Annotated in this window: 66 protein-coding genes, 4 tRNA genes and 1 pseudogene; 25 read left to right on the top strand and 46 right to left on the bottom strand. The window is 41.6% G+C overall.

Features of this window, described 5'->3' with window-relative positions:
- Nucleotides 1-39 precede the first annotated feature (39 nt).
- On the bottom strand, nt 40-2,016 hold the full coding sequence (locus FTT84_RS04095) for a lytic transglycosylase domain-containing protein (protein WP_180056710.1): 1,977 nt from the start codon (nt 2,014-2,016) through the stop codon (nt 40-42).
- A gap of 307 nt (nt 2,017-2,323) precedes the next feature.
- Between FTT84_RS04095 and miaB the strand changes: the two genes are divergently transcribed.
- The 4 genes from miaB to FTT84_RS04075 all read left to right on the top strand — a co-directional run bounded on the left by miaB (nt 2,324) and on the right by FTT84_RS04075 (nt 5,788).
- The gene (miaB, locus tag FTT84_RS04090) at nt 2,324-3,781 is read left to right on the top strand and encodes a tRNA (N6-isopentenyl adenosine(37)-C2)-methylthiotransferase MiaB (protein WP_067762868.1); all 1,458 of its coding nucleotides are present in this window, start codon (nt 2,324-2,326) and stop codon (nt 3,779-3,781) included.
- A 38-nt stretch (nt 3,782-3,819) separates the two neighbouring features.
- Nucleotides 3,820-4,902 (top strand): PhoH family protein, encoded by a 1,083-nt coding sequence (locus FTT84_RS04085; protein WP_067762869.1) that lies wholly within the window; start codon nt 3,820-3,822, stop codon nt 4,900-4,902.
- 18 nt (nt 4,903-4,920) lie between these two features.
- Complete coding sequence (gene ybeY, locus FTT84_RS04080) at nt 4,921-5,403, top strand: rRNA maturation RNase YbeY (RefSeq protein WP_180056712.1); 483 nt, start codon at nt 4,921-4,923, stop codon at nt 5,401-5,403.
- Between the two features lie 88 nt (nt 5,404-5,491).
- Complete coding sequence (locus FTT84_RS04075) at nt 5,492-5,788, top strand: antibiotic biosynthesis monooxygenase (RefSeq protein ID WP_180056715.1); 297 nt, start codon at nt 5,492-5,494, stop codon at nt 5,786-5,788.
- On the opposite strand, the gene FTT84_RS04070 is transcribed toward FTT84_RS04075, so the two are convergent.
- Nucleotides 5,789-6,646, bottom strand: a complete 858-nt coding sequence (locus FTT84_RS04070; protein ID WP_218949635.1) for an energy transducer TonB — start codon at nt 6,644-6,646, stop codon at nt 5,789-5,791.
- A 258-nt stretch (nt 6,647-6,904) separates the two neighbouring features.
- On the opposite strand from FTT84_RS04070, the gene FTT84_RS04065 reads away from it, so the two are divergent.
- The 4 genes from FTT84_RS04065 to FTT84_RS04050 all read left to right on the top strand — a co-directional run bounded on the left by FTT84_RS04065 (nt 6,905) and on the right by FTT84_RS04050 (nt 9,797).
- On the top strand, nt 6,905-7,588 hold the full coding sequence (locus tag FTT84_RS04065) for a hypothetical protein (protein WP_180056720.1): 684 nt from the start codon (nt 6,905-6,907) through the stop codon (nt 7,586-7,588).
- Between the two features lie 158 nt (nt 7,589-7,746).
- Nucleotides 7,747-8,460 (top strand): DUF3108 domain-containing protein, encoded by a 714-nt coding sequence (locus FTT84_RS04060; RefSeq protein WP_180056722.1) that lies wholly within the window; start codon nt 7,747-7,749, stop codon nt 8,458-8,460.
- A gap of 90 nt (nt 8,461-8,550) precedes the next feature.
- Complete coding sequence (locus FTT84_RS04055) at nt 8,551-9,126, top strand: xanthine phosphoribosyltransferase (protein WP_180056724.1); 576 nt, start codon at nt 8,551-8,553, stop codon at nt 9,124-9,126.
- A 251-nt stretch (nt 9,127-9,377) separates the two neighbouring features.
- Entirely contained in the window at nt 9,378-9,797 is a 420-nt protein-coding gene (locus FTT84_RS04050) for a hypothetical protein (protein ID WP_180056726.1), read from the top strand.
- Nucleotides 9,798-9,850: 53 nt separating this feature from the next.
- Here FTT84_RS04050 and wrbA read toward each other — a convergent pair whose 3' ends face one another.
- Nucleotides 9,851-10,447, bottom strand: coding sequence for an NAD(P)H:quinone oxidoreductase (wrbA, locus tag FTT84_RS04045; protein WP_180056727.1), 597 nt, complete (start codon nt 10,445-10,447; stop codon nt 9,851-9,853).
- A gap of 115 nt (nt 10,448-10,562) precedes the next feature.
- On the opposite strand from wrbA, the gene FTT84_RS04040 reads away from it, so the two are divergent.
- Nucleotides 10,563-11,810 (top strand): YihY family inner membrane protein, encoded by a 1,248-nt coding sequence (locus FTT84_RS04040; RefSeq protein ID WP_180056729.1) that lies wholly within the window; start codon nt 10,563-10,565, stop codon nt 11,808-11,810.
- Nucleotides 11,811-11,874: 64 nt separating this feature from the next.
- Here FTT84_RS04040 and FTT84_RS04035 read toward each other — a convergent pair.
- Nucleotides 11,875-12,805, bottom strand: a pseudogene (locus tag FTT84_RS04035) (DMT family transporter).
- A 103-nt stretch (nt 12,806-12,908) separates the two neighbouring features.
- Between FTT84_RS04035 and FTT84_RS04030 the strand changes: the two are divergent.
- On the top strand, nt 12,909-13,724 hold the full coding sequence (locus FTT84_RS04030; protein WP_180056731.1) for a helix-turn-helix domain-containing protein: 816 nt from the start codon (nt 12,909-12,911) through the stop codon (nt 13,722-13,724).
- A 117-nt stretch (nt 13,725-13,841) separates the two neighbouring features.
- On the opposite strand, the gene FTT84_RS04025 is transcribed toward FTT84_RS04030, so the two are convergent.
- Both FTT84_RS04025 and FTT84_RS04020 read right to left on the bottom strand, forming a co-directional pair.
- On the bottom strand, nt 13,842-14,483 hold the full coding sequence (locus tag FTT84_RS04025) for a fumarylacetoacetate hydrolase family protein (protein ID WP_180056733.1): 642 nt from the start codon (nt 14,481-14,483) through the stop codon (nt 13,842-13,844).
- Nucleotides 14,484-14,511: 28 nt separating this feature from the next.
- A complete protein-coding gene (locus FTT84_RS04020) occupies nt 14,512-15,009 on the bottom strand; it encodes a YcxB family protein (RefSeq protein ID WP_067762883.1) in 498 nt (165 codons plus the stop codon).
- A 166-nt stretch (nt 15,010-15,175) separates the two neighbouring features.
- Between FTT84_RS04020 and FTT84_RS04015 the strand changes: the two genes are divergently transcribed.
- A complete protein-coding gene (locus FTT84_RS04015) occupies nt 15,176-16,474 on the top strand; it encodes an SRPBCC family protein (RefSeq protein WP_180056736.1) in 1,299 nt (432 codons plus the stop codon).
- Nucleotides 16,475-16,574: 100 nt separating this feature from the next.
- Here FTT84_RS04015 and FTT84_RS04010 read toward each other — a convergent pair.
- Nucleotides 16,575-16,651 (bottom strand) — tRNA-Arg (locus FTT84_RS04010).
- A 350-nt stretch (nt 16,652-17,001) separates the two neighbouring features.
- Between FTT84_RS04010 and FTT84_RS04005 the strand changes: the two genes are divergently transcribed.
- Complete coding sequence (locus FTT84_RS04005) at nt 17,002-17,142, top strand: hypothetical protein (protein WP_155857599.1); 141 nt, start codon at nt 17,002-17,004, stop codon at nt 17,140-17,142.
- 93 nt (nt 17,143-17,235) lie between these two features.
- Here FTT84_RS04005 and FTT84_RS04000 read toward each other — a convergent pair.
- The 3 genes from FTT84_RS04000 to FTT84_RS03990 form a co-directional block, all read right to left on the bottom strand.
- Nucleotides 17,236-17,312: transfer RNA gene (locus FTT84_RS04000), tRNA-Arg, on the bottom strand.
- Between the two features lie 47 nt (nt 17,313-17,359).
- Nucleotides 17,360-17,436: transfer RNA gene (locus FTT84_RS03995), tRNA-Arg, on the bottom strand.
- Nucleotides 17,437-17,451: 15 nt separating this feature from the next.
- Nucleotides 17,452-17,541: transfer RNA gene (locus FTT84_RS03990), tRNA-Ser, on the bottom strand.
- 265 nt (nt 17,542-17,806) lie between these two features.
- Between FTT84_RS03990 and rnr the strand changes: the two genes are divergently transcribed.
- The 5 genes from rnr (at nt 17,807) to FTT84_RS03965 (ending at nt 24,078) form a co-directional block, all read left to right on the top strand.
- A complete protein-coding gene (gene rnr, locus FTT84_RS03985) occupies nt 17,807-20,227 on the top strand; it encodes a ribonuclease R (RefSeq protein WP_180056765.1) in 2,421 nt (806 codons plus the stop codon).
- A gap of 163 nt (nt 20,228-20,390) precedes the next feature.
- On the top strand, nt 20,391-22,430 hold the full coding sequence (locus tag FTT84_RS03980; protein ID WP_180056738.1) for a M3 family metallopeptidase: 2,040 nt from the start codon (nt 20,391-20,393) through the stop codon (nt 22,428-22,430).
- A 40-nt stretch (nt 22,431-22,470) separates the two neighbouring features.
- Nucleotides 22,471-22,680, top strand: a complete 210-nt coding sequence (locus FTT84_RS03975; RefSeq protein ID WP_171256675.1) for a YheV family putative zinc ribbon protein — start codon at nt 22,471-22,473, stop codon at nt 22,678-22,680.
- Nucleotides 22,681-22,696: 16 nt separating this feature from the next.
- Entirely contained in the window at nt 22,697-23,134 is a 438-nt protein-coding gene (locus FTT84_RS03970; RefSeq protein ID WP_180056740.1) for a hypothetical protein, read from the top strand.
- A gap of 62 nt (nt 23,135-23,196) precedes the next feature.
- Nucleotides 23,197-24,078: a DMT family transporter gene (locus FTT84_RS03965; protein WP_067762889.1), complete on the top strand. Its 882-nt coding sequence runs from the start codon at nt 23,197-23,199 to the stop codon at nt 24,076-24,078.
- 72 nt (nt 24,079-24,150) lie between these two features.
- Here the strand turns inward: FTT84_RS03965 and FTT84_RS03960 are convergent, their stop codons facing one another.
- The 5 genes from FTT84_RS03960 to FTT84_RS03940 all read right to left on the bottom strand — a co-directional run bounded on the left by FTT84_RS03960 (nt 24,151) and on the right by FTT84_RS03940 (nt 29,397).
- Complete coding sequence (locus FTT84_RS03960; RefSeq protein WP_180056742.1) at nt 24,151-26,352, bottom strand: TRAP transporter large permease subunit; 2,202 nt, start codon at nt 26,350-26,352, stop codon at nt 24,151-24,153.
- A 190-nt stretch (nt 26,353-26,542) separates the two neighbouring features.
- Complete coding sequence (gene rrtA / locus FTT84_RS03955; protein WP_180056744.1) at nt 26,543-27,115, bottom strand: rhombosortase; 573 nt, start codon at nt 27,113-27,115, stop codon at nt 26,543-26,545.
- A 46-nt stretch (nt 27,116-27,161) separates the two neighbouring features.
- Nucleotides 27,162-28,241, bottom strand: a complete 1,080-nt coding sequence (locus FTT84_RS03950; protein ID WP_067762891.1) for a hypothetical protein — start codon at nt 28,239-28,241, stop codon at nt 27,162-27,164.
- A gap of 519 nt (nt 28,242-28,760) precedes the next feature.
- Nucleotides 28,761-29,147, bottom strand: a complete 387-nt coding sequence (locus FTT84_RS03945) for a hypothetical protein (RefSeq protein WP_067762892.1) — start codon at nt 29,145-29,147, stop codon at nt 28,761-28,763.
- Nucleotides 29,140-29,397 carry a succinate dehydrogenase assembly factor 2 gene (locus FTT84_RS03940; RefSeq protein ID WP_067762893.1) on the bottom strand — a complete coding sequence of 86 codons (258 nt, stop codon included), beginning with the start codon at nt 29,395-29,397 and terminating at the stop codon, nt 29,140-29,142. The genes FTT84_RS03945 and FTT84_RS03940 overlap by 8 nt, the downstream gene beginning before the upstream one ends.
- A 180-nt stretch (nt 29,398-29,577) precedes the next feature.
- Between FTT84_RS03940 and FTT84_RS03935 the strand changes: the two genes are divergently transcribed.
- Nucleotides 29,578-30,750, top strand: coding sequence for an acyl-CoA dehydrogenase family protein (locus FTT84_RS03935; RefSeq protein WP_180056746.1), 1,173 nt, complete (start codon nt 29,578-29,580; stop codon nt 30,748-30,750).
- 47 nt (nt 30,751-30,797) lie between these two features.
- Here the strand turns inward: FTT84_RS03935 and FTT84_RS03930 are convergent, their stop codons facing one another.
- The 31 genes from FTT84_RS03930 to FTT84_RS03780 form a co-directional block, all read right to left on the bottom strand.
- Nucleotides 30,798-31,586, bottom strand: coding sequence for an alpha/beta fold hydrolase (locus FTT84_RS03930; protein WP_180056748.1), 789 nt, complete (start codon nt 31,584-31,586; stop codon nt 30,798-30,800).
- Between the two features lie 128 nt (nt 31,587-31,714).
- Nucleotides 31,715-33,205 carry an NAD(P)/FAD-dependent oxidoreductase gene (locus FTT84_RS03925; RefSeq protein ID WP_180056750.1) on the bottom strand — a complete coding sequence of 497 codons (1,491 nt, stop codon included), beginning with the start codon at nt 33,203-33,205 and terminating at the stop codon, nt 31,715-31,717.
- 205 nt (nt 33,206-33,410) lie between these two features.
- On the bottom strand, nt 33,411-33,776 hold the full coding sequence (gene rplQ, locus FTT84_RS03920; protein ID WP_005012953.1) for a 50S ribosomal protein L17: 366 nt from the start codon (nt 33,774-33,776) through the stop codon (nt 33,411-33,413).
- Between the two features lie 18 nt (nt 33,777-33,794).
- The gene (locus FTT84_RS03915; RefSeq protein WP_004281489.1) at nt 33,795-34,802 is read right to left on the bottom strand and encodes a DNA-directed RNA polymerase subunit alpha; all 1,008 of its coding nucleotides are present in this window, start codon (nt 34,800-34,802) and stop codon (nt 33,795-33,797) included.
- Nucleotides 34,803-34,819: 17 nt separating this feature from the next.
- Entirely contained in the window at nt 34,820-35,446 is a 627-nt protein-coding gene (gene rpsD / locus FTT84_RS03910) for a 30S ribosomal protein S4 (protein WP_067762897.1), read from the bottom strand.
- 12 nt (nt 35,447-35,458) lie between these two features.
- Entirely contained in the window at nt 35,459-35,845 is a 387-nt protein-coding gene (gene rpsK / locus FTT84_RS03905; RefSeq protein WP_001040166.1) for a 30S ribosomal protein S11, read from the bottom strand.
- 19 nt (nt 35,846-35,864) lie between these two features.
- A complete protein-coding gene (rpsM, locus tag FTT84_RS03900; RefSeq protein WP_067762898.1) occupies nt 35,865-36,221 on the bottom strand; it encodes a 30S ribosomal protein S13 in 357 nt (118 codons plus the stop codon).
- 106 nt (nt 36,222-36,327) lie between these two features.
- Nucleotides 36,328-36,444, bottom strand: coding sequence for a 50S ribosomal protein L36 (gene rpmJ, locus FTT84_RS03895; RefSeq protein WP_000867907.1), 117 nt, complete (start codon nt 36,442-36,444; stop codon nt 36,328-36,330).
- 20 nt (nt 36,445-36,464) lie between these two features.
- On the bottom strand, nt 36,465-37,784 hold the full coding sequence (secY, locus tag FTT84_RS03890) for a preprotein translocase subunit SecY (RefSeq protein ID WP_171256677.1): 1,320 nt from the start codon (nt 37,782-37,784) through the stop codon (nt 36,465-36,467).
- 45 nt (nt 37,785-37,829) lie between these two features.
- Nucleotides 37,830-38,270, bottom strand: a complete 441-nt coding sequence (gene rplO / locus FTT84_RS03885; protein WP_067762900.1) for a 50S ribosomal protein L15 — start codon at nt 38,268-38,270, stop codon at nt 37,830-37,832.
- A 3-nt stretch (nt 38,271-38,273) separates the two neighbouring features.
- On the bottom strand, nt 38,274-38,450 hold the full coding sequence (gene rpmD, locus FTT84_RS03880) for a 50S ribosomal protein L30 (protein ID WP_067762901.1): 177 nt from the start codon (nt 38,448-38,450) through the stop codon (nt 38,274-38,276).
- 6 nt (nt 38,451-38,456) lie between these two features.
- Nucleotides 38,457-38,954 carry a 30S ribosomal protein S5 gene (gene rpsE / locus FTT84_RS03875; RefSeq protein ID WP_067762902.1) on the bottom strand — a complete coding sequence of 166 codons (498 nt, stop codon included), beginning with the start codon at nt 38,952-38,954 and terminating at the stop codon, nt 38,457-38,459.
- A gap of 2 nt (nt 38,955-38,956) precedes the next feature.
- Nucleotides 38,957-39,307 (bottom strand): 50S ribosomal protein L18, encoded by a 351-nt coding sequence (gene rplR, locus FTT84_RS03870; RefSeq protein WP_067762903.1) that lies wholly within the window; start codon nt 39,305-39,307, stop codon nt 38,957-38,959.
- Between the two features lie 14 nt (nt 39,308-39,321).
- Nucleotides 39,322-39,855, bottom strand: a complete 534-nt coding sequence (rplF, locus tag FTT84_RS03865) for a 50S ribosomal protein L6 (RefSeq protein WP_180056752.1) — start codon at nt 39,853-39,855, stop codon at nt 39,322-39,324.
- A 13-nt stretch (nt 39,856-39,868) separates the two neighbouring features.
- Nucleotides 39,869-40,264, bottom strand: coding sequence for a 30S ribosomal protein S8 (gene rpsH, locus FTT84_RS03860; protein ID WP_067762905.1), 396 nt, complete (start codon nt 40,262-40,264; stop codon nt 39,869-39,871).
- A 12-nt stretch (nt 40,265-40,276) separates the two neighbouring features.
- Entirely contained in the window at nt 40,277-40,582 is a 306-nt protein-coding gene (gene rpsN / locus FTT84_RS03855; RefSeq protein ID WP_067762906.1) for a 30S ribosomal protein S14, read from the bottom strand.
- Between the two features lie 9 nt (nt 40,583-40,591).
- Nucleotides 40,592-41,128 carry a 50S ribosomal protein L5 gene (gene rplE / locus FTT84_RS03850; protein WP_067762907.1) on the bottom strand — a complete coding sequence of 179 codons (537 nt, stop codon included), beginning with the start codon at nt 41,126-41,128 and terminating at the stop codon, nt 40,592-40,594.
- Between the two features lie 15 nt (nt 41,129-41,143).
- A complete protein-coding gene (rplX, locus tag FTT84_RS03845) occupies nt 41,144-41,461 on the bottom strand; it encodes a 50S ribosomal protein L24 (RefSeq protein ID WP_067762908.1) in 318 nt (105 codons plus the stop codon).
- 9 nt (nt 41,462-41,470) lie between these two features.
- Complete coding sequence (gene rplN, locus FTT84_RS03840; protein ID WP_067762909.1) at nt 41,471-41,839, bottom strand: 50S ribosomal protein L14; 369 nt, start codon at nt 41,837-41,839, stop codon at nt 41,471-41,473.
- A gap of 91 nt (nt 41,840-41,930) precedes the next feature.
- Nucleotides 41,931-42,188, bottom strand: coding sequence for a 30S ribosomal protein S17 (rpsQ, locus tag FTT84_RS03835; protein WP_067762910.1), 258 nt, complete (start codon nt 42,186-42,188; stop codon nt 41,931-41,933).
- Nucleotides 42,185-42,382, bottom strand: a complete 198-nt coding sequence (gene rpmC, locus FTT84_RS03830; protein WP_067762911.1) for a 50S ribosomal protein L29 — start codon at nt 42,380-42,382, stop codon at nt 42,185-42,187. The genes rpsQ and rpmC overlap by 4 nt, the downstream gene beginning before the upstream one ends.
- Nucleotides 42,382-42,795 carry a 50S ribosomal protein L16 gene (rplP, locus tag FTT84_RS03825; protein ID WP_067762912.1) on the bottom strand — a complete coding sequence of 138 codons (414 nt, stop codon included), beginning with the start codon at nt 42,793-42,795 and terminating at the stop codon, nt 42,382-42,384. The genes rpmC and rplP overlap by 1 nt, the downstream gene beginning before the upstream one ends.
- A 3-nt stretch (nt 42,796-42,798) precedes the next feature.
- Entirely contained in the window at nt 42,799-43,551 is a 753-nt protein-coding gene (gene rpsC / locus FTT84_RS03820) for a 30S ribosomal protein S3 (protein WP_067762913.1), read from the bottom strand.
- 1 nt (nt 43,552) lies between these two features.
- Nucleotides 43,553-43,882 (bottom strand): 50S ribosomal protein L22, encoded by a 330-nt coding sequence (rplV, locus tag FTT84_RS03815; protein ID WP_067762914.1) that lies wholly within the window; start codon nt 43,880-43,882, stop codon nt 43,553-43,555.
- A gap of 9 nt (nt 43,883-43,891) precedes the next feature.
- Nucleotides 43,892-44,167 (bottom strand): 30S ribosomal protein S19, encoded by a 276-nt coding sequence (rpsS, locus tag FTT84_RS03810; protein WP_004281508.1) that lies wholly within the window; start codon nt 44,165-44,167, stop codon nt 43,892-43,894.
- A 19-nt stretch (nt 44,168-44,186) separates the two neighbouring features.
- Nucleotides 44,187-45,011 carry a 50S ribosomal protein L2 gene (gene rplB, locus FTT84_RS03805; RefSeq protein WP_067762915.1) on the bottom strand — a complete coding sequence of 275 codons (825 nt, stop codon included), beginning with the start codon at nt 45,009-45,011 and terminating at the stop codon, nt 44,187-44,189.
- Between the two features lie 11 nt (nt 45,012-45,022).
- Complete coding sequence (gene rplW / locus FTT84_RS03800) at nt 45,023-45,343, bottom strand: 50S ribosomal protein L23 (RefSeq protein WP_067762916.1); 321 nt, start codon at nt 45,341-45,343, stop codon at nt 45,023-45,025.
- Nucleotides 45,340-45,942, bottom strand: coding sequence for a 50S ribosomal protein L4 (gene rplD, locus FTT84_RS03795; RefSeq protein ID WP_067762917.1), 603 nt, complete (start codon nt 45,940-45,942; stop codon nt 45,340-45,342). Before rplD ends, rplW begins: the two co-directional genes overlap by 4 nt.
- Before the next feature lie 11 nt (nt 45,943-45,953).
- Complete coding sequence (rplC, locus tag FTT84_RS03790; protein ID WP_067762918.1) at nt 45,954-46,592, bottom strand: 50S ribosomal protein L3; 639 nt, start codon at nt 46,590-46,592, stop codon at nt 45,954-45,956.
- Nucleotides 46,593-46,651: 59 nt separating this feature from the next.
- Entirely contained in the window at nt 46,652-46,963 is a 312-nt protein-coding gene (rpsJ, locus tag FTT84_RS03785) for a 30S ribosomal protein S10 (RefSeq protein ID WP_000070912.1), read from the bottom strand.
- Between the two features lie 268 nt (nt 46,964-47,231).
- The gene (locus tag FTT84_RS03780; RefSeq protein ID WP_180056754.1) at nt 47,232-47,969 is read right to left on the bottom strand and encodes a type 1 glutamine amidotransferase; all 738 of its coding nucleotides are present in this window, start codon (nt 47,967-47,969) and stop codon (nt 47,232-47,234) included.
- Between the two features lie 160 nt (nt 47,970-48,129).
- On the opposite strand from FTT84_RS03780, the gene FTT84_RS03775 reads away from it, so the two are divergent.
- The 7 genes from FTT84_RS03775 (at nt 48,130) to FTT84_RS18005 (ending at nt 55,230) form a co-directional block, all read left to right on the top strand.
- Nucleotides 48,130-49,332 (top strand): PLP-dependent transferase, encoded by a 1,203-nt coding sequence (locus tag FTT84_RS03775; protein WP_067762920.1) that lies wholly within the window; start codon nt 48,130-48,132, stop codon nt 49,330-49,332.
- A 14-nt stretch (nt 49,333-49,346) separates the two neighbouring features.
- Complete coding sequence (locus tag FTT84_RS03770; protein ID WP_180056758.1) at nt 49,347-50,930, top strand: helicase HerA-like domain-containing protein; 1,584 nt, start codon at nt 49,347-49,349, stop codon at nt 50,928-50,930.
- A 161-nt stretch (nt 50,931-51,091) separates the two neighbouring features.
- A complete protein-coding gene (hmpA, locus tag FTT84_RS03765; RefSeq protein WP_180056760.1) occupies nt 51,092-52,300 on the top strand; it encodes an NO-inducible flavohemoprotein in 1,209 nt (402 codons plus the stop codon).
- A gap of 89 nt (nt 52,301-52,389) precedes the next feature.
- Nucleotides 52,390-52,833 carry an Rrf2 family transcriptional regulator gene (locus FTT84_RS03760; RefSeq protein ID WP_067762923.1) on the top strand — a complete coding sequence of 148 codons (444 nt, stop codon included), beginning with the start codon at nt 52,390-52,392 and terminating at the stop codon, nt 52,831-52,833.
- A gap of 85 nt (nt 52,834-52,918) precedes the next feature.
- Nucleotides 52,919-53,803 (top strand): ribosome biogenesis GTP-binding protein YihA/YsxC, encoded by an 885-nt coding sequence (gene yihA, locus FTT84_RS03755; protein WP_067762924.1) that lies wholly within the window; start codon nt 52,919-52,921, stop codon nt 53,801-53,803.
- Nucleotides 53,804-53,959: 156 nt separating this feature from the next.
- Nucleotides 53,960-54,904, top strand: a complete 945-nt coding sequence (locus tag FTT84_RS03750; RefSeq protein ID WP_180056762.1) for a metal-dependent hydrolase — start codon at nt 53,960-53,962, stop codon at nt 54,902-54,904.
- A 164-nt stretch (nt 54,905-55,068) separates the two neighbouring features.
- A complete protein-coding gene (locus tag FTT84_RS18005; RefSeq protein WP_257222782.1) occupies nt 55,069-55,230 on the top strand; it encodes a VOC family protein in 162 nt (53 codons plus the stop codon).
- The last annotated feature ends 64 nt before the right edge of the window (nt 55,231-55,294 follow it).

Raw genomic sequence — 55,294 nt, 5'->3', positions numbered from 1 at the left:
TGTGTTGATACGTGTTAAAAAACGATAAAATTAAAAAACTTATTGCGCACTACGCAACGGAATCATTTGCATACGCTTTTCAATTGACTGCGGTCCTTGTCCCAGCAGTAAACCGTAATGCGTTGCATTGGTCATCACATGTTTGACATAGTCGCGGGTTTCAGTCAGCGGAATCGATTCCGTATATTGATCCGCTGCAATCGCTTGGTATTCTGGCTGCCAGCGACGTGCACGATTCGGCCCTGCGTTATATCCCGCGGTTGCTAAAACTGGGCTATTGCTCAGCTGACGCTGAATCATTGATAAATAATAAGTACCATAACGAATATTGGTATTCATATCACTCAATGCGGCTGGGTTATAACTCTCTCCCATTTGTCGCGCGACCAGTTTTGCAGTATCTGGCATAATTTGCATCAAACCACCTGCTCCAACATGAGAGCGCGCACTCGTCACAAAGCGACTTTCTTGACGCATCAAACCGTAAGCCCATGCTGGATCAATACCAGCATTTCGACTATGACTCACCACATAGCTTTGATGTGGCATTGCATAACGTAAAGAATAATTGTGTTTATTGGTGGTTCGATCTGCCGCATAAATTGCACGATCATACCAACCAATATCAGTAGCACGTTTAGCTGCGGCAAGAATCATGCCATCATCATGCTTTAAATAGGCCTGACGGACAGCCCAGTTCCATTCACGGTTAATATAGCTGTCAGATGCATTAATATTGCGCAATGCAAAGGCACGATTAAAATGAATATCCTGACTCAATCGCTGCGCATCCTGTGCACTAGGCTGCACATTTGACGGAATATTGTTATAAGACTGACCAATTTTGTCACGTGCTAACAAATTATGGTAATCATCCCCCACTGCTAATTTTCGATAAATGTCTTGTGCCGTTCGTTTTGAAGAGGCATCGCCACGCTGCTCTGAAGCACGTGCCAACCAATATTGCCAACGATCTTCTTGCTTTTGTGTCACATTCATTGCATCAATGGCGCGAATCAAACTTTCCCATGCACCAAAACGAATGGCTTGACGTGCATAAATTTCAGCTTCTTCTGAGCTAAACGGCAAACCATAACTGGCATCTAAATAGTTCAGCACTTCACGGTTGAAATTGTTTTTCATCACCGTGGTTCCACCAATATAACCGACACTGCGATACAACGCTTTTTGTACGCTTTCAGGTGTGCCTTCCGCAGCACGCTTAACAGATGACATTGCACCATTTAAATCTGTATCCGCTAAGCGCCCCATCGCATAAATCAGATAAGCATGATCTTCTGCCGTCGCTTTGGGTGCTGCCCAAAGGTAATTTAATGGATTGGCTTGAATGGTATTGAGCTGGGCAAGACTAATATTCACACCAATGGTTTGTGCAGTTGCAATGGCCTGACCGGATTGCCCTGCACGCAATTGCCCCCACATGCGCTGATGACGATCATCTTTCGTCATTAATGGGCTCGACAACATCATGCGGCCTAAGCCTGTACATGAGTCGGGTTGCGAATTGGTGGTCAGCCAAACATCTTTAAATTCGGCGTAGACCAATGGATCGCCAGATTTGGCACGTACTTGAGCAATCGCACAGGTTTCCGCACGATCCGCATTTGAAACGTATTGCAAGACGGGCTGTGCAGTTGCGAAGTCTGCTTGTTTTACTTTTTCTTCAACATAATCGGCAGCAAGTTTTTCAGCCATTGCCGATTGCGGATAACGCTGCGCAAAACTTGTAATGGCGCTAGCAGGTTGCGAAGCCAAGTTATTATTCAAAATCCAATACTCTGGGTAGTAGCCCAAAACATCATTTTGCATTGAGTATTGATATTGCTGGAGCAAAGAGATGTTGCCTGAATTGGCCGCTCGTAAAGCATCATTAAATTGCTCATCCGCAGCATGTGCTGACAATGAAAGTCCGGATGCAGCCACAGTTAAAGCCAGCAATTTATAGTAATTTTTCTGTGTAAATTTCTGTTTTAACATCCACTTGCCTTCTTTCATGTCAATCTGTCCAATTACAGTACATCTAACCTTACTCGGAATTAGTTTAATAATTCTAAACTCAGCATTGTGTTCTGTTGTGTAACCTTATGATTACCCAATATTAATTTTCAAACATTTTTACTCCATAAATCAATATGAGCCAGTTGTTATTTTAAGCTGTAAGTTTGCCCTCAATTGCTGCTAAAATATCGGGCATTCTTAAAATCCTCTTTTTTGACCTCCGCAGCTGCACATTTCAACTCTTGATCTGTCTGTCAGCCACGTATGGTTTATTGATTTTCATAAAATTCCTTTAGGAGCCTACATGACGGTTCAAACCTTCATTCCCAATGGTGCCCAAGCTGCCTCAGAAAACACTGTAACCCAGCCACAGCACACCCCAGCCAACGATGGCTCAGTGAAAAAACTGTACATCGAAACGCAAGGGTGTCAGATGAATGAGTATGACAGTCAACGTATGGGCGACCTTTTAGGTGATTCACATGGTTATGTCCTAACCAATGATCCGAAAGAAGCCGATATTCTGCTCATGAATACCTGCTCGATTCGTGAAAAAGCACAAGAGAAAGTGTTCTCAGAATTGGGTCGCTGGCGCAAACTGAAAGAAAAGAATCCTGATCTTGTGATTGGTGTCGGTGGTTGTGTGGCATCTCAAGAAGGCGACAACATTCAAAAACGTGCGCCTTATGTCGATATGGTCTTTGGCCCACAAACTTTGCATCGTTTACCGCAAATGCTGGATCAACACACTGAACAAGTGGTTAAGCCGAAAAAAGAAAAAATTCAATTGGTGGATATTTCATTCCCTGACATTGAAAAATTCGACTTCTTACCAGAACCGCGTGTAGAAGGTTTTAAAGCCTTTGTCTCGATTATGGAAGGCTGCTCAAAATACTGTTCTTTCTGTGTGGTTCCTTACACACGTGGAGAAGAAGTATCACGTCCACTGGATGATGTATTGGCAGAAATCGCAACTTTGGCTGAAAAAGGTGTCCGTGAAATCAGTCTTTTAGGTCAAAATGTTAATGGTTACCGTGGTGAAACCTTCGAAGGTAATATTTGCACCTTTGCAGAGTTACTGCGTTTAGTGGCCGAAATTCCGGGCATTGGACGTATTCGTTACACGACATCACATCCACTAGAATTTAACGATGATTTGATTCAATGCTATCGTGATTTGCCACAAATGGTTTCTCACTTGCACTTACCTGTTCAAAGCGGTTCAAACGACGTACTTCAAGCCATGAAGCGTAACCACACCATTGATGTCTATATCGATAAAATTGCACGTTTGCGTCAAGTTCGTCCAGACATGCACTTATCTTCAGACTTCATTATTGGTTTCCCTGGCGAAACAGATGCACATTTTGAAGAAACTTATCAATTCATTAAAGATATGGACTTTGACCATTCTTATAGCTTCATTTATTCAAAACGTCCAGGTACACCTGCGTCTGAACTTGAAGACACGACCTCTGAAGATGTGAAAAAAGAACGTTTAGCGAAAGTTCAACAATGGATTAAACAATCAAGTATTGATAAGACCGACGCGATGTTAGGCACGATTCAACGTGTCTTGGTAGAGTCTGTTTCAGACAAAGATCCAAACTTATTGATTGGTACTGCGGACAATACTCGTTTGGTGAGCTTCATCGGTGATCCTGCATGGGTAGGTCGTTTTGCTGAAATCGAAATTACCGACATTAAAACTTTGAAGTTTGTTTATGGTGAACTCTTGAATCTTGAGCCTGACGTGGCGTAATGTAAGACTAATCGTCAGACCAATATAAAGGAATTCTCTTGACTGCAGCGATTCGACGTACTGTAACTTTTGCTGGTATTCCACTTGACCGTTTACAAAGCATGCTCGGTGCTTATAACGGTCATCTCAAACAAATTGAACAACGTTTAGAAGTCAAAATTTCCCATCGTGCAGATGCATTTTTTGTCGATGGGGAAATCGATGCGGTTGAGAGAGCCGAAAGCCTCCTTCACCGTTTATATGAAGAGTCCGAAACCAACCCACAAATCAGTGCAGATACACTGCATATGATGATTCAAGGCAGTCAAACCGATCGTGAAATTCAGGAAGATTTTTCTGAAAATGAACATTCAGGTTTAGACAATGTCTACTTGCAAACACGTAAAGGTCGGATTAACCCACGCGGTGCCAACCAAAAACGCTATGTGCAACGTATTTTACAAAGCGATATTTCCTTTGGTATTGGCCCTGCTGGTACAGGTAAAACTTACCTAGCTGTGGCCGCTGCTGTCGATATGCTAGAACGCAATGAAATTCAGCGAATTTTACTAGTTCGTCCTGCGGTCGAAGCGGGTGAAAAACTCGGTTTCTTACCTGGTGATTTAACCCAAAAAATTGACCCTTACTTGCGTCCCTTATATGACGCCTTGTATGAAATGTTGGGCTTTGAAAAAGTTGCAAAACTGATTGAACGCCAAGTGATTGAAGTTGCACCTTTGGCCTACATGCGTGGTCGTACTCTAAATCACTCTTTTGTAATTTTAGATGAAGCACAAAACACTACCCCTGAACAAATGAAAATGTTCTTAACCCGTTTAGGTTTTGGTTCTCGTGCGGTCATTACTGGTGACGTTACACAGGTCGATTTACCACGTGGTCAGCAATCAGGCTTGGCACATGCGCTACGTGTGATTGATAAAATTAAAGAAATTCACATTACTCGCTTCCACTCCCGAGATGTAGTACGTCATCAATTGGTTCAAAAAATTGTTGAAGCCTACGAAGGATGGGATAGCGAACAACAACGCCTAACGGCAGAACAACGTGCTGAACGTAAAGCACGTCAAGAAGCCTTAGTTGCGGACAATGATGCTAAAGCTGATGAGCAGCATCAGGACTAAACCATTTAAGGATTCATTTTGAAACTTAATCTCTCCTTGCAGCAAAATTTTCAATCACCTGAGTTGGTGGTGAAACGTGCGCATATCAAAAAAGTGGTGGAAACTGCTTTACGTCATATTGAAACTCAAAGTGATTGTGAAATTGGCATCGCATGTGTCGATAATGACGAAAGCCACAAATTAAATTTGGAATATCGTGGTAAAGACAAACCGACCAATGTGTTGTCTTTCCCGAGTGATCTTCCAGATGAAATGGCTGCGATTTTGGATTCATTTCCAATTGGCGATTTAGTCATTTGTATACCTGTGGTACTTCGTGAGGCCAGTGAACAAAATAAAGCAGCCCTTACCCATTTCACTCATATGCTGGTACACGGTACGTTGCACCTCATGGGCTATGACCATGAAACATCTGACGAAGATGCGGAAGAAATGGAAGCTTTGGAAATCGAAATTTTGGCCAAACTCGGTTTTGACAATCCATATCTAGAACGAGATTAAGCCCTCAAATAAAAAAAGCGAGCTACGGCTCGCTTTTTTTATGCCTTTATTCCATCATTCTTTCACACAAAAATAAAATGCCACCACTATGACCTATGTCGTAATTTTCAAAGCTCGAATTAAGCATCTCGATTCAAAGTATTTTCAAACAGCGCAGCGCATGCGTGATCGAGCATTATCCACATTCAACTGCCAAAAATTTGAAGCGTTGACTGAAGGTGAAAACGAAATTGCATTGTCTTATTGGAAGGATTTAGCGGATATTCACGCATGGCACAATGATGCAGAACATCAAGTTGCACAAGCCCTCGGCAAAAAAAGCTGGTATCAATTTTTTAGTGTCGAAGTCTGTGAGGTCATTCGACACTATCAATCGACCTGTTAACTAACGTACTTCAAACTCGGCTTCCGCAGGGTCAAAACGCCACGTCCGTACAATACGTAATTCAGAAATATCTTTCATTTTGGCATCAAACTGGCCAAATGGTGCCGCTTTACGTACCGAAGTTTTCGCTGCGTCATCAAGCAGAGTCGAACCTGAGCTTTCAATTAAACGAATCGCGCGAATACCACCATTGGTATTCAATATCACCATCAGACGTACTTCACCTGATAATTGCTGTTGTTTAGCAGCTTCAGGATAGTAGCGATTGCCATAAAACTCGACTTTTTGACGGAATTTTTCCATATAGGCAGCTGATACATCTTGCTTGGCTTGAATCCCATCAATGGTTTTAATTTTTTGCTGACGGCTAAAGTTTTGTTGGCGTTGTAAATATTGCGCTTCAATACTTGCCACCATAGCCGCTTTCGCTTGGAACTGGCTATTGAGTTCTTCAACAGCTTTTTTACGACTATTTTCTTCGGCTTGCTTTTGCCAACTTAAAGTGGTCATTAAAACTTTTTCTTCAAAGCTTAATTGTTTCTTTTGCTGTAATTGCTCAAGTGCTTCATTTTTTTGCTCGCCCGCTTTCTGTTCAATCATGGGTGCTGGCATATCACTCGACATACGATGTGATTCACGAAAAGTACCTGAACCTTGTTGATCAGCTTGTGCCAAAAAGTCAGCATGTTCTACTTCATCGGTGGCAGGACGCAAAGAAACGGCTATTTCTTTGGTATTGTATTCACCTTCTTGCGGCATGGTAAATTGCATTGTCAAAAATGCCAGATGTAACAAAGCCGCCAGTAAAACCGCAGTCGTAAAAACTGGATCTTTCCACCACTCTTTGACCAACGGCATAAACGTTATTTTTTTCAGCATCACATTAAACCGACAATTTGCCGCATTCCCCAAACTGCATAAAACAGTATAAAATAAACCTCGTTTTCATTTTTTTATGAAAATGAGAAATCCATCAACACATCGATAACGCACAATTAAAATCATGAAAATGGTGCAATTTATTTTGCTAAACTGCAAGATCAAAACCTTGTGTTTTTATAGAAATCGACAAGATACACCCAGTCAAAAATCATAATTTGCCAGGATGCGCCTCTTATGCAAACGCTAATTTCCAATATCTCTAAACGTATACGACAAGTGTACCAAAAAGCAGAAGGGTTTATTGAAGATGAGCGTGAATTCCCGATGTCTCAAGTGTTCCTAAATGCGACCTTTGAACGCTTTGTGACTGATAATGTGAAGATGCTCAAAGACTTGCATGCTGATCTGCACGATGACTGGCTTCGACTATATGCCACACTGGATTATAACGGCCTGGTCATTACACTCTCTGTCGATTTAAAACTGGTACAGATGGAACTCAACAAACAAACCCAACTGATTGTATTTGAACAAATTAGTGATACACAAGTGATTGAAGCGAAGTATCCAAATGTTCTGTATAAGGTGGGCGTGCGCATGGCCTTATGGTTCTATCAAAAAGTACTCAACCAAGATCCATTGGGTATGATTTTGGAAAAGCTGAACGTCATCAAAGTTAAAGATGATTTACTGTATTTAGACCTGAATCGCTGGCTCGGTAAAAGCCGCTCGATTATCGACACACTAGGCAAAGTCCATGTCAATCATGCTGTTTTACGTGAGGCTGAATTGGTGGTCATCGGTAACGTTAATCTAACAGCGCTGTTTACTAAAATGGCACAACAGCGGATTGAAGATTGGGATGATTCAAATTTAAAAGTCGATGAAGTCACGCCTATAAAGCAAAAGGAAAGCTAGACTTATCCTGTACTTAGACATCTTGAACCTATAAAAACGCTACACAATATATACATTAGGCACGGATTTGTGACGTGATTCTCCACAATCCAGCCGCATAATAAACATATCAAGTGGTTTAGCCCACCGCACTTCTATTGAATAGGAAAACCATACTTATGGCACATTCAGTTTTGAAAAATTTAGGTCTTGTTGCTGGGGTATCGACTACACTGCTTTTGACTGGTTTCTCAAGTCAGTCATTTGCCATGAGTCCATTCCAAGCAAGCTACCAGTTTAATTACAACGGTAAAAATATGGGTTCAGCAACACGTACCCTGAAACAATCTGGGAATAATTGGACCTATGTATTTGCTGCCAAAGCAGGCGCAATTGCCTCTGCAACTGAAACCAGTCGTTTTAGTTTGAATGGCACACAAATTAATTCAAATAGCTTTAGCCGTACCAGTAAAATTTTGGTGCACAACAACACCATGAACATCAATTTCAATGCTGGTGCAAAAACCATTAACACCAAAAAAGATGACAAAGCACGTTCATTTACTTGGAAGTCTGGTGTGCTAGATGAACTGAATGCCGAATTGCAAATCCGTGAAGATCTGAAAAAAGGCGGTTTGAAATCGAATTACTATATTGCTGATGCCAAAGAAGTTGAAGGCCGTAAATTCGTCAAACAAGGTACTGAAAAAGTCACAACTGCATACGGCAGTTTCGATACAGTTAAAGTCGTTATGAAACATGATAAACCGGGTCGTCAAACCACCTTCTGGTTGGCTCCAAAACTTGACTACTTACCTGTGAAAGTATCGCATCAAGACAACAAAACCTCATATGGTCTGCTTTTGACAGGCTATAAAGGTGCAACAAATTAATTGATTTGATCAATTTCGCTTGCATTTTTCTCGGTGCTTTTTAAAATACGCTTTTGCTTTAAAAAGCACCTGCCCCTCGAGGATTCTCCCGTGCACGCTCTGGAACAGAAAATCTTAGCTGAAGGTATCGTTCTCTCTGAAGAAGTTCTGAAAGTCGATTCTTTCTTGAACCACCAAATTGACCCTGTAATGATGCAGCAAATTGGTCAAGAATTTGCCCGTTTATTTAAAGATGCTGGCATTACCAAAATCATCACCATTGAAGCTTCAGGTATTGCACCTGCAGTTATGGCGGGTCTTGAACTTGGTGTTCCTGTGATTTTTGCACGTAAATATCAGTCTTTAACATTAAAAGACGATCTATATCGCTCTAAAGTATTCTCTTTCACGAAACAAACTGAAAGTACGATTGCAATTTCTAAGAAACACATCAACGCTGCTGATAAAGTTTTAGTCATTGATGACTTCTTAGCTAATGGTCAAGCAGCATTAGGTTTAGCTGACCTTATTCATCAAGCAGAAGCTGAAGTACTCGGTATTGGTATTGTGATTGAAAAATCATTCCAACCAGGCCGCGATATTTTGCTTGAAAAAGGCTACCGCGTAGAATCATTAGCACGCGTTAAATCACTCGCAAATGGCACTGTCGAATTTGTTCGTAACTGATTTATTTCAGCACGATAATAAAATGAGAACACTTCGGTGTTCTTTTTTTTGCTTTAAATCTGCCATAACCGTGACAGAACCAGCATTTTCTTGGCACTTTGTTACAAGCTGACTAAACATCTCTTAGAAAAAATCGATAAAATTCAGTGAAAATGTAGTGATTGATCATATTCGTCAAGGTTTTGACCCTGAAATTGATTTAAGCTGCAAGATAAATTCAGCCACATTATTTATTAAGGCTACAGGATGTTATGAATACAGAAAATCAATTGATGGAACACGCTGTAAAATGCTCAAAATGCGGTTCAACAGATGTTGAAAAACGTAACCACGAACAAAACTTACAAAAAATTGGTGGGGTCTTACTCAGCGGTGCAGGAACAGCAGCCGGCACAGTGGGTGGTGCTGCGTCTGGAGCATCTATTGGTGCAGCCATTGGTGGTGTTACAGCTGGCCCACTTGGCGTGATTATGGGCGGGACAATTGGTACATTTGTTGGGGCGATTAGCGTTGGCATCACAGGCGGCTTTTTAGGCCATCGCTTTGGTAAAAAAGCAGGTGTGATTGTAGATCAAAATATTTTTTTAGATTATCAATGCAAGGCCTGCAAACAACGCTTTGAAGTTGAATCTCAACCTGAAGATGCAGCAAAAACTGAAGATCAAGACTAATTTTGATTGCTGCTAAATTAAAAAAGAGCGTTTCTACGCTCTTTTTTATTTCATCATCCTGCAATTAATTTTTTAACTACTTCACCCAGTCGTTTACCCTGATCTTCACATAAGGCACGTTCATCTTGACTTAATGTTTGATCATGGCGTGCCCCACTAACATGACTCGCACCATAGGGTGTACCGCCAGTTTTAGTATTCGACAACGCAGGATGTGCATTGCTCAAACCCATAATCATCATGCCATGATGAAATAAAGGCGGCAGCATGGTCAGTAAAGTGCTTTCTTGCCCACCATGCATTGAACCTGAACTGGTAAATACGCATGCCGGCTTACCATGCAATGCCCCGTTCAGCCAAAGCGCGGTAGTTTGATCTAAAAAATATTTCATTTCTGATGCCATATTACCAAAGCGTGTTGGTGAACCGAGTGCTAGACCAGAGCAATTTGCTAGATCATCTAATGTGCAATAAATATCGCCTTCAGCAGGAATACTTGGTTCAGCTTCTTTTACCACAGACGAAAGATTCGGAACAGTGCGAATCTTCACAGCCATACCTGTCGCTTCAATACCATTGGCAATCAAATGCGCCATTTCCCGTGTAGAACCATATTTGCTGTAATACAACACCAGTACATATGCTTGCATGATTTTTATTAATTCGATTAAAAAAGAAAACTATACGGTATTTTTCCTATTTTTTGGTTAAGCTAAACCATGAAAATTGCATAAACATGAATAAAATAACTCGAGACCGATACGCATGATCGAAGCATTTTTAAAAAAACTTCCCTTTTATGACAAGAAATGGTTTCAATTTATTTTATTTGTCATTCGCCGCTTTGAGGCTGATCGTTGTCGTGAACAGGCTGGCTCTTTAACGTATACCACCCTGTTTGCTGTGGTACCGATGTTGACGGTTTTCTTGGTTATTATCTCTTCCATCAATGCCCTCGAACCCGCACGTCAACAGTTACAACAACTGATTTATAGTAATTTCCTACCAAAAACCACCATCGCTTTTGATAAAGCCCTCAATGCCTTTACTGATAAATCCAGCAATTTAACCGTCATTGGTGTGCTTTTTTTATTCGTCACTACAGTGATGATGCTAACCAGTATCGAAACCGTGTTTAACCGTATTTGGAGAGTGCGTGAAACGCGTGGCGGCATCATTGGTTTCATGCGCTATTGGACTATTATTTCCTTAGGACCGATTTTACTCGGCAGTGCCTTTGTGGTGTCATCAACTTTGGCATCCATGAATGTGCTGAGTAATAATTTTGCTGGTTATGAACTCGATGGTGCTTTTTTACTGTGGGTTATCTCCTTTTCATTAACCATTTTAGGTTTCTTTATTTTGTACTGGACCATTCCCAATCGAAGTGTGCCGATTAAAGCAGCTTTGATTGCCGGTGTATTTAGTGCGGTGGTTTTTGAACTTTTGAAAAATTTGTTTGGCTTTGTCATGTCAAACTTCACCAGTTATCAAATTGTCTATGGTGCTTTCGCTGCCGTCCCCATTTTCCTACTTTGGATATTTTTGTCTTGGAATATTGTACTGATTGGTGTGGAAATCAGTTATGCCCTCACCGCCTTTAATTCAGGCAAGGACCAAAAGCGCCATCCCGTGATTATGCTGATGGACTTACTCGAACTGTTTTATAAAAAACAAAAAATTGGTGAAAGTGTTTCTGAGAAAGAAGCTCTTGAAGTTTTAGGTCGCGATGAAATTGGACGACTGCCAACCTACATGGCTTTATTTGAAAAGCAAAGTTTGATTAAGCGCACAGATGACGATCGCTATGTATTGGTACGTAATTTATCGCAAGTGGATTTTTGGAGTTTCTATAGTCATTTACCCTATCCACTTCCAGACCGCCAAGACCTTAGTAATGTCTGTCCAGACGATGAATGGATGCAAAAAATTGGTCCGCAGCTCATTGAGTCTGACGACTATCTTGCAGCAAAACTCTCCATTCCTTTGTCTAAAATATTTGAAGAAAAATAACGCCACATCAACTAAAAAGGAGAGCAATGCTCTCCTTTCAATAGATTAATGTGTAAATACTCTACTAACCCGCAGATTTCGTATGCGGAATAAATTTAGCCAGCCAACGGTGCAAGGTCACGGTCATCACACCTAACATCACCAAGGCTGTGCCAAGTATAAAATTTAGTTCAATTGTTTCGTTTAAAAATACAATACCAAACACCATACCAAAAATAGGCGTTAAAAAAGAAAATACACCTAAACCATTGGCACGGTATTTACTGAGTAGCCAAAACCATAGCATCAAACTAAAAAACGAAATAATAAACACATGGAAAAGCATGCTACTGATCGAGATAGCCGTCCAATGTAAAGTGGTTTGACCTGTAAGCCAAGCCACAGGCAAGAGGAATACAAAGCCACCCACCAACTGATAAAATAATGTCTGAGTCGGTGGTGCATCAGCCAATTTACTTAAACGTAGCGATATGGTTGTTAATGCCCACATTACACCCGCAAGCAATGCCATGACATCGCCTATTAAGGCTTGAGCGTTATAACCAGCATTACCCTCTCGCCCTATAAAGGACAGCACAATACCTGAAAAATGCTAGGAAAATACCGCCCCATTGAATTGGACTTAACTTTTCATCGGGTAATTTCCAATGTAAACCCAAGGCAACAAAAATTGGTGCGGTATATAGTAAAACCACTGTATGTGATGCTGAAGTGAAACGAAGTGACTCAGCCACTAAAATAAATTCTGCGGAGAATAAAAATGCCAACCAAATTCCAGGCATTAAATATTCACGCGTATATAAATGTGTGCCAGCTTTTAAGCGAATTAATGGAAAGACCAGCAACGCAGCAAGACCTGAACGAATGGCAATTTGCATGATGGGTGCAATATCAGCAGCAGCTAACTTAAGTACCACCTGCTGCGCACCTAAAATCATGCACAAAATAATCATCAGACCTGATGCTTGCGCATCAAGTGCTTTACGCTGTCCCACAAGATTCACTCGATAATATGATAGATGACACTATAAAGCTGTCTGAAATAAAATATATACTTCAATACAGACAAAATATCTTCTTATTCAGGCAAATTTAATCATGCGTCATAAAGCTCATTTAGAAACAGCATCATTGAAGCAGCTGCCAACCAATGACCTCATTCAAGCCCCGCTTTGGATGAGCTTTCGTAACGACCCTGCTTTGTCTGTCTATCCTGTCCATGGGCATGCGTGGGGAGAATTTGTTTATGCCTTTAATGGTGTGATGGAGGTCAATATTGACCACGTCGATTACATTACACCTCCACCGTATGGCATTTGGTTACCACCAAATTTAGAACATAGCGGTTTAAACCGTACCGCTGTTTCGCATGGTACGTTATATATTCATGAATCTTTATGTCACCAGCTTCCCAAGCAAGCAGGAATCTTACTCAGCTCGCCATTAGTCACGGCATTATTTACCCATCTTAGAGTTCTACATGACAATCCTGAGCTAGATGAAAATTCGGTTGAATATCAGCGCTTATTACATGTCTTGCTCGACCAACTTCATCAAGCCAATTTAGTCAGTAGTTATTTACCGCACTCCGAGCATCCTGCGCTAAAACAAATTTTAGACTTTCTCCATCAACATCCTGCCGATCAAAGCACGTTAGATGAATTGGCCCAACGCATTAACATGACAGAGCGTACCCTTGCACGCTACTGCCAAAAAGAATTAGGCATGTCTCTACATGAATGGCGTCAACGACTTAAAGTGACCAAAGCCATGACAATGCTGAATTCTGGCCAAAAAGTCGAAAGTATCGCGCTCGAACTGGGTTATGCCAATGCATCCGCCTTCATTAATATGTTCAAAAAATGGATGCTGTGTACTCCTGATCAATTTCGTAAGTCAGGACTCAGTGGATAATTTTTGCAAATTCAAATTAGTTTACGCAATTGTCTTTTCAATGCATTTATTTATGCTGTACTTATCTTATAAAAAAGGCTGCACCAAGCAGCCTTTTATTTAACTCACCGATAAAGATTACTTCACAAAGGTTTTCCACACGTAGTCTTGATCTTTACCTTTAAGCGTCATGCTTAATTGATCACCTGCATTTAATGCAGCAACACCTGCTGGTGTACCCGTCATGACCACATCACCCGCTTCTAAGCTAAATACTTGGCTAATATCTGCAAGCAATGTACCCACATCAAAAATAAGCAATGCGGTATCCCCTTTTTGGCGCAGCTCATTGTTAATTTCAAAGGTGTAATGTACATCTTTCCAATCAGTTACCACATCTGCTACATCAACCCAGTCCGCAAGCATACACGAACCATCAAAGGCTTTTGCACGCTCCCAAGGATGACCTTTTTTCTTCAAATCATCTTGTAAGTCGCGTAAGGTTAAATCCAAGCCTAATGTCACTGCACCTACCGCTTCTAATGCTTTTGCAGGATCAGTTTCAGCCTTCAAAGGGCGGTCAATACGTAAACTTAATTCACATTCATAATGACAGTTGCCCCATTCTACGTTCCAAGCAATGCCATCCTCTAAAGAAATGAGCGCACTCGGTGGCTTAATAAACAATACCGGATGATCTGGAATAGCATTGCCTAACTCTTTGGCATGATCGGCATAACTACGACCCACACAAATAATTTTAGATGGACGTGATGACATGGGCTTCCCTCCGATGAAATGTTTAAATTTATTTTTTAAAAGTATTCACAAAGATACTTTGATCTGCCGGATTAGCAAAAGCACTTTTAGGCACAATGATGACCGTCTTGCTTTTTAATTCGATCATATAGGTGTGTTTACCTTCAGCAAAAGTTGCAACTTCAGCATAATTGAAGACATTTTTACGACCGTTGGCATGAATCTCCGCATAGTCTTGAAATAAATCAATACCTTGCTCACTTTTGCCTAATTGATATTTTACAAACTGACGTTTAAACATCATCGGTAAAAACCAATAGCGCATTAACCCTTGTAATAACAAGAAAAATGCACCAAGCCCCACATAGTAAGCACCAACACCATTTACACCAAGGTAAATACCCCAAATGATAATCCCGACACTAATCGCAGGCGTTAAAAAGCGAGTAAATTGCTTTTTGCCAAAGGTTGCCAATGCAAAACCATCCTGTGATTCTTCAAGATTTAAAAAATAGCGCAGTGATAATGCTGGTTGAGTCTCAGACATAAGCGTAAATACATGAAAAGTTAATTTGGGCTAAATACTACACCACATTTCTATTGATCTTCATGCTTTTTAAGCTTTGGATGTAACACTTCACTACTTTCAAACACGCAAAAAATGTTTTAAAACATCTGCAATAAAAAATACGCAGATACAGGAAGTATTGCAGATGAAAAAAATAATAATGTCTGTGCTGCTATGTACGTGCTGGATGAGCACGACAAGTTGGGCACGCATGATTCACTGGCAAGCTGATGTACCAAGCAGCCTTGATTTGTTTCAGGGTCAAGCCCATGCTTTAGCTGATCTGGCCGCAGATCGTATCGTCATTTTTGCCCATCCAACCCAACACATTCGCTTACCCACCATGGGCACTCGTCAAAGTAAAATTGGGCAATACCAAAGCGCTGCGGTGGTCGTTCCAACTAACAGTAAAAATGTCGCGCGACTGCTGTCGAATTACAGCAATTATGCTGGCTTATTTCCCACGCTCAAATCCGCTGAAGTCGTTGAGCAACACGGTAATCTCAGCCAAGTACGCTATAAAATTCATATCCCAACCCCGATTCCGGTACTGAATTTTAAAGAATCAGTATTGATGCAGCACCAACTTCAGGGCAACAGTTTGACCAGTTTAATTTTAGAAGCACCTGTTCCCTTTGGTGCAGGGAAAATTGAATGGTTTGAACTGGATAAAAATCACACCTTAATTACCATTACCCAGTGGGGCGATCTCGATCAGCCAAAAGGATTTTTATTCAGTAAAATTTTAAAGGCTTTACCAGATGCCAAATTGGGAATACCCGCAGGAACCAATGGCTTCCTTCTTGAATCCTTACAGCGTCGCTTCAAAGCATTTAGCAGTGAAACACTTGCCGCTGGTCAACTCCCAAAGCTGCAACTTAATCGTAACCAACTTGAAAAAATCAGTCAGCTGAGTCAGCGCTCTCAAGCACCAGTGTCATTTATCCTACCTGCTCAGCGTGTTCCTTACGGGCAAAATTATGAACTTATGCGCTTTAGTAGCAGTTATCAATATTACTTGCAAAATCCATCTAAACTACAGCACTGGATAGCCGCACCTGCATTTCAAAAACTTTTTCCAAGACAAGTCAAAGAAATGCAGATCACCAAACTTAATGCAAAGACCATTGATGCAGACTATAAAATTTCAGTTGGTCTTGGGGTAATTAATATCCCCTTCGATTTTAAAATGCGTTTTGATTATCCAGATTTGTTGCAAAACCAATATACCGCGACAGGGGGGGATCTACAGTTTGTCCGAGGTTCAATGCAAATTCATCCACAACAGCAAGGTTCTTTATTACAACTGACCAGCGCCATGAAAATTGATGATAAAGCACCGTTTTTACTACGTGCAATGCGCAGTCTGCCTTATCACGATATGCTTCCAGCTTTGGGTGGAAATACGGTTTTTGCATTGAAAGTTAAAGAAAAACTCAGCTGATTAAATCAACTGAATGATGTGAAATTATATAATCGGTTTTAGCTATATTTCAGACACAAAAAAACCGCAACATGTGCGGTTTTTTCTAACTTGATCAAGTTGGTGCGCTCAGAGAGATTCGAACTCCCGACCCCTTAGTTCGTAGCCAAGTGCTCTATCCAGCTGAGCTATGAGCGCGACGTCTTGATGTGGCTCATTATACGTGATTATTATTATTTGTTAAGTGCTATTTTAATAAAATTGATACAACTGCCTAGATATTAAACATTAATAGCTTTGAAGTATTAAAAATTAAGCAAATGTAGTCGAGCTATGCTTATTTTATATGACAACGTTCCTACCCTTTTGAATGATTACACAGAAAAATAATAAGACCATCAAAAAACACTGGTCTTTAAAATCCAGCATCACAGATCCAACTTAAACACTCAACACCTAACATTCAATCATTAAATAACAAAACCAAAGCAGCGAATTTAATCACTGCTGCAAAAAATCAGGCATTGATTTTATTGGGGTAAATTTTTATGTACTATTTTCTATGTGGTACTTTTCTATTTGGTGCTGTAAATTTTGTTCATCATATTGACCGATCATTTACCAACCTAAAACCAATACGCATTGGCTATGCACTCATTGCACTTGATGGCTTTCGCTCTATCCACTGACTTGCACAGACAATCATGGCATTGTTAAATATTTGATGTAACTCAAATTTCAGGCACAAAAAAACCGCAACATGTGCGGTAATTTGTTCAAGTTGGTGCGCTCAGAGAGATTCGAACTCCCGACCCCTTAGTTCGTAGCCAAGTGCTCTATCCAGCTGAGCTATGAGCGCTAAACTTGTGTGCCTTTAACGGCTTACGTTACTTTAAACTTACTTATTGGTGCGCTCAGAGAGATTCGAACTCCCGACCCCTTAGTTCGTAGCCAAGTGCTCTATCCAGCTGAGCTATGAGCGCGACATAAGTAAATCGTGGCGGTGAGAGAGGGATTCGAACCCTCGATACAGTTGCCCGTATGCATCCTTAGCAGGGATGTGGTTTCAGCCACTCACCCATCTCACCGTAACGTGCGGCCATAATACAAAGATCGAGGGGGGACTGCAAGCTCCGTCTTTATATTTTTTTCATTTTTTTGTTCAATTAGATACTTTTTAAACGATTTGAATAAATCCTTCTGATAAAAGTCGATATTCCGTCCATCTCTACGGCTTTTCATGCTTAAACATCGTAAAATATGTTTTGAAAACACTTTATTGCAATCAATTACGTGCAGTATCGCGCAGCATGTCTTATGCTAATCCTAATCTTCTAATTTGAAGTCAAATACATTATGAAAAACTGGGTCGACCCCGAAGCGAAAGCTGAAGCCGAACGTTATGAAAATCCAATTCCGAGTCGTACTTTAATTCAAGAGACGATTGAACAACTGAATACTCCCCTATCTCATGCTGATTTTGTGGAGCACTTTGCAATTGCTGATCAAAAAAGTATTGATGCATTAAGTCATCGTCTGATTGCGATGGTTCGTGATGGTCAGTTGATGAAAGATGGATTTAAGTTCCAGCTTGCAGCTGAGCAACCGACTCATGAAGCAACGGTTTATATCAATTCTAAAGGTATGGGAACTGCAAGTGTCAGCGGTTCTGACGACTTATTATTACCAGAGCGTGAGCTACGCCAAGTATTTAATGGCGACCGTGTTAAAGTACGTCAAACTTCAGTTGACCGTAAAGGTAAAGCGTGGGGCTTTATTACTGAAGTATTGCAACATCGTGTTAAACAAATTATTGGTAAAGTGTCGGAATATGAGGGTGAATATTTTATTCAACCTGCCAATCCAAATGCACACCAACCGATTACCCTCGAAAAAGAATTAATTGAACATGCCAAAGTAAAATTAGGCGATTCAGTACGTGTCGAAATTGACGACTATCCAACCAAAGAAGAATTTGCGACAGGCCACATTATTCAGTCTATGGCGGACAAAGCAGATACTGAAATCATCATTCCACAAACCATTTTGGAATATGGTCTGCCTTACGAATTCCCTGATGAAGTTCAAAAAGAAGCCGATAGCTTTAAAGAACCATCAGAACAAGATCGTCAAGGTCGTGTCGATTTACGTGATTTAGCTTTAGTCACCATTGATGGTGAAGATGCCCGTGACTTTGATGATGCCGTTTATGCTGAAAAACGTCCGGGTGGCGGTTATCGTGTGGTTGTTGCGATTGCCGATGTGAGTCACTATGTTCGTCTAGGTAAACCATTGGATGATGAAGCACAGGAACGTGGTACTTCGGTGTACTTCCCTCACTTCGTTTTACCGATGTTACCAGAAGCACTTTCCAACGGTTTATGTTCGCTGAATCCAAACCTGGACCGCTTATGTATGGTTTGTGATTTGAATTTATCACGTGCCGGTCGTGTGACGAAATTTGAATTCTATCCGGGTGTGATGCATTCCAAAGCACGTCTGACCTATACCCAAGTTGCGGAATACTTCGATGGCAACAGTCAAGCCATTCCAGAAGACCGTGATGTACGTAAATCAGTCAATACTTTATTCCAACTCTATCAAGTCCTCAAAGGCTTACGTGCTGAACGTCATGCCATGGAATTTGAAACCGTTGAAACGTATATGACCTTTGATGAGCTGGGTGGTATTAAAGAAATCCTACCGCGTACACGTAATGATGCACATAAGCTAATTGAAGAGTGCATGTTACTGGCAAACGTTGCCGCAGCTGAATATGCATTGAAAAATGAAATTCCGATGCTTTACCGTGTACATGAGCCACCAGAGTTTTCACGTATTCAAAAGGTTCGTGACTTTGTTAAATTGCTGGGCTTACCGTTCCCTGAACAACCAACGCAAGCAGATTATCAAGCCGTAATTGAAGCAACCAAAGACCGTATTGATGCCCCGAGCATTCATGCCGTTTTATTACGCTCCATGATGCAGGCATATTATGGTGCCAATAATTCAGGACACTTTGGTTTAGCATATGAGGCTTATACTCACTTCACATCACCAATTCGTCGTTATCCTGACTTATTACTTCATCGTGCGATTAAAGCACAATTGAAGAAAAAACCATATCCTATTTCAGGTGCTGCTTTAGATGATGCGGGTGAGCATTTCTCTGCGACTGAACGCCGTGCTGATGAAGCCTCTCGCTCTGTGACTACATGGTTAAAATGCCATTATATGCAGCAGCATTTGGGTGAAGAGTTTGTTGGTACCATCAGTGCAACAGCTGAATTTGGCCTATTCGTGACCCTCAAAGATTTGTACGTCGATGGCATGATTCATGTTAGCCAATTGGGTGATGACTTCTTTGTTTATGACCAAGCCAGTCAAAGTCTTGTCGGTCAAGCACGTGGTCAAGCCTTTAGTTTAGGAGATGAAGTCAAAATTAAAGTTGCGGGGGTAAATCTCGAAGAACGTAAAATTGATTTTGAGTTAATTCAGCAACTGAGCCACGGTGGTCGCGCTATTCGTGCACGTGCGCCCCGCGTTGCCAAAGCTACAGCGAAAGAAGAAGTTTTTGGTGAGCGTAAAACTACGGCCAGCGAAGATGGAGAACAGCCCATACGACGCAAAAAAAGCAAATCGAAGCCCAGTTCTTTCAGCAAAAAACCTGCTAAAAAATCTGCAGCAAAGTCTGAAACAAAGGCTAAAGATAAAGTGAAGAAAAAATCTAAACCGAAAAAGAAAAAATCCAATGCAAAATCATCTGCGGATTAAGGTTTAGAAATAAAGAGCGCTTCGGCGCTCTTTTTTTATCTTTATAAAATCCCCATATTCCAAAATAGCTAGAAAAAACCAATTAAAAAGGACTGAGCCTTGATTTCCTTAGCTTGAAGCCTTACTTCTATAGTTAACACAAGAGATTAATGTAGACATCAACATGACTTTAGAAAAGGCAACATTACCTGTTCCACAATTTGACCAAATCACATTGGAACAGCTGAAAGAAAAAATTCAAAGCGCCATTCAACAAGGTCAGCAATTTCTCAATGAATTAACAGAAGTCCCTGATTCGATTCAGCAACAACTGAATACCTTAGAACAAGTTGATCGCCTAGAAAATAATATGAGCGAAGCTTGGGGCGTGTTGTCACACTTAAATGCCGTGATGAACAATGCTGAAACCCGTGAACTTTATCAGTCCTTATTACCAGGCCTAAGTGAGTACTACACTCAACTAGGTCAACACACTGCTTTATATCAAACCTATCAACATGCGCATGATAATGGTTTATTTGATACCTTCCCTGCAGCACAGCAAAGTGCGATTAAATTAGCACTCCGTGATTTCAAACTTTCAGGTGTGGCTTTAGAAGGCGAAGCCAAAAAACGTTATGCTGAGATTTCAGCACGTTTGTCACAGCTATCATCAGACTTCTCCAACCATGTTTTGGATGCAACCCAAGCCTACTTTAAGCCTTTAACAGAAGCTCAGTTAAAAGGTTTACCTCAAGGCAGCATTGAATTACTCAAACAGTATGGTCAGCAACGCGAATTAGGCCAAGCTGTCGCAACATTAGATTTTCCTTCGTACATTGCAATTATGACCTATGCGGAAGATCGTGACGTCCGCGAAGCATTGTATAAAGCATATACCACTCGTGCGTCTGATCAATCTGAGCAAACTCAATTTGATAACACACAAGTAATGGAAGAAATTCTGCAACTACGTCAGGAAATGGCGACGTTATTAGGTTTTAATAACTACGCCGAACTTTCATTGGCCAGCAAAATGGCGCCCAATGTCGAAACAGTCGATCAGTTCCTCATTGAACTAGCAGAACACGCACGAGCACCAGCGGAAAAAGAAATCGCTGAACTCAAAGCCACCGCTGCACAAGACGGCATAACAGAGCTACAACCCTGGGATGCAACCTATTATTCTGAAAAGCTCAAGGTCCAACAATTCAACCTGTCTCAAGAAGACCTCAAACCCTACTTCCCTGCACCCAAAATCATTCAAGGTTTGTTCAGCATCGTCAACCGTCTATACGGCATTGAAATTATTCAACGTGAAGCGCCAGTATGGCATACGGATGCTCATTACTTTGAACTTGAAGATCAAGGCCAAGTGATTGGTGGTTTCTACTTTGACCTGTATGCGCGAAGTGGCAAACGTGGCGGTGCGTGGATGAGTGGTTTCCGTTCTCGTATGCAAACTGAGAAAGGCTTACAAAAGCCAATTTGCTATATGGTGTGTAACTTTACCCCACCTGTAGGTGACCAACCTGCACTATTAACCCATGATGAAGTCACCACTCTATTCCACGAGTTTGGACATGGTTTACATCACATGCTGACTGAAGTGGATAATATTGCTGTGGCAGGCACACATGGCGTGGCATGGGATGCGGTGGAATTACCTAGTCAGTTCATGGAGTTTTGGACGTGGGATCAAGAAAGTTTAGATCTACTCAGCGAACATATCGAATCAAAACAAACATTACCTGCTAAGTTACTTAAAGCTCTACAAGATGCTCGTTTCTTCCAATCAGGTATGCAAACCTTACGTCAAATTGAATTTGCCATGTTCGACTTAAACATCCATAAAGCAAACCCTGCTTTAGATGCATCTGGTATCCAATCGACCTTAGACGAAATTCGTCAAAAATATGCTGTTGTACCAACTGTTAGTTACAACCGTTTCCAACATGGCTTCAGTCATATTTTCGCAGGCGGCTATGCAGCTGGTTATTATTCATACAAATGGGCAGAAGTTTTGGCCAGTGATGCCTTCGATCGCTTCGAAAAAGAAGGAATTTTTAACACTGCGACTGGCAAGTCGTTTAGACAATTTATTCTAGCAGTTGGCGGAAAAGATACAGCACTTGATGCATTTATCAATTTCCGCGGACGCGAGCCAAAAATAGATGCTTTGCTTCGTCATCAAGGTTGGACTAACGCATCTAAAAACGCTTAAACTAACGACCTTAGTTAGATTCAAGGTAAGTATGATGACCATTAAACGACGTTTCATTGCAGGCGCTAAATGTCCAAAATGCCAGGCGATGGATCGGGTTGTCATGCTCACCTCTGGTGAAGACGAGTGGATTGAATGCATTGATTGTGGTTACAGTGAAAATCGACCGACTCATGTCGATCAACCTGAACAACCCGCCGTGCCAGACGATATCGGTGTGATCCAATTTAAGCCACGTCAGCCTAAATAAAAATTAAGGTCAAACAATGACAGAAGATCAAAGACATAATCCAAAATTGTTAGTGGGAATCATTGGGGGCTTAACCATTCTGATTGCAGTATTTTTTGCATATCAATGGTTCAGCAACAATACTGAACAAAATAATGTTCATGAAGAAGAGATGGTTACTAAGCCTGCAAAACCGGCTGTGGCTACGCCAATTGAATCTATGTCAGAAGCCTCAGCACCATTAGCTGAAACTGAAATGGTTAAACTGGTAGAAGAAAATATCACTGAACTTCCTGTTCCAGAGAATGCGTCCTTGGCGAAAGAAGAAATTGCCAAACTGGATGACATTCAATCTCAGTTAAATGATCAAGAAACAACATTAAAGCAACAACATAATGATGCTGATGAGTTAATCAAACTCAAAGAAGAACAAATCAAATTACTTGAAGCGCAGTTAGCTCAACAAGCTAAATAATGCAGCAGTATAATTCGCACTATATGGGCTAGAATACCAACAGATATTCTGGCCTTATTTTTATGTCTTACATCTCCAGTACACCCAACATTCCCAAAGCCATTGGGTTACTCATGCTTTCTGCATTGCTGTTTTCTTTAATGGGTGTTTGTATTCGTTATGCGTCACATACCGTGGACAATGCCAGCATTGTTTTCTTTCGTAATGTGGTCGGATTATTTATTTTTCTGCCTTTTATTCTAGGTAAAGGTACAGTATTTTTTAAAACTGAAAAACTCTGGATGCATACTTGGCGCTCTGTCGTCGGCTTGATTGCCATGTATGGATTTTTCTACGCCATTGCAAATCTAAAACTATCAAATGCCATGGTCTTTACCTATTCCTCTCCCATCTTCATTCCATTGATTGCTTGGCTATTTTTAAAAGAAAAAATGACAGCATCTATGCTGTTGGCCGCCATCGTTGGCTTATTTGGCGTGCTATTCGTCGCCAAACCAGATGCAGGAATGTTTAACCAATTGTCTTTGATCGGCCTTACTGCCAGCTTCCTTGCTGCGATGGCGTTTGTCACTGTACGAGCCCTCACTGCAACCGAGCCACCCGAACGTATCGTCTTTTATTTTTGCTTTTTCGGTACACTCATTTCAATGATTCCCATGTTTTGGCTGTGGCGACCATATACTTTAAAGGAACTGGCCTTTTTAATCGGTGCCGGTCTACTTGCCAATATCAGCCAAATTGTGATGTCCAATGCCTACAAATTAGCACCTGCAGGTCAAATTGGCCCTGTGAATTATGTCGCCATCATTTTTGCAGGTATTTGGGGATATTTGATGTGGCAAGAAGTTCCTGATCTATATAGCTTAGTCGGTTTTGCTTTTATCTTAATAGCGATTATTTTGTGTAGTCCCATTTTACAAAGCAAACTAAAAAAATCCGAGTAACAAACGCTACAAACTAAATAAAAAAGCACCCGAAGGTGCTTTTTTAAGTTTTAATGGGTTTAAGCCAAATTTTTATTTATACCAATCAAATAATTTGAAAATGTAAGGTGCGTACGTCACGATCAGTAGCGATGGGAACAATACCAAAATCGGTAAAATCCAACGCTCATAACGGTAGTAGAAATTGGTGTATTTCTCTTTTGCTTCCGCATCTGCTGCACGCACTTCTTCGTCCCCGACCGACAATCGTGTCAGCAAGTGATTCAATGCAACAGGTGGAGATACATAGCCCAACTCGAATGCAACCAATACAATCATCCAGAAATGAATCGGATGGATACCATTTTCATAAGCCACAGGTGCAATCGTTGCCGCCACTAGAATCACCGCACCAAATGGGTCTGTCGTCATTCCAATAATTGCCAGTAGAAGTGCAATGAATGCCAATGAAATGTAGATATTACCTAAATGTGTCGGTAACAATTCCACAATTTCAGTACGCTCGATTAAACCACCAACACTTGCTGAGAGTGCCATCAAAATAATCAAAGCACCAATATGTCCAACCGTTTCAGAAGACGCATACCAAATTGAACTGCGGAACCCACGACGGTTGACCCCATGCCCACCATGTTCACGCATAAATTCAGATTTTTGTTCATGCTGCAAACTAAGCTGTGCATGCGCATCGACAGTCTGAGATGTAAAACGATCTGAGAACCAGCGATCAAACATGATGTATACAATTAAAATGATAGGCAACACAACTGGTGCTGTGAACTCGTCCATTTGGGTGTCTAGACCGTATTTATAGAAAGCAATCACAATCAGTGTCAGTACAATGTAAGGGATTACTGGAACGAATGCTTTTAACATACCCGGAACAGCAACTTTTGGCGACGCAACACGGAAGCGCGTTTCAGCCAAGAACAGTGAAATACCGAGGAATAAAAATGCCGTTAGCCAGAAGACATAAATACCATGATCAAATAATTCATCCGAGGTTACATGACGACTATCTAACATCGAAATTAAGATAATCAATAGACATGGACGAATCACTACACCCAATGAACCTGACATCGCTGAAACAGCTAGAGCAAACTGACGACGTGAACCTGCATTCCACACTTCTTTATAAATGATCGCACCTGCTGCAACAACGAAGATCCCCGATGCACCGGTATAGGCGGTAGGAATTGCGGCAGCGATTAGAATCAACCATGTCAATGTTTCAGGCGCTAGATTCCATGGACGTAAAATTCCAAGGAACAAATCCATCACACGGGTTTGTGTCAGCAACATCCCCGCCCAGATAAACAGTGCAAGGTTTAAGAAAATGCCTGAGAACTCAACCAACTGTCCGAGGTAAATCCCTTGCCCCATTGGATAATCCATGAAGAAGGTAAAGGCAATACCTGTGATAATGGCCATAAAGGCATATAAAGGTACACTCAATAATGCCAAACCAATATTTCCGGCCCCTGGCTCTTTTGCTGCAGGTGGCTTGAAAAATTGATAAATACTAATCAGTGTGACAATTCCAAAGAGTGCTAACCACAACCAATATACTGCCAAGGTTTCATTGGTCGATTTCACCCCAGAGTTCAACACAGAATTGAATTGGCTATACACAGAGAATGTCAGTAAGCCGTTACCAATCGCCATGAACAATGCATAAACTTTATAATCCAAGCGAGTGGTCGGTGCACGAAGTCCGATATGATGGAATTTGACTGAAGCAGTAATCGCTGAAACCAAAACCATCAACAGTAAAATCAGGACACGGTTTTCAGAACCAAATTTAAAAATACCAAAGAACGTCGTTTCAATCGTACGGTAAGTACGAATACTTGGATGTTCATCTAAGTAATTTTTAGCTTTGTCATAAAATTGGAATTTTTCTTCACATTGCTGTACGCCCGCCATGACAGAAGCACGTACATCTGCTTCAGTCGCTGTCCCAAAAATATCAGCAAACTCATCAGCAGCATTGGCTTTCATTTGTGTTTGTACCAACGCATCTACGTTGGGGTGGCGGTCACAATCTGGCTTTGTGGGTTCCGCACGTAAGAATGAATATTGCATGCCAATGCTTTCATTGCCGTACAAACGCTCACCAGTACGTAAAAGCTGACCATGAATCATCTCCCCTGTACCAATAATCAATGTAAGCAGAAGCAAGATCAACACGACTAGAGTCGAAATCCATTCTGTCCAGACATAACGTAACAGCCCGACGATGCCGGATCTGTTGTGTTCATCATTTTGCATGAGTCTTCCTATTTTTTATTTTGGATGACTGCATCAACAGTTCATCCCTGTCCTTTTTGGCTCGAGTATTTCCTTCCTCTTGCCACACTGTTTTATTATTGCCTTTCAATGTGCATGAATTTGATCAGAATAAAATGACAATATGTATTTTCTTTTCTGTTTTTTTGTCAACTCTGTCGCTATTCAATCATTATTTATCAAATAAATAGCTACCGACGATATAACCTATCGCAAGGATAACACCACCAATCACACCCAATAAATGCGCTTCCACCAATACTGGACTGCCAATTAACTCTGCGGTTCCAGTATTCCCAATGGTATTTTCCCACACCAATTTTGCCAAGATTAGAAACAACACAAATGCGGCGAAATTACGCTCGCGTTTATACATGAGGTGCACACATGCAACTGCAACATAAGCACCATGTAGCACGCCAGATAATCCAGCATAGGCTTCAATATCAGGTAAAAAGAAATAAAAGCTGAGACTAATCAGCGGCGATAAAATGAGTAAAATCGCAATGAAATGCCATACTGCGGCACGCGGAAAAATGAAGGGTAAGCAAATAAATGCCAACATATTAAGGAAAAAATGAATCCAGCCTACATGCACCCAATGCGCAGTCCACAAACGCCAAAAGTCGTGAAATAAGGTATCTTGCCAATAAATGAAATGGTCTTTAAATACCTGTAAACATGCGCAAAGAGAAACGAAAATTGCTAAAAAAACAATTTTCTGTACCAAAAATTGTGTTTTCATTTTCATTTCTCCTGCTACTTAGAGGTGGAGTTCAGAAAGTGAATGCTTATTCAGAGGATTCACTCGTAGTTGCTGTGCTTGCTCCATCTGCATCGCCACCAAATAAATCATCCAACTCTGAACTGTCTGAAGATTCATCCCAGAATGATTCCATACCATCATCTCCAGTACGTACACCTGTGTGCTCGGTCCAGTAGCGATCAGATATCCCTTTCACCATACTTTCAGCCATACTATCAATCAGTTTAAATTGTGGATTGACAGGCTTTTCATCTGAACGTGCTTTTGCAAAGGTACGTAATGCATCACGAATTTTGGCATCATCACCACTGGCTTGTGCTGCAACAGCATAGAGTGCATGTGATAAACGCACGCCTTTTTGCTCACCAATCTGAGTCGATTGTTTTAAGGTTTGATATGGATCAGGTTTGCCATCACCCGCACCTGGTAATAAGGTCCAAATGACCGCACGTGTCGCATTTGGTGCACCCCAGAATTTTTCATTGTTTAGGCAAACCATGCCACGCTCAACGATCGCAGCAATATCTTTCGGCACGTTTACTGCGCCACCAGAATTAATATCGTTGGTCATTGACTGCAAACCGCTCAACATACCGAGCATGTAAACGGTTTGATCAATATCGCTGTTCATTTTTGGGCAACCTTCGCCCAATTCTTTCTTATATTTTTTTTCGTAACGATCTTGGAAAAGCTTATAGCCTGTGTATTGACGCTGTGCAGCGAGTGCAGCCCAACGCTTTTGTTCAACACGGGCATCTTGTGCTTCAGCCACTTGGTTTGACTTCGATGCACGTAGATAACGCAACTCAGCTTCTAATGCTTTTTGTTCGGCACAAATCCCTGCTGCGGAATACATTAAAACTGCAACACGCGTTGGATCTGCCCCCATATCTTTGGTCGCCATAATGGCTGGGGTTAATGATGTTCCGCTATTACACACCATTTCAGCATCTTCCATCGCTAGAATCGGCGGAACAATATGCTTTTCGGTAAATCCAAGTGCAACGTTGGCACCCGTTTTCACAACCTGTGAACAACCCGCTAATAATGTACTTGTTATTGCTATAACTGCCACACCCTGGCATATTTTTTGGACGCTCGACATTTTCCTGTCCTCTATAATTGTGTTTATGTCCATCTCGACAAACATATCAGAAGCAAAAAGTGAATTAAAGAGTATTTGCTCTAATTTGAGTGACACACTCTGCCATGTTTCAAAATCGAAGCAATTGACTGTTTTTTTAGAAATACCAAATTTTGGGCAAAAAAAAGTAGCATAGCGACGGTTCGGCACATGCTACTTATTAACTGTGAAAGCGTTGTATCGCTTATTTTTGGGTTAACTGTTCCTTCAGCACTGTTCCTAGTCGTCCAACAACAATCGCCAACACAATTGCTATCACCAGAAACATCCAAGTAGGCATCATCATGATGTTTTCCTCAATACGCTGTGGGTAAAGCTAATATAGCTGTAGAAATATTCGGCAGGCGTTTAAATTGTCTGACAATCTAAATATTTTACCAATTGTTTGTCATTTTGTTAGACAAAACAATTGGTAAATAGAATTAAGAATTTGTTTTTTAATGTTTTTTATTTTCAATTATTTTGAAGCGTGTCTAACAATCAGAGCATTTTTGCCAATACTTTGAGTGATTTCCACTGTTTGAATGGGAGCTGATCTCGCCAAATAATGATGGGTTTGGCACGTGCATGTAAGAAATACACAACGATATAGGCTTGGTGATCTAGAATATGACTGATTTGCACACGCTGCACTGGACGGTTAATTAACTGCAAATTCCAGTCGCTACCATCCAAGTATTCCAAAGATGTAATTTTTAAAGTCTTACGGAAAAAAAGCACATACACAACCAAGCCGAGCATAAAACAAATCGCCCAAAGTACGACAGGTAAAAGCTGGTATAGAAGTGTCATTAAAACTGCGAAAATAAAAAACTGAAACGCATGTGACAAAAAACTGCGTTTCAGTTTGAAGTGCCGATTATCCATGTACGTAATGTTTTAGCTTATGAATAAAAGTTTTTAATTCTGGACGTGGAGGTTCACTCACTTCCATAAACCAATCCAATAGATCTGGATCTTCTGCAGCAACCAATTCAGCAAACATTTCTTTTTCAGCTGGATCTGCTTGCAAATAGTAGCCTTTTACATAGGGATCAAAATAAACATCTATCTCTTTTAAGCCACGACGCGCACGGTAAATCACCTTGCGTTCTTCTAAGCTGATTTCATCAGTCATAGTATTCCCCAATCTTAGAACTTGCTTAGTTTACCTTATCCTCTTCAATTTGGTTGTACGTTTTCATTAAATTGACCAAATCCTTCAGCAAATTTAAGCCTTTTGAATATTCTGCACATTGCAGCGCAGTGGTCATTCTTATACTTTGAAACAAAGAAAGAAAAACACAGGAAAATAATCATGCAATCCGGAGCGATTCGCCCAATCAATAATATGCTGCCACGTCAATTATTTAACGCTGAGCATGAAGCTTTCCGTGAAACGGTACGTAAGTTTTACGAGAAAGAAGTGGTTCCCAATATAGAAAAATACGAGTCTCAACAGCATGTGGATCGTGATTTATGGAATAAGGCAGGTGCCATGGGCTTGCTCTGCCCCACAATGCCAGAAGCTTATGGTGGTTATGGAGTTGATCGCCTTTACAGCATGATCTTAATTGAAGAACAAGCGTATGCCATGGACTCATCCACTGGTTTTTCCTTGCATTCAGATATTGTAGCTAACTACATCAACAACTTCGGCAATGAAGAACAAAAATTACATTGGTTACCTAAAATGGTTTCAGGTGAAGTCGTGACTGCCATTGCCATGACCGAACCCGGTACAGGCTCTGACCTCCAAGCAGTCAGAACCACAGCCGTCAGTGATGGAGATGATTTCATTATTAATGGTTCAAAAATTTTCATCACCAATGGTTACTTATGTGACATGGCAATCGTCGTATGTAAAACGGGCAGCAGTGAAAAAGGGTCAGCAAATTTATCCCTAATTATGGTTGAAGCTGATCGTGCTGGGTTTAGTAAAGGCAAGCCATTAAATAAAATAGGAATGAAAGGACAAGATACCTGTGAGTTATTTTTCGATAACCTGCGTGTGCCCAAAACAAATTTACTCGGCATGGAAGGCATGGGCTTTATGATGTTGATGAAGGAACTGGCTTGGGAACGGATGTTAGTTGCGATTATCTGCCAAGCAGGTGCTGAAGCAGCCTTTGCGCATACTGTCCAATACACTAAAGAACGTAAAGCTTTTGGCAAAACTGTATCCAGCTTCCAAAATACACGCTTTAAATTGGCTGAACTGCGTACTGAAATTGACTTCTGTCGTGCTTATTTAGATCGCTGTATGGAATTGCAACTAACTGAAAGTTTAGGTATTGATGCCGCAGCAGCTGCAAAATATAAAATTTCCGAAATGTTCTCCAAAGTAGTTGATGAATGCCTACAGTTACACGGCGGCTACGGCTATATGTTGGAATATCCAATTGCACGAGCTTATATAGATAACCGTGCGAATCGCATATATGCAGGAACCAATGAAATTATGAAAGAATTAATATCACGCTCCTTATAATTTTTATTTTGTTGATCAAAGTCCATCCTATGATGGGCTTTTTTTATTTATGGCAACGCCTGTATAAATTCATCAATTAAAGCAATAACCAGATCAGGCTGCTCTTTATGTGGCAGATGATGCAAACCTTCTAAAATATGTAACTCAGCATTTGCCTCAATTCCCTCAAAAAGCTGCTGTGCTTGTGCAGTCGTACCATATTCATCCAACTTACCATGTATGATCAGGGCTGGGCACATCACCTGAGCCAACACCTGACTTAAATTCCAATTGGCAAAAGTTGGAGATAACCATGTTTCCGTCCATGCATCTAGCACCCATTGAGCTTTATTGGGATGATATTTTTCCAAACGCTCCAATTGCCCTGCTTGTTGAAACATTTTTTTAGCAGTTCGAATGCCAGACAATGTCAATTCTTCAACTTCATATTGCGCGGCAATAGTGATTAAGCCTACACACTGCTTTGGGTACTGTGCAGCAATTGCTGCAGCCATACCACCTCCGACACTATGACCTAAGACCAAAAACTGACTGAACTGAAAATAATCCAACAATGCTTTAAAAGTCGTGGTCGCCTCAGTAAATACAAAATCATTTGATAAATTTTGTTCACAAACATCAGATAGACCAAAGCCCAAGCGATCATAAGCAATGACTTGGCGGCCAGTTTGTACGGCCAATTGTTTTGGAAAATCACGCCAGAGAGCGACACTGCCTAAAGAGTCATGTAAAAGAATGATTGGACAAGCATTTGATCCACCCAATTTATGCCAAGATTGAGCAAAGATCCGATGTTTACCAATATTAAAAAGATGCGTTTGCGTGTTGGTATCCATATTGAGCACAAATACTTTATTTATTATTCATCTCATCATGTACAGACAAATCGATTAGCTCAAGCTTTAGAACCTTAAGGTCATAAAAAAGGAGCATTACAGCTCCTTTTTTCAATCCATGTGTCTCATTAAGAGACTAAACGCGGCTTAACATTTGATGAACTGCTTTTTTTTTCAAACTTTAATACACCATCATCAAAAGAAGCTTGTTTAAGCTCTTTACGATCAGCTAAATAATTATTGCTTACTTTCCAAGGTGCGTGTTTGCCTTGTTTAGGCATAACATCTGCAGCACGTGCAATGTAACCTGAGCTTAAGCTCCCCATAACAGTATCTTCCATCAGCTCTGTAGCATCACCCTGAGGAAGCACCTGATCATAGCCATTTTTGTCCATATGATTAATAAGCTTGCAGATATATTCAGATGCAATATCCACTTTAAGCGTCCATGATGCATTGATGTAACCAATAATCATTGCCATATTTGGAACATCACTCACCATCACACCACGGTAAAGCATATGTTGTGAAGTATTCAAGGGTTGACCATCAATTGTCGCTTTGATACCACCCAAAATCTGGATATTCAAACCCGTTGCAGACACAATAATATCCGCATCTAAGTGTTTACCAGACTTCAACTGAATACCAGTTTCAGTGAACTTTTCAATTTGATCCGTTTCAACAGAAGCACGGCCTTCGCGTAAGATTTTAAATAAATCGCCATCAGGAACCACACATAAACGCTGATCCCAAGGATTATAATCCGGGGTAAAGTGTTTCATATCCACTTTACCTTTCAACTGCATTTCAATCGACTTTAATAAGAACTTACGCAACAGCTTCGGTTGCTTTTGTGCAACTGCATACACAGCACGCTGCACACCTATATTGCGTGCACGTGTGAGTTTGTAAGCAACATCTTCTGGTAAAACTTTACGCATCTTATCGTAAATCATATCTACAGATGGAATGGATGCAATATAGGTTGGTGAGCGTTGTAACATTGTCACATGCCCTGCTCCACCTTTTGCCATCGCAGGTACAAGGGTAATTGCTGTAGCACCACTACCAATAATCACCACTTTTTTGCCTGCGTAATTAAAATTTTCTGGCCAGTGCTGTGGGTGAATGAAAGTCCCCTTAAAATCGGATTGGTTCGGAAATTCTGGCTGGAAACCTTGATCATAGTTGTAATAACCCGTACAACCAAAGACAAAATTTGCTACCCAAGTTTGTTGCTTTTGTTTGTCATCTTCAATCACTACGGACCATTTGTGGCTTTGTGAGTCGTAATTAGCACTTATCACGCGATGTTGAAAATGAATTTTTTGCTTTAACTTAAATTCATCAATAACTTCAGCTAAATAACCCTTAATTGATGAACCATCAGCGAGTACGCTGGCTTTTTGCCATGGCTTAAAATTAAAGCCAAAAGTAGACATATCTGAATCTGAACGAATGCCCGGATATTTAAATAAATCCCAAGTGCCGCCAAAGCTTTCGCGACGTTCAATAATTTCAAATGAGCGTTGAGGACTATGTTTAGAAAGATGGGCTGCTAGACCGATTCCAGAGATCCCAGCACCGACAATAAGAATATCAACTTGTTTTTCCATGTTGTTCTTTTAACCTGTTTTAGATTTATATTTATTAAAACACATTTTTGACAATGCACAATGTCAAGTTTATAAAAAACCGCTAAAAAATTTATCTTTTCAGGACAAATTAAAATATTGTCTAACAATCAATTTCACCAGACATAAAAAAAGGCCGGTTAAACAACCGACCTTTTCCGAACAACGTGCGCTGTTCTACACGAAATTAGTTAACTTCGCGATCTACTAGCTCAACGTAAGCCATCGGTGCAGCATCACCTGCACGGAAGCCCGCTTTAAGAACACGTAGATAACCGCCGTTACGTTCTTTGTAACGAGGGCCAAGAACGGTAAATAATTTACCTACAGTTGCTGCTGAACGAGTACGAGCAAACGCTAAACGACGGTTTGCTACAGAATCGACTTTAGCTAAAGTGATTAAAGGCTCAGCAACACGACGTAATTCTTTTGCTTTAGGAACAGTAGTTTTAATTAACTCGTGTTCGAACAAAGAATTAGCCATGTTTTGGAACATCGCTTTACGATGACTGCTTGTACGGCCTAATTTCACACCACTATTACGATGACGCATGGTGATAGTCCTACTTAATTAACGACTACGATAAGCAAAGCGATCGTCCATGCGGAGACTAGCTGGTGGCCAGTTCTCTAAACGCATGCCCAATTGCAAGCCTTTCGATGCCAGAACATCTTTGATTTCAGTAAGCGATTTTTTACCTAAGTTAGGAGTTTTTAACAACTCAACTTCAGTACGCTGTACTAAATCACCGATGTAGTAAATATTTTCTGCTTTCAAACAGTTAGCAGAACGAACAGTAAGCTCTAGATCATCTACTGGACGAAGCAAAATCGGATCAACTTCTTCACGAGGTTCTTGAGCAACTGGTGCTTGATCTTTCTGAAGGTCAACGAAAATCGCAATTTGTTGCTGCAAAATTGTTGCAGCTTTGCGGATCGCTTCTTCAGGATCTACAGTACCATTTGTTTCAAGATCAATGATCAATTTATCAAGGTCAGTACGTTGTTCTACACGAGCATTTTCTACTGTGTAAGAAACACGTTTAATTGGGCTATAAGACGCATCTAATTGTAAACGACCCACTGGGCGAGTTTCGCCTTCAGGGAAGCGTGAATCAGAAGTCTCATAACCACGACCTTGAGCAACTTTCAGGCGCATTTTTAATGAGCCTGAAGCACTTAATGTGCCGATCAAGTGTTCAGGGTTAACCACTTCAACATTGTGCGGTAAACGAAGATCAGCGGCTGTTACGTCGCCTGCACCTTGTTTTTCCAATGTCAGATAAGCTTCATTTTGATCGAACAGCTTAATAGACAATCCTTTTAGGTTCAGCAAGAGCTCGACGATGTCCTGCTGCAAGCCTTCCAAAGTACTGTACTCGTGCTCGACACCTTCAATCTCAACTTCAACCACGGCTGCGCCAGGTAAAGAAGACAAAAGGATACGACGTAAAGCATTACCAAGAGTATGACCAAAGCCACGCTCTAATGGTTCTAGAATAACTTTTGCCGAGGTCCCGCTTGCCGCTTCGACCTTGATCGCTTGCGGAGTTAGAAACTCATTTGCAGTACGCGTCATTATTGCTACCTCAAGGATTATTTAGAATACAATTCTACAATCAAGCTTTCGTTGATTTCAGCAGGTAAATCAGAACGATCTGGTGCAGCTTTAAACGTACCTTCAAGTTTAGAATGATCAATCTCAATCCAAGCAGGAATGCCACGTTGAGTCGCTAATTCAACCGCGTTTTTAATACGCAATTGTTGTTTAGCACCTTCGTGAACTGCAATCACGTCACCCGCTTTAACTTGGATAGAAGCGATGTTAACGCGACGACCATTTAAAGTGATTGAACGGTGAGATACAAGCTGACGAGCTTCTGCACGTGTAGAACCAAAACCCATGCGATAAACAACGTTATCTAGGCGGCTTTCAAGAAGTTTCAACAAGTTTTCACCTGTTGCGCCTTTAACACGAGCAGCTTCTTTATAGTAATTACTAAATTGACGTTCTAAAACACCGTACATACGACGTACTTTTTGTTTTTCACGTAATTGTAGTGAGTACTCAGATTGTTTGCTACCACGAGCCCCGCCATGTTGGCCAGGAGCTTTAGCATGTTTTTTTGTCTTAACATCAAACGGTTTAACGCCTGATTTAAGTTGCAGGTCTGTCCCTTCGCGGCGAGAGAGTTTGCATTTTGGACCAATATAACGAGCCATGAATGTTTCTCCTTACACGCGACGTTTTTTAGGTGGACGGCAACCGTTGTGCGGAATTGGCGTCACATCGGTAATGCTGTTAATTTTATAACCCACTGCACCTAAAGCACGAACCGCAGACTCACGACCAGGACCAGGACCTTTTACAAGGACGTCCAAGTTTTTCAAACCGTAATCTAAAGCAGCTTTACCAGCAACTTCAGCAGCTACCTGAGCAGCAAACGGAGTTGATTTACGTGATCCACGGAAGCCTTGTCCACCAGAGGTAGCCCAAGCCAGTGCATTACCTTGACGATCGGTAATAGTCACAATGGTGTTATTAAAAGAAGCGTGAATGTGTGCAACACCTTCAGAGACGGTACGAGTGACCTTCTTGCGTGTGCGAGTATCTTTAGCCATCTTTTAGCTTCCAGAAATCTTATTTCTTAATTGGTTTGCGCGGACCTTTACGGGTACGTGCGTTAGTTTTGGTGCGTTGACCGCGGACAGGCAAGCTGCGACGATGACGAAGACCGCGGTAGCAGCCTAGATCCATTAAACGTTTAATGTTCATGGAAATTTCGCGACGTAAATCACCTTCGGTCGGAACCTTAGTAATTTCTGCACGAATCGCATCAAGCTGAGCGTCATCTAGTTCACGAATCTTAGTAGTTGGTGCAATACCTACAGCAGCTAAAATAGCTTTTGCAGTGTGGCGACCAATACCAAAGATATACGTTAGAGAGATAACAGCATGCTTGTTATCCGGAATGTTTACACCGGCAATACGAGCCATTCAATTTTCTCCAAAAAGGCAGTTAAGATAATCAACCGCCCGACAAAATCTTGAGGGGCGGATAATAACCTAATTAGCCTACTGAAATCAACAGGTCTTGATCAGATTAACCTTGACGCTGCTTATGACGAGGTTCTGCGCTGCAAATTACGCGAATAACCCCATTACGACGGATAACTTTACAGCTACCACAAATTTTCTTTACAGAAGCTTGAACTTTCATAATGAAATCTCTAAGTGCGCTTATCCTTTCGGATGAGCAGTCGTTTTACGCATTAACGATTGATTGTCATATTGATGCGATGTGAGATGAGCTTGAAGCTGAGCCATAAAGTCCATCACAACAACCACTACGATCAGTAAAGACGTACCGCCTAAGCTAAATGGAATACCAAAAGAGCTTTGCAGGATCATCGGCATTAAACAGATGATCGTGATATAAATCGCGCCAATAAAAGTCAAACGATTGAGAATATGGTCTAAATAACGTGCTGTTTGCTCACCAGGACGAATCCCTGGAACATATGCACCACTGCGCTTTAAATTCTCAGATACTTCTTTCGGGCTAAATACAAGCGCCGTATAGAAATAACAGAAGAAGATGATCAAAGCACCGAATAAAACCAAATACATCGGTTGACCTGGCGACAATATGAGCGCCAAATCTTGAAGTCCACGTTTGATAATCCCAGCATCAGGATCTGCACTACCCACCCATTGACCTAAGCTCGCAGGGAACAAAAGTAATGAACTAGCAAAAATTGCAGGAATCACCCCCGCCATATTAATTTTTAATGGCAAATGGCTTTGCTGAGCAGTAAATACACGACGACCTTGTTGTTTTTGGGCGTAGTTTACTGGAATACGACGCTGCGCCTTCTCAATAAATACAATTGCTGCAAGAACACCGACAGATAACAGCGCAAAAATTGCTAAACCAATCAAGCTTGATTGACCATTATCTACAGAAGTTAAAGATTGCAGAACTAAGTTCGGCAAGCCAGCAACAATACCAGCGAAGATGATCATGGAAATACCATTCCCCACCCCACGCTCGGTGATTTGTTCACCCAACCACATTAAGAACATTGTACCAGCAACCAAAGAAGTTACTGCTGGAACGTAAAAAGCAAGTCCACTAGTCAGCGTAATATTCTGGCTAATCAAACCTGCACACATCCCAATCGCTTGCACAAGTGCAAGAAACAATGTGCCTTGTCGCGTATATTGATTAATCTTACGTTTACCTTGCTCGCCTTCTTTCTTTAAAGCTTCCAGCGAAGGAACAACCGTAGACATTAACTGCACGATAATCGAAGCAGAAATGTACGGCATGATCCCGAGCGCAAGAATTGACATACGCTCTAATGCACCACCCGAGAACATGTTAAACAAACCCAGGATCGTGCCTGAGTTTGCATTAAACAAGTTTTCAAGTGCGGCATTGTTAATGCCCGGTACTGGAATATGAGCTCCCAGTCGAAAAACCAACAACGCCCCGATGAGGAACATCATACGGCGAATAATTTCACGGTATTTCACATGAAATGGTTGACCTTTCATCATGTTAACATGACCTGTCGAACTAGGAGTCATAGACACTGGGGATTACTCCTCGACTTTACCGCCAGCAGCTTCAACAGCAGCTTTAGCGCCTTTAGTCAATGCAACACCTTGGATAGTGAATGCACGAGTAATTTCACCAGAAAGTACGATACGAGCACGAATCATGTCTTTACGAACAACATTCGCCGCTTTTAAAGTTTCAAGTGAAACGATATCACCTTCAACTTTAGTAAGCTCAGATAAGCGTACTTCAGCAGTTTTCAAAGCGAGTTGGCTAGTGAAGCCGAATTTTGGTAAACGACGATATAACGCTGTTTGACCGCCTTCAAAGCCCGGACGAGTACCACCGCTCTTACGTGAGTTTTGACCTTTGACACCACGGCCACCAGTCTTACCAACGCCAGAACCGATACCACGGCCTAGACGAAGGTTATCACGTTTAGCACCTTCTGCAGGTGCAATTGTATTTAAACGCAGAGTCATGGCTTATTCCTCTACACTAACCATATAGTAAACTTGGTTGATCATACCACGGTTAGAAGGCGTATCTTGCACTTCAACAGTATGACCAATACGACGCAGACCTAAACCCTTAAGGCTAAGCTTGTGATTTTTCAAGCGATGCGCAGAAGATTTAGTCTGGGTAACTTTAATCGTTTTCATGATTGATTACCCTTGAATTTGTGCTACTGAAAGACCACGTTTCGCAGCAACCTTCTCAGGAGAAGTCATATCACGCAAACCATTGAAAGTTGCGTTAACTACGTTAGCAGCGTTAGTAGAACCATAACACTTAGTTAATACGTTACGTACACCTACAGCTTCTAAAACTGCACGCATAGCGCCACCAGCAATTACACCAGTACCTTCAGAAGCAGGTTGCATGTAAACGCGGCTTGCACCGTGACGAGCATTAATAGGGTGTTGTACAGTACCGTCAACAAGGTCAACAGTGATCATGTTACGACGAGCAGCTTCAAGTGCTTTAGAAATAGCAGCTGGAACTTCACGTGCTTTACCACGACCAAAACCTACGCGACCATTACCATCACCTACCACAGTTAATGCTGTGAAAGAGAAGATACGACCACCCTTAACAACTTTGGCTACACGATCAACGGCAACCAGCTTTTCAACAAGACCTTCGTTTTGTTCAACTTTAGCCATGATTAGAACTCCAAGCCGTTTTCACGAGCAGCATCAGCCAAGGCTTTGATACGACCATGATATTTGAAACCAGAACGGTCAAATGCAACTTTAGTTACACCAGCCGCTTTAGCACGTTCTGCGATTAAAGCACCAACTTTCTGAGCCGATTCAACGTTACCAGTAGTACCAGCACGTAGAGTAGCGTCTAAAGTAGAAGCTTGCGCTAATACTTTGCCACCATCTGCAGAGATAACTTGAGCATAGATGTGACGCGGAGTGCGGTTTACACACAAACGAGTCGCACCCAACGCACGGATGTGCAAGCGTGTGCTTTTCGCACGACGCAAACGGGATTGTTTCTTTTCGTTCATAAGAACCTCGCGCCTTATTTCTTCTTAGCTTCTTTACGAAGTACAACTTCGTCAGAATAACGAACACCTTTACCTTTATAAGGCTCAGGAGGACGGTAACCACGAATTTCCGCAGCAACTTGACCTAAAGCCGCTTTATCAGCAGATTTAAGAACGATTTCAGTTGCAGTAGGAGTTTCAGCAGTTACACCTTCAGGAAGGTTGTAGTCGATTGGGTGTGAGAAACCAAGGTTAAGGTTAATTACATTACCTTTAACCGCAGCTTTATAACCAACACCAATCAGTTGTAACTTACGTTCGAAACCTTCGCTAACACCTTTTACAAGGTTGTTAAGAACAGCGCGAGCAGTACCAGCTTGCATCCAAGCGTCTTTCGACTCAGCTTTAGGAGCAACAACTAATGTACCGTCTTCCTGTTTTAGCTCGACCAGCGCATGCAGGTTGAAAGACAATGTACCTTTAGTGCCTTTCACTTCGACCTGCCGGCCGTTCTGAGTAACTGTTACACCGTTAGGTACAGTTACTGGGGCTTTAGCCACACGAGACATGAGGAATCACCTATTAAGAAACAAAAGCAATAACTTCACCACCGATGCCTGCAGCACGTGCAGCGCGATCAGTCATGATGCCTTTGCTTGTAGAAACAATTGCAACACCTAAACCTTGCTTAACGCTAGGAAGTGCATCTTTACCGCGATATTGACGTAGACCTGGGCGGCTTACGCGTTTCACAGTTTCGATAACTGGTTTGCCTTCGAAATATTTTAAAGTAATCGTTAAAGTCGCTTTGCCTTCGTTGTCAGCAACAGCTACATCAGCGATATAACCTTCTTGTTGAAGTACGTTAGCAATCGCAACTTTCAACTTTGAGTTTGGCATAGAAACAGTTTGTTTCTTAGCCATTTGTGCGTTACGAACACGTGTTAGCATGTCGGCAACGGTATCTTGCATACTCATTTATAGTGCTCCTTACCAGCTTGCCTTAACAACGCCCGGTACATCACCTTGCATTACTGTTTCACGTAATTTGTTACGGCTTAAACCGAACTTACGGAAGTAACCATGAGGACGACCAGTTAAACCACAACGGTTACGTAGACGTACTGGAGACGCATTACGTGGTAATGCTTGAAATTTCATCATCGCTTCGAAACGTTCTTCGTCTGATGCATTTACGTTTGCGATAATTGCTTTTAATTCAGCACGTTTCGCAGCGTATTTAGCAACAGTAGCTTCGCGTTTCAATTCGCGATTAATCATACCTTTCTTAGCCATATCGACCTCTTATTTGAACGGGAAGCCGAATGCACGCATAAGCGCACGGCCTTCGTCATCGGTGCGAGCAGTCGTAGTGATGGTAATGTCCATACCACGAATACGATCAATCTTATCAAAATCGATTTCAGGGAACATGATTTGTTCCTTAAGACCCATTGAGTAGTTACCACGACCGTCAAATGATTTCGCAGAGAAACCACGGAAGTCACGGATACGAGGGATCGCGATAGAGATCAAACGGTCTAAGAATTCGTACATACGTTCGCCGCGTAAAGTAACTTTACAGCCAATCGGCCAACCATCACGGATTTTGAAACCAGCGATAGATTTACGAGCTAAAGTAAGTACTGGTTTTTGACCAGCAATTGCTTGCATATCAGAAAGAGCGCCATCTAACAATTTCTTGTCAGCTGATGCAGCACCAACACCCATGTTGATGGTGATTTTTGTAATGCGTGGAATATCCATCACATTCTTAACGCCCAATGTTTCTTTTAATTGAGCCTTAAGTTCGTCGTTGTAACGCGTTTTAAGTCTGGCCATTGCCTAGTCAACCTATTACTTCGCTACCGCCACTGATTCACCATTTGATTTGAATACGCGAGTTTTCACGCCTTCAATCGTTTGGTAACCAACACGGTCAGCCTTTTGGGTTGTAGCATTAAAAATTGCCACGTTAGAGATATGAAGCTCAGCTTCTTGAGTTACGATGCCGCCTTCGGCGCCAGTAGCTCGGTTAGGCTTTTGATGCTTCGTTACCAAGTTAAGGCCTTCAACCTTAACACGGTCATTAGAAACAGACAAAACAGTACCTTGTTTGCCTTTTTCTTTACCTGCGATCACAATTACTTGATCGCCTTTTTTAATCTTAGCCATGAGTGCCTCTTATAGAACTTCAGGAGCCAATGAAATAATTTTCATGAACTGTTCAGTACGAAGTTCACGAGTCACTGGTCCGAAAATACGAGTTGCAATCGGCGCTTTGTTGGTGTTCAAAATAACAGCTGCGTTATCATCGAAACGAATAACTGAACCATCTGGACGACGGATGCCGAATTTTGTACGTACAACAACAGCATTCATCACGTCACCTTTTTTAACACGGCCACGTGGAATTGCTTCTTTTACAGTAACTTTAATAATGTCGCCAACAGAAGCATAACGACGATGTGAACCACCAAGTACTTTAATACATTGTACGCGGCGAGCACCACTGTTGTCTGCTACGTCGAGCATACTTTCGGTTTGAATCATTGCCCTACTCCAAAACCGAGCATCACCGGTCGCAATTTCGAAAGGCTCAAAGAGTACTCGAAATTGACCGATGATGCAACAAGAACGTTAATTACTCAGCAGCTGCTTCAACTACTTCAACTAGAGTCCAAGACTTAGTTTTAGAAATTGGGCGGCTTTCTTTGATTGTTACAACATCGCCTAATTTAGCAGTGTTGCTCTCATCATGAGCGTGTAATTTAGTTGAACGGCGGATTGATTTGCCATACAACGGGTGTTGAACGCGGCGTTCAATAAGTACAACGATAGACTTGTCCATCTTGTCACTTACAACTTTACCGGTTAACGTGCGAACTGTTTGTTCACTCATTGTCCGTTCCCCTGTTTTGCGGTTAGGAGTGTCTTAATACGAGCAATAGTTTTACGAGTAAGCGCAACTTCGTGCGATTTACCCAATTGACCAGTTGCTTTCGCCATACGAAGACGGAATTGGTTAAGCTGTTGCTCATCAAGCAAAGCTGTCAACTCTTCAACCGACTTTTCACGTAGATCTTTAGTTTTCATTACATTACCGTCCGAGTCACGATAGCGGTTTTAAACGGAAGTTTAGCAGCAGCAAGCGTGAACGCTTCGCGAGCCAATTCTTCGTTAACACCATCAATTTCGTACAAGACTTTACCTGGTTTGATTTGGCAAACCCAGTATTCCACAGAACCTTTACCTTTACCCATACGAACTTCTAATGGTTTTTCAGTAATTGGTTTGTCTGGGAAAACACGGATAAAGATTTTACCACCACGTTTAATACGACGGCTAATTGTACGACGCGCTGCCTCAATTTGACGTGCAGTCATTTGACCACGTTCAATTGATTTAAGTGCAATAGTACCAAAAGATACAGAGCTACCGCGGTGAGCTAGACCAGTATTACGGCCTTTCTGCACTTTACGGAATTTAGTACGTTTAGGTTGCAACATGGATTATTCTCCTTTTTCAGCAGAACGATCATTGCGACGACCACGACGCTCTTGACCTTCACCACGACCGCGACCGCGTTTAGCTGGACGTTCTTCAGCAGGAGCCGGGTTCATGACTTGTTTCATGCCACCCAAGATCTCGCCACGGAATACCCAAACTTTAACGCCGATCGTACCGTATGTAGTTTCAGCACGAACAGAAGAGTAGTCGATGTCAGCACGAAGTGTATGTAGAGGTACACGACCTTCACGATACCACTCAGTACGCGCAATTTCAGCACCGCCTAAACGGCCAGAAACTTCAACTTTAATACCTTTAGCACCAGCACGCATAGAGTTTTGTACCGCACGCTTCATAGCACGACGGAACATAACACGTTTTTCTAATTGAGAAGCAATTGCTTCAGCAACTAAACGAGCGTCTAAGTCTGGGCGATCGATTTCGTTGATGCTTACTTGCGCAGGAACACCCATAATAGATGTTAATTCGCGCTGTAATTTCTCAATGTCTTCGCCTTTTTTACCGATTACGATACCTGGACGAGCAGTGCTAATTGTAATTTTAGCAGCGCCTGTAGGACGTTCGATAAGAATATTGCTTACCATTGCATTCTTAAGTTTTTTTGTTAAAAACTCACGAACTTGCAAATCTTTAAGCAAGTATTCAGCATATTGTTTCGGATTCGCGTACCAGTTAGCGTTATGACGTTTCACAACACCTAGGCGGATACCGATTGGATGAACCTTCTGACCCATATCAAACCCCTACCTTAACGGTAATGTGACAAGTACGCTTAGTAATACGATCCGCACGGCCTTTAGCACGTGGCAAAATACGTTTAAGGCTAGTGCCTTCATCAACGTAGATCGTAGAAACTTTAAGGTCGTCTACATCTAAACTGTTATTATGTTCAGCGTTTGCAATCGCAGATTCCAATGCTTTTTTCACTAAAACTGCAGCTTTTTTGTTGCTGAAGTTCAAGATATTTAAAGCGTGAGCAACTGATTTGCCACGGATTAAATCTGCAACCAAACGAGTTTTTTGTGCCGAGATAGCGGCACCGCGTAATTTAGCAGTAACTTCCATCATCGCACCTTAACGTTTAGATTTCTTGTCAACACCGTGACCACGATAGGTACGAGTTGGCGCGAATTCACCGAGTTTATGACCAACCATGTGTTCAGATACGATCACTGGAACATGGTTACGACCATTGTGTACAGAAATTGTTAGACCAACAAAATCCGGGAGGATCATCGAACGACGCGACCAAGTTTTGATCGGCTTACGGTTATTAGCCGCGATAGCCGCTTCAACCTTAGCGAACAAGTGCGCATCGACGAATGGGCCTTTTTTCAGAGAACGAGGCATTGTCAGATTCCTTTACTTGTTACTTAACGCGACGGTCGCGAATGATCATCTTAGTCGTACGCTTGTTGGTACGTGTTTTGTACCCTTTAGCTTTTTGACCCCATGGACTTACAGGTTGAATACCTTTGTTACGTCCTTCACCACCACCGTGTGGATGGTCTACTGGGTTCATCGCCATACCACGAACGGTAGGACGAACGCCACGCCAGCGAGATGCACCAGCTTTACCCAATGAACGAAGGTTGCTTTCTTGGTTAGAAACCTCACCAAGAACTGCACGGCATTCAACGTGAACTTTACGCATTTCGCCTGAACGTAGACGAATGATTGCGTAAGAACCGTCACGACCCAACAATTGAGCAGAAGTACCAGCAGAACGTACTAATTGTGCGCCTTTACCGATTTTAAGCTCGATGTTGTGAAGAGTAGAACCGATTGGCATGTTGCGAAGTGGCAAGCAGTTACCTGGACGGATTGGAGCATCGTTACCAGATTGTACTTGATCACCAGCGCGAAGGCCTTTAGGTGCAATAATATAGCGACGTTCACCGTCAGCATATTTCAATAAAGCAATATGAGCTGTACGGTTAGGATCGTATTCAATACGCTCAACTACAGCTGGGATGCTGTCTTTGTTACGTTTGAAGTCAACGATACGGTAGTGCTGTTTATGACCACCACCAACGTGACGAGTCGTAATGTGACCATTGTTGTTACGGCCGCCAGTACGTTTTTTAGCTTCAACCAACGGAGAGTACGGTGCGCCTTTGTGAAGGTGATCGTGAACCACTTTCTCTACAAAGCGACGTCCTGGAGACGTTGGCTTACATTTTTGAATCGGCATAATTTTCGTCCTTATTCCGCTGCGTTTTCAGCGGTATCGCCCAAGTCAGCCATTTCAACATCTTGGCCAGCTTTCAGGGTGACGTATGCTTTTTTAACATCAGAACGACGTCCTAATGTTTTACCAAAGCGTTTAGTCTTACCTTTAGTGATAGTCGTGTTAACTTTAACAACTTCCACACCAAATAGTTGCTCAACAGCTTTTTTGATTTCAAGTTTGTTAGCGCTTAAAGCAACTTTGAAAACTTGAACACCAGCAGTTTCGCCTAAAACTTGTGCTTTTTCTGAGAATACAGGTCCTTGTAGGACTTGATAGATACGTTCGTTGTTCATCCGAGTTCTACCTCAATTTTCTTAGCAGCAGCAACAGACATAACAACTTTATCGAACGCGATCAAGCTAACAGGATCGATTGCAGTAGCATCAACCACATCAACGTGTGGAATGTTGCGAGCAGCAAGATACAAGTTCTCATCAACAGCATCTGTAACGATCAATGCACGAGTAGCATTCAAGTCGTTAAGTTTTGCAAGCAATTCTTTAGTTTTTGGAGCAGCAACAGCAAACTCTTCAACCAAAACTAGACGATCTTGACGAACAAGTTCAGCTAGGATGCATTGCATAGCACCGCGATACATTTTACGGTTTACTTTTTGAGACCAATCTTGTGGACGAGCAGCAAAAGTTTTACCACCGCCAACCCAGATAGGGCTACGAATAGAACCAGCACGCGCGCGACCAGTACCTTTTTGACGGAATGGTTTTTTACCACCACCAGATACGTCAGCACGAGATTTCTGAGCTTTCGAACCTTGACGACCACCAGCTAAGTAAGCTGTAACAACTTGGTGTACAAGAGCTTCGTTAAAGTCACGACCGAAAGCAACTTCAGATAATTCAACAGCAGAGCCGGAAACAGTATTTAAATTCACAATATTTCCCCTCAGGCCTTGATCGTAGGGCGAACGATAACGTCGCCACCAGTAGCACCAGGAACCGCACCTTTAACAACAAGAACTGAACGCTCTGTGTCGATAGATACAATTTCAAGACCCTGTGTAGTTACGCGTTCAGCACCTAAATGGCCAGCCATTTTTTTGCCTTTGAATACGCGACCAGGAGTCTGGTTTTGACCAGTAGAACCTAAAACACGGTGAGAAAGTGAGTTACCGTGAGTTGCGTCTTGCGTACGGAAGTTCCAACGCTTAACACCACCTTGGAAACCTTTACCTTTAGAAGTACCAGTTACGTCAACGATTTGACCAACTGTGAACAACTCAACAGTAAGAGTGCCACCAATTTCACGACCTTCAAGATCAGCTTCTGTAGCGCGGAATTCTTGAACTAGACGACCAGCAGCAACACCCGCTTTAGCGAAGTGACCTTTCTGAGCGTTAGTTACGCGAGATTCGCGACGTTCACCAGTAGTGATTTGAATCGCTTGATAACCATCAGTTTCAAGCGTTTTGATTTGTGTGATGCGGTTAGGATCAACCTCAATCACTGTTACAGGTACAGAAACACCAGCATCTGTAAAGATACGTGTCATACCGCACTTGCGACCGACTAAACCAATAGCCATGTGCATAAACCTCTAAAAAAGCGGCCTAATTAACTTAGAGCGTTAATTAACCGAAAGCCTTAACCCAAAGCGATCTGAACATCAACACCAGCTGCAAGATCTAACTTCATCAATGCATCAACAGTTTTATCTGTAGGTTGAACGATGTCGATCAAACGTTTGTAAGTGCGGATCTCGTATTGGTCACGCGCATCTTTGTTAACGTGTGGTGATGTTAAAACGTTAAAACGTTCGATACGTGTAGGCATCGGAATTGGACCACAAACTTGTGCGCCAGTACGTTTTGCTGTTTCTACGATTTCTTGAGCTGATTGATCAATTAAACGGTGATCAAAAGACTTAAGACGGATACGAATTCTCTGGTTAGACATACCAGTTAACTCCAAGCCAAATATATAAAGAATCACCCTTGACGCATCTCACCCCACTTTAAAGAGGCAAGTGTCAAGAGCAGTGAAATATCACTAAGGTCACGATCGATGCCGCGACTGTCACGATGTTAACTACTTTATTCGTAGCTAACCCCCTTTCATTAAAGGGTCGCTCATTATAGCTATTGTTTATTGCATAAGCAAATCTCTTTTGCTGTTTTTCTTATATTTTTCATTTTTTATGCAAGATCAATCGCTTAACTTTTAATCAGCAAGCAGTTTTTCTTAACACATACTCTATTGCTTGGTTTAGTATTTGATTTCCTTGAATAAATTTACTTTTCGCACTTTTACGCAATTCATTTACTGGTTGCACATGATTGCCTGTAAAAATTGCAACTTCTTCATCATTTTCTAAAAATAAATCGAGCACTTCAGGGGTTATTTCAGGGTGAAACTGAAAACCCAACACATTACTTCCTATTTGATACATCTGATTACGACAAACATCATTTTCTGCAAGCAACACTGCTCCGCGTGGAATTTCAAACGTTTCGCTGTGCCACTGCATGACTTTAAAGTTTTCAGGTAATTCAAAACATTCTAGAGGTACATTTGTCACTTTACGCACAGTCGTCCAACCCAATTCTTGTTGCGGATTACGACTGACCGCCCCACCCAACGCATTGGCAATAAGCTGACCACCAAGGCACAAACCAATGGCAGGTTTACCGAGTGCCAAATAGCGTCTTAACCATCGTTTTTCAATTTTTAACCATGGAAAGTTTGCCTCATCATTGACACTCATGGTTCCTCCCATAATGATCAATAAATCCACATCCTCAACATAAGGGAGTGCTTCAAGATCTAAGGCCTGATCTATAGGTAAGGCAAAAAATTCAGTTGCGCTAATTTGCGCATTTTGCTGTTTTAAAAAATCATGACAACTTCCGAACCCTTCACCAGCAATGTGCTGAAAATAATGTACTTTTAAATGCGACTTCATGCGCTCAAACCTATTGTTGTTGCTCTGATTCAGGTTTTGCAAAAATGAAGCCAACTTTTGTTATAAAGTATCTCTTTATACAAATTCATCTTAAATCTGCGTATTTAAGACACATTCCAATACGATACACTGCTATGCAGCACTATTTTCGAGTTGAGCCGTGAAAAAAAATCCACAAACAGAATTAATTCATGCACCAAGAAAAGCCCCTCAATACGTTTCAACGGTTCAACCTCCCCTGTATCGCGCATCGACCATTATTTTTGAAAATACCAATGCCCTATTTAATCGCCATTGGACCGATGACTATGACTATAGCTATGGTACGCATGGCACACCAACCACATTTACTTTAGGTGATAACATTGCGCAAATTGAAGGTGGTCTACACCACTTACTTGCACCAAGTGGTCTGTCTGCAATTAACCTTGTCAATGCATGCTTTTTAAATCACGGTGATGAAGTTTGGGTGGCAGACAATATCTATGGCCCAAACATGGAACATTTGCGCAATCTAGAAAAACGCTACGGTGTCATGGTTAAAGTTTACAACCCTATAGATGTTGATAGCTTCGCTCCAAGCAATAAGACAAAACTCATTTGGTTAGAAGCCGCAGGTTCGGTCACGCTTGAATTTCCAAATCTAGTTGGCTTGGTTAAAAAAGCGCAAGCGCACAATGTGTTGACTGCTTTAGATAATACTTGGGGTGCAGGTATTGCCTTTAATGCATTTGATTTTAGTACAGAGCACTTAAGTGTTGATATTACTGTGCATGCACTAACTAAATACCCAAGTGGTGGTGGCGATATTCTTATGGGCTCTGTTGTCACGCGAGATAAAAAGCTACATCATCAATTATTCCGTGCCCATGCCATTCAAGGGATTAGTATTTCTGGCGACGATGCCGCTCAAGTACAACGCAGCCTTTCATCGATGCGTCTCCGCTATGAGCATCAATCACGTAGTGCACTACAGCTACTTGATTGGCTGAAACAACAAAAGCAATTTGTACAAGTCTTACATCCTGCTGACGAACAATCCTCGGGTCACAACTATTGGAAAGAAATCTGCACAGAGCAACATAGTGCAGGTTTAGTCAGTGTGGTGTTTGATCCTAAATACACACTTGAAGATATTCGTACTTTCTGTGATGCATTAACACTCTTTAAACTTGGCTTTAGTTGGGGTGGCCCAGTCAGTTTAGTCATGTTATATAACTTAAAAGAGATGCGTGTGCTTGAACATTCACATATCAAAACAGGATTATTGGTCCGCTTCTGTATAGGACTAGAACATCCTGCAGATTTAATCCAAGATATAGAAAACGCACTACAACACTTAAATAAACAGCAATTCGAATAATTACAGGACAATCTATGGGTACACCAATTGTTATTGCGAAGAAAACGCAAGACACCACACAAGATGTGGTCTTACATTCACAATTTGCCAATCGTCACGGCTTAATTGCCGGTGCAACAGGGACAGGTAAAACTGTCACCCTCAAAGTGTTGGCAGAAAATTTTTCTAGAATTGGCGTACCTGTATTTTTAGCTGATGCCAAAGGCGATGTTTCCAGCCTAGCAAAAGCAGGTGAAAGTAACCCTAAATTTGATGCACGCATTCAAAGCTTGCATATTAATTCAATTCCATTTGCAGCTTCGCCAGTGGTGTTTTGGGATTTATTCGGAGAACAAGGTCATCCCATTCGTACCACAATATCTGAAATTGGCCCACTGCTATTGGCGCGTATTTTAAATTTAAATGACACACAAGAAGGTGTGCTGTCAGCCGTCTTCCGCATTGCGGATGATCAAGGCATGTTATTACTGGATTTTAAAGACCTCAAAGCCATGATCAGCTATGTATCTGAACATGCAGCTGAGTTTAAAAATGATTACGGTAATCTTTCACCTGCAAGTTTAGGGGCAATTCAACGTAATTTGCTTGCCCTAGCAGATCAAGGCGGTGACAAGTTCTTTGGTGAACCCGCGCTCGACATCATGGACTTTATCCAAACGGATGCTCAGGGCCGCGGCAATATTAATTTATTAGCTGCTGACAAATTAATGAACACACCAAAACTCTATGCGACTTTCTTACTTTGGATGCTGTCAGAGTTGTTTGAACAATTACCTGAAGTCGGTGATATGGACAAACCTAAACTGGTGTTCTTCTTTGATGAAGCACATTTATTGTTTGATAACGCCAGCCCAGCATTGCAAGAAAAAATTGAGCAAGTGGTGCGTCTAATACGCTCTAAAGGCGTGGGTATTTATTTTGTCACGCAAAACCCGCTCGATTTGCCAGAAAGTGTTCTTGGTCAACTAGGTAACCGTGTACAACATGCCTTACGTGCTTTCACCCCTAAAGATCAAAAAGCTGTCAAAACTGCCGCAGATACTTTCCGTGCCAATCCTGAGTTTAAAGTCGATCAGGTGATTACGGAACTGGCTGTCGGTGAAGCGCTGATTAGCTGTCTAGATGAGCAAGGTACTCCACAAATTGTAGAACGTGCTTGGGTGATGCCACCCTACTCCTCATTTAGTCCAATCAGTGTCGATGAGCGTAAAACACTGATGGCAAGCAGCATTGTCTCGGGTGTATACGACACAGAAGCAGACCGTGAAAGTGCCTTTGAAAAATTACAGAACAAAGTACAACAACGCCAACAACAAGCAGCACAAGCCGAAGTCGATAAAGCGCAAGCAAAAGAACAAGAAGCTCTAGCCAAACAACAAGCCAAAGAAGCTGAGGCACTCGCTAAACAGCAAGCACGAGAACAAGAACGTATTGCGCGCGAGCAACAAAAAGAAGCTGAGCGCTCTGCAAAGCAACGTGAAAAATTGATTCAGGACACCGTAGGCACATTTGCCAAAAGTGCAGCTCGCAGCCTCGGTGGCTCAACGGGTCAGAAAATTGTTCGTGGACTACTTGGCTCCCTGTTTGGCAGAAAATAAGACTTCGATAATTAACTCATTCGATTAAAGCAAACAGAATTATGGGATATTTTAATATCCCATAATTTTTTTATGGTTTTATTTAAAACATGTATTGTAAATACATTTTATAAGATGTATTTTAAATACATCTTATAAATGATAGCCAAGAGAGATCAAACATGACTCCGCAGCAAATTGACCTTGTAAAAGCAACTGTTCCTGTCCTTCGTGAAAATGGTGTCGCACTTACAGGTTATTTTTATAACCGCATGTTAGGCAACAATCCTAATTTAAAAGAAACCTTTAATATGGGGCATCAACGCAGTGGTGCTCAAGCCCAAGCTTTGGCGGGTGCTGTGTTGGCCTATGCAGAAAACATTGAAGATCCTTCTGTATTGCTTCCTGTGGTTGAGCTGATTGCCCACAAACATGTCAGCTTGAATATTCAAGCACCTGACTACAACATTGTTGGTGAAAACCTCCTCCATTCGATTAGTGAAGTTTTAAGTATTTCAATGGAAGATCCATTGATTGATGCTTGGGCTACAGCGTATGGTCAATTGGCTGATTTATTCATTAGCACTGAAAAAGCGATTTATGAGCAACATCAACAAACCAAAGGGAGCTGGTTAGGCTGGCGCAACTTTAAAATTGCGAAAAAAGTGGTTGAAAGCGATGAAATCACTTCTTTCTATCTTGCCCCTGTGGACGGTGGTGATTTACCAAAATATGAAGCAGGTCAGTACATTTCAGTACGTGTATTTGTTGAGGAACTTGGTCTAAAACAACCTCGCCAATATACCATTTCAACTAGCCCTCAAGCTGACTATTTACGTATCTCGGTCAAACGCGAAGATGAAAAAGGTGATTTGGCAGGAGGCTGGGTGTCAAATACCCTGCATGGTTTAGCCGAAGGTGCTGAAATTGAAGTATCTGCACCAACAGGTAACTTCTACCTGATTGACCCAAACAAACGCAATGTATTCATTAGTGGTGGTGTAGGCCTCACGCCAATGGTGGCGATGCTAAATCAGTTGGTGACTTTAGATATGCCAGAACCTGTGACTTTTGTACACGCCTGCCGCAGCAAACAAGTGCATGCCATGAAACAGCACATTCATGACTTAAAGGCCAAATACCCACGCTTAAGTACCTTTACTGCGTACGAGTTCCCACATCAAAGCGATGTTTTGGGTCAAGATTATGATGCGAAGGGTCGCCTTGATTTGAGTACCATTGATAGCGCGATTCTACCAGTACAAGCAGACTACTACTTATGCGGCCCAATGCCATTTATGGCTGAACAACAAAAAGCCCTAATTGCCCGTGGTGTTCCTGCCGAAAATATTCACAGTGAAGCTTTTGGCACAGGTGGTGTTCATCACTAACCCATGTCATCGGCATAAAATAGAGAGGGTTAGTCAGGTTATGCTAGACTAGCCCTTTGTTTTTTTGCTTATCAACGATCAGTACCCTCATGCAGCTCAATAAATTTACCGATTACGCTTTGCGGATTCTGCTGTATATTGCCCGCCCACGCGAGCAACCGTACAACATTGCAGAAATAGCAGAAGATTTACAGGTCTCGCGTAATCACTTAGTGAAAATCGTTCATTTTATGGCGAAACACGAGTGGCTGATTACCACACGCGGGAAAGGTGGCGGCCTGCGACTCAACCCGCAAGTCCTAGACATGCGACTCGGACAAATTGTACGTATATTGCAGGGTGATCAACAAATTGTTGAGTGTAACGAACCCCCATGCGTATTACGTAATCAGTGTGGCTTAAAAGGTATTCTTGATCAGGCTTTGGAGCAATTTTATCAACGCTTAGATCAGCACACACTTGCCGATGTGATCCAACCCACAGGTCAATCTAAATTTACCACTCATTCCCCTATCCAAATGATTAATCTGTAATTCTAGATTATCCACGACAAAATTCGCTTGCCTGCCCGACTTCCTTTATAATACGTGCTTGTAAATTAGTTATTGAAGTTGGGTTATGCATCAGCACAGAGGAAAATCACGAAACAGTAAAACGGCCAATGCGCCAAAGCAAAAGATTACTTATGAAAAGAAAGTAGATTCTGCTGTTACTGAATATGCTGTTCGCTCACTCAACTGGTTACGCAAAGCCGAATTCCTCATGAGTGCGCCAAAACTAAATCTTTGTGTGGAAGATACAGGTTATGAAATTGCCTTTGCTGGCCGCTCAAACGCAGGCAAATCAAGTGCAATTAATGCACTAACTAATCAAAAACAGTTGGCTCGTGCATCTAAAAAACCAGGTCGCACGCAAATGATTAACTTCTTCAGCTTAGGTAATCCTGACCAGCGTTTGGTCGATTTACCCGGTTATGGCTATGCTGCTGTACCTGAAGCAATGAAAATCGTTTGGCAAAAAGAACTCGAAAACTATTTAATTCACCGTCAAAGCTTGCAAGGTCTTGTGCTTTTGATGGATATTCGCCATCCGCTGCAACACTTTGACGTGATGATGTTGGAATGGGCTTATTCACGTAAATTATTCGTGCATGTGCTATTAACCAAGTCCGACAAACTGAATCGTGGCCCTGCATCGAAAGCACTACAAGAAGTTAAAGCTGAATTGAAAAAAATGAAGCTGAGCTTCTCTATTCAGTTGTTCTCATCGTTAAATAAAGAAGGCCTACAAGAATTAGCCAGTGTCATGGCTGGTCGTCTTAACTTTACACTTGAGCAGTCTACTGAATTTGATCTCGACAGCATTCCTGAAGCTTCTGAAGATGATATTGAAGACGGCTTAGATGACAGTGTAGATCATGATGATTTAGCAGACATTAATGAGGTAGAAGTTGATGCTGCCACGCAAGATCATTCAACAGAACAACAGCCCAAAGCTGACTAAATAAACCATCAAACTCACTGATTGGATTGATTGTCTGACAAAATCCATCATATGATGATAATGAAATGTCCTGTATTGCTAATCACAATGCAGGATTTTTTTTGGATACTGAACTTATTGGATGTGTACGACATCACATAAAAATAAGGACAGCCCATGAAATTACTCTCCCGCCTTAGAAATTCAAAAATAGGCTCATCAATTGAATATAAAATTAAGCCACGTAAAGTGAAGTTTGAATGGCAGGACACGCAAGTCGATTGGGTTCCCAATCAACCTTTCGTTAGCTACTTCATTAATGAAATTAATATGATCTTACCTGCGGGCGAGTTTTGGTTCTGCCGTCTTTACAACAAAGTTCTTCCACAAATTACCGATCAAAAGTTAAAAGATGACGTTCAAGCCTTCATTCGCCAAGAAGCCATGCATGCTCAAGCGCATAACTCGGCAAATAAAGAATATTTATCCCAGCGCAATATCAGCATTCAACGCAACTTAGATGTGATGGATTTTCTCTTTGGAAAATTACTGGCCGATCAGCCTTTAGGTTTCAATGTGCCAAAAGCGCTTGATCATCAATGGGATCTTTTCCGCCTCGGCATTGTGGCAACCGTTGAACATATGACTTGTGTCTTGGGTAAATACGCCCTTTACAATAAAGAATGGGAACGTTTGGGCGCAGATGCCAACATGCTCGATTTAGTGAAATGGCATGGTGCCGAAGAAATTGAACATCGTACAGTTGCATTCGATTTATATCGTCATCTCGGCGGTGGTTATATTTCACGTTATTATCAAAGTGTGATTGTGATTGCAGCAGTACTTGGTCTATGGGTCGATGGCGCAGCACATATCATGAAACAAGACCCACGCTATGCGTCTATTCAACCTGCTGCATATAAACCTTGGATTTGGCGTGAATGGGCGCGTATTGCACAAAAAGACAATCGCCTACTCCCACATCCATTTTGGTTGGTTTCACAACAATTGGGCTATTTAATGCCTTGGTATGATCCGGTACATGAGGCTAAAACTGAAGATGCAATTGCCTATCTAGATCAATCGCCTGCGGCAAAACGCGCAACGCTTAAAGTGGCCTAGACTTAAACTAAAAATTTCCACCGATCAAAGCAGGAGTTCACTCCTGCTTTTTTTTAAGTGAGTTAATACGACCAAACTTGATACATTTTTTTGTTTGTCTATCTACGAAAAGGTTTAAGCTTATACTCTACAGCACGACTCATAACAATAAAAAGGAACGTTGAATGCAGCCACATATCACCATGATTACCTTGGCCGTTCAGGATCTTCAAGCATCTTTTGAGTTTTATCACCAAGGCTTGGGTTTAAATAGCGCAGGGATTTTGACATACTCCCACCACTTTCGACTAGCTCAAGTGGAGGATTCTAAAAGCAAAAGCTCTTAGGCGACTTCCTCACGGATTTCACTTGCTTTCTGCTTCACAAGGCGACCTTTACCGCATCCACCCT

The sequence above is a fragment of the Acinetobacter sp. YH01019 genome, from assembly GCF_013420285.1.
In the GTDB taxonomy this organism is placed as follows: Bacteria; Pseudomonadota; Gammaproteobacteria; order Pseudomonadales; family Moraxellaceae; genus Acinetobacter; species Acinetobacter gandensis.
The sequence above is the reverse complement of the archived record's forward strand: the minus strand, read 5'-3'. Positions and strand labels throughout refer to the sequence as shown.

What these genes read in the sequence shown, in the direction of transcription:
- FTT84_RS04095 (WP_180056710.1), bottom strand. Translation starts at nt 2,016, where the DNA reads ATGAAAGAAGGCAAGTGGATGTTAAAACAGAAATTTACACAGAAAAAT.
- miaB (WP_067762868.1), top strand. Translation starts at nt 2,324, where the DNA reads ATGACGGTTCAAACCTTCATTCCCAATGGTGCCCAAGCTGCCTCAGAA.
- FTT84_RS04075 (WP_180056715.1), top strand. Translation starts at nt 5,492, where the DNA reads ATGACCTATGTCGTAATTTTCAAAGCTCGAATTAAGCATCTCGATTCA.
- FTT84_RS04070 (WP_218949635.1), bottom strand. Translation starts at nt 6,646, where the DNA reads ATGCCGTTGGTCAAAGAGTGGTGGAAAGATCCAGTTTTTACGACTGCG.
- FTT84_RS04065 (WP_180056720.1), top strand. Translation starts at nt 6,905, where the DNA reads ATGCAAACGCTAATTTCCAATATCTCTAAACGTATACGACAAGTGTAC.
- FTT84_RS04060 (WP_180056722.1), top strand. Translation starts at nt 7,747, where the DNA reads ATGGCACATTCAGTTTTGAAAAATTTAGGTCTTGTTGCTGGGGTATCG.
- FTT84_RS04050 (WP_180056726.1), top strand. Translation starts at nt 9,378, where the DNA reads ATGAATACAGAAAATCAATTGATGGAACACGCTGTAAAATGCTCAAAA.
- wrbA (WP_180056727.1), bottom strand. Translation starts at nt 10,447, where the DNA reads ATGCAAGCATATGTACTGGTGTTGTATTACAGCAAATATGGTTCTACA.
- FTT84_RS04040 (WP_180056729.1), top strand. Translation starts at nt 10,563, where the DNA reads ATGATCGAAGCATTTTTAAAAAAACTTCCCTTTTATGACAAGAAATGG.
- FTT84_RS04030 (WP_180056731.1), top strand. Translation starts at nt 12,909, where the DNA reads ATGCGTCATAAAGCTCATTTAGAAACAGCATCATTGAAGCAGCTGCCA.
- FTT84_RS04025 (WP_180056733.1), bottom strand. Translation starts at nt 14,483, where the DNA reads ATGTCATCACGTCCATCTAAAATTATTTGTGTGGGTCGTAGTTATGCC.
- FTT84_RS04020 (WP_067762883.1), bottom strand. Translation starts at nt 15,009, where the DNA reads ATGTCTGAGACTCAACCAGCATTATCACTGCGCTATTTTTTAAATCTT.
- FTT84_RS04015 (WP_180056736.1), top strand. Translation starts at nt 15,176, where the DNA reads ATGAAAAAAATAATAATGTCTGTGCTGCTATGTACGTGCTGGATGAGC.
- FTT84_RS04005 (WP_155857599.1), top strand. Translation starts at nt 17,002, where the DNA reads ATGTACTATTTTCTATGTGGTACTTTTCTATTTGGTGCTGTAAATTTT.
- FTT84_RS03980 (WP_180056738.1), top strand. Translation starts at nt 20,391, where the DNA reads ATGACTTTAGAAAAGGCAACATTACCTGTTCCACAATTTGACCAAATC.
- FTT84_RS03970 (WP_180056740.1), top strand. Translation starts at nt 22,697, where the DNA reads ATGACAGAAGATCAAAGACATAATCCAAAATTGTTAGTGGGAATCATT.
- FTT84_RS03965 (WP_067762889.1), top strand. Translation starts at nt 23,197, where the DNA reads ATGTCTTACATCTCCAGTACACCCAACATTCCCAAAGCCATTGGGTTA.
- FTT84_RS03960 (WP_180056742.1), bottom strand. Translation starts at nt 26,352, where the DNA reads ATGCAAAATGATGAACACAACAGATCCGGCATCGTCGGGCTGTTACGT.
- rrtA (WP_180056744.1), bottom strand. Translation starts at nt 27,115, where the DNA reads ATGAAAACACAATTTTTGGTACAGAAAATTGTTTTTTTAGCAATTTTC.
- FTT84_RS03950 (WP_067762891.1), bottom strand. Translation starts at nt 28,241, where the DNA reads ATGTCGAGCGTCCAAAAAATATGCCAGGGTGTGGCAGTTATAGCAATA.
- FTT84_RS03945 (WP_067762892.1), bottom strand. Translation starts at nt 29,147, where the DNA reads ATGGATAATCGGCACTTCAAACTGAAACGCAGTTTTTTGTCACATGCG.
- FTT84_RS03940 (WP_067762893.1), bottom strand. Translation starts at nt 29,397, where the DNA reads ATGACTGATGAAATCAGCTTAGAAGAACGCAAGGTGATTTACCGTGCG.
- FTT84_RS03935 (WP_180056746.1), top strand. Translation starts at nt 29,578, where the DNA reads ATGCAATCCGGAGCGATTCGCCCAATCAATAATATGCTGCCACGTCAA.
- FTT84_RS03930 (WP_180056748.1), bottom strand. Translation starts at nt 31,586, where the DNA reads ATGGATACCAACACGCAAACGCATCTTTTTAATATTGGTAAACATCGG.
- FTT84_RS03925 (WP_180056750.1), bottom strand. Translation starts at nt 33,205, where the DNA reads ATGGAAAAACAAGTTGATATTCTTATTGTCGGTGCTGGGATCTCTGGA.
- rplQ (WP_005012953.1), bottom strand. Translation starts at nt 33,776, where the DNA reads ATGCGTCATCGTAATAGTGGTGTGAAATTAGGCCGTACAAGCAGTCAT.
- FTT84_RS03915 (WP_004281489.1), bottom strand. Translation starts at nt 34,802, where the DNA reads ATGACGCGTACTGCAAATGAGTTTCTAACTCCGCAAGCGATCAAGGTC.
- rpsD (WP_067762897.1), bottom strand. Translation starts at nt 35,446, where the DNA reads ATGGCTCGTTATATTGGTCCAAAATGCAAACTCTCTCGCCGCGAAGGG.
- rpsK (WP_001040166.1), bottom strand. Translation starts at nt 35,845, where the DNA reads ATGGCTAAAGATACTCGCACACGCAAGAAGGTCACTCGTACCGTCTCT.
- rpsM (WP_067762898.1), bottom strand. Translation starts at nt 36,221, where the DNA reads ATGGCTCGTATTGCCGGTGTAAACATTCCGGATAACAAGCATGCTGTT.
- rpmJ (WP_000867907.1), bottom strand. Translation starts at nt 36,444, where the DNA reads ATGAAAGTTCAAGCTTCTGTAAAGAAAATTTGTGGTAGCTGTAAAGTT.
- secY (WP_171256677.1), bottom strand. Translation starts at nt 37,784, where the DNA reads ATGAAAGGTCAACCATTTCATGTGAAATACCGTGAAATTATTCGCCGT.
- rplO (WP_067762900.1), bottom strand. Translation starts at nt 38,270, where the DNA reads ATGACTCTGCGTTTAAATACAATTGCACCTGCAGAAGGTGCTAAACGT.
- rpmD (WP_067762901.1), bottom strand. Translation starts at nt 38,450, where the DNA reads ATGAAAACGATTAAAGTTACCCAGACTAAATCTTCTGCGCATCGCTTG.
- rpsE (WP_067762902.1), bottom strand. Translation starts at nt 38,954, where the DNA reads ATGGCTAAAGTTGAACAAAACGAAGGTCTTGTTGAAAAGCTGGTTGCC.
- rplR (WP_067762903.1), bottom strand. Translation starts at nt 39,307, where the DNA reads ATGAACGAAAAGAAACAATCCCGTTTGCGTCGTGCGAAAAGCACACGC.
- rplF (WP_180056752.1), bottom strand. Translation starts at nt 39,855, where the DNA reads ATGTCTCGTGTGGCTAAAGCCCCAGTAACTGTACCTAACGGTGTAACA.
- rpsH (WP_067762905.1), bottom strand. Translation starts at nt 40,264, where the DNA reads ATGAGTATGCAAGATACCGTTGCCGACATGCTAACACGTGTTCGTAAC.
- rpsN (WP_067762906.1), bottom strand. Translation starts at nt 40,582, where the DNA reads ATGGCTAAGAAAGGTATGATTAATCGCGAATTGAAACGCGAAGCTACT.
- rplE (WP_067762907.1), bottom strand. Translation starts at nt 41,128, where the DNA reads ATGGCCAGACTTAAAACGCGTTACAACGACGAACTTAAGGCTCAATTA.
- rplX (WP_067762908.1), bottom strand. Translation starts at nt 41,461, where the DNA reads ATGGCTAAGATTAAAAAAGGCGATCAAGTAATTGTGATCGCAGGTAAA.
- rplN (WP_067762909.1), bottom strand. Translation starts at nt 41,839, where the DNA reads ATGATTCAAACCGAAAGTATGCTCGACGTAGCAGACAACAGTGGTGCT.
- rpsQ (WP_067762910.1), bottom strand. Translation starts at nt 42,188, where the DNA reads ATGAGTGAACAAACAGTTCGCACGTTAACCGGTAAAGTTGTAAGTGAC.
- rpmC (WP_067762911.1), bottom strand. Translation starts at nt 42,382, where the DNA reads ATGAAAACTAAAGATCTACGTGAAAAGTCGGTTGAAGAGTTGACAGCT.
- rplP (WP_067762912.1), bottom strand. Translation starts at nt 42,795, where the DNA reads ATGTTGCAACCTAAACGTACTAAATTCCGTAAAGTGCAGAAAGGCCGT.
- rpsC (WP_067762913.1), bottom strand. Translation starts at nt 43,551, where the DNA reads ATGGGTCAGAAGGTTCATCCAATCGGTATCCGCCTAGGTGTTGTGAAA.
- rplV (WP_067762914.1), bottom strand. Translation starts at nt 43,882, where the DNA reads ATGGAAGTTACTGCTAAATTACGCGGTGCCGCTATCTCGGCACAAAAA.
- rpsS (WP_004281508.1), bottom strand. Translation starts at nt 44,167, where the DNA reads ATGCCTCGTTCTCTGAAAAAAGGCCCATTCGTCGATGCGCACTTGTTC.
- rplB (WP_067762915.1), bottom strand. Translation starts at nt 45,011, where the DNA reads ATGCCGATTCAAAAATGTAAGCCAACGTCTCCAGGACGTCGCTTTGTA.
- rplW (WP_067762916.1), bottom strand. Translation starts at nt 45,343, where the DNA reads ATGAACAACGAACGTATCTATCAAGTCCTACAAGGACCTGTATTCTCA.
- rplC (WP_067762918.1), bottom strand. Translation starts at nt 46,592, where the DNA reads ATGGCTATTGGTTTAGTCGGTCGCAAGTGCGGTATGACACGTATCTTT.
- rpsJ (WP_000070912.1), bottom strand. Translation starts at nt 46,963, where the DNA reads ATGTCTAACCAGAGAATTCGTATCCGTCTTAAGTCTTTTGATCACCGT.
- FTT84_RS03780 (WP_180056754.1), bottom strand. Translation starts at nt 47,969, where the DNA reads ATGAAGTCGCATTTAAAAGTACATTATTTTCAGCACATTGCTGGTGAA.
- FTT84_RS03770 (WP_180056758.1), top strand. Translation starts at nt 49,347, where the DNA reads ATGGGTACACCAATTGTTATTGCGAAGAAAACGCAAGACACCACACAA.
- hmpA (WP_180056760.1), top strand. Translation starts at nt 51,092, where the DNA reads ATGACTCCGCAGCAAATTGACCTTGTAAAAGCAACTGTTCCTGTCCTT.
- FTT84_RS03760 (WP_067762923.1), top strand. Translation starts at nt 52,390, where the DNA reads ATGCAGCTCAATAAATTTACCGATTACGCTTTGCGGATTCTGCTGTAT.
- yihA (WP_067762924.1), top strand. Translation starts at nt 52,919, where the DNA reads ATGCATCAGCACAGAGGAAAATCACGAAACAGTAAAACGGCCAATGCG.
- FTT84_RS03750 (WP_180056762.1), top strand. Translation starts at nt 53,960, where the DNA reads ATGAAATTACTCTCCCGCCTTAGAAATTCAAAAATAGGCTCATCAATT.
- FTT84_RS18005 (WP_257222782.1), top strand. Translation starts at nt 55,069, where the DNA reads ATGCAGCCACATATCACCATGATTACCTTGGCCGTTCAGGATCTTCAA.